This is a genomic window from Spirillospora sp. NPDC047418, assembly GCF_040643275.1.
Lineage (GTDB): Bacteria > Actinomycetota > Actinomycetes > Streptosporangiales > Streptosporangiaceae > Spirillospora.
This window is the reverse complement of record NZ_JBEYTW010000016.1, coordinates 1-57,671: the sequence shown is the minus strand read 5'-3', so window position 1 is coordinate 57,671 and position 57,671 is coordinate 1. Positions and strand designations below refer to the sequence as shown.

The 57,671-nt window shown below is 71.3% G+C and carries 50 protein-coding genes (1 of these 50 running past the window's edge); 24 read left to right on the top strand and 26 right to left on the bottom strand.

What is annotated here, in order from left to right; genetic code table 11:
• Positions 1-469, bottom strand: the 5' portion of a protein-coding gene (locus ABZ806_RS13105; RefSeq protein WP_500217169.1) for a carbohydrate ABC transporter permease. Its footprint begins 404 nt before the window's first position; 469 of the gene's 873 nt are visible here — the first part of the coding sequence; the start codon lies at positions 467-469; its stop codon lies beyond the left edge, outside the window.
• Entirely contained in the window at positions 466-1,752 is a 1,287-nt protein-coding gene (locus tag ABZ806_RS13100; RefSeq protein ID WP_500217167.1) for an ABC transporter substrate-binding protein, read from the bottom strand. Before ABZ806_RS13100 ends, ABZ806_RS13105 begins: the two co-directional genes overlap by 4 nt.
• Before the next feature lie 343 nt (positions 1,753-2,095).
• On the opposite strand from ABZ806_RS13100, the gene ABZ806_RS13095 reads away from it, so the two are divergent.
• From ABZ806_RS13095 to ABZ806_RS13085, 3 genes are all read left to right on the top strand, one after another.
• A complete protein-coding gene (locus ABZ806_RS13095) occupies positions 2,096-3,130 on the top strand; it encodes a LacI family DNA-binding transcriptional regulator (RefSeq protein WP_500217165.1) in 1,035 nt (344 codons plus the stop codon).
• 187 nt (positions 3,131-3,317) lie between these two features.
• Positions 3,318-4,376, top strand: a complete 1,059-nt coding sequence (locus ABZ806_RS13090; RefSeq protein WP_500217162.1) for an arabinan endo-1,5-alpha-L-arabinosidase — start codon at positions 3,318-3,320, stop codon at positions 4,374-4,376.
• Between the two features lie 56 nt (positions 4,377-4,432).
• Positions 4,433-5,485: an MBL fold metallo-hydrolase gene (locus ABZ806_RS13085; protein ID WP_500217160.1), complete on the top strand. Its 1,053-nt coding sequence runs from the start codon at positions 4,433-4,435 to the stop codon at positions 5,483-5,485.
• Here ABZ806_RS13085 and ABZ806_RS13080 read toward each other — a convergent pair.
• Positions 5,482-6,078, bottom strand: a complete 597-nt coding sequence (locus tag ABZ806_RS13080; RefSeq protein WP_500217158.1) for a TetR/AcrR family transcriptional regulator — start codon at positions 6,076-6,078, stop codon at positions 5,482-5,484. The genes ABZ806_RS13085 and ABZ806_RS13080 overlap by 4 nt on opposite strands.
• 91 nt (positions 6,079-6,169) lie before the next feature.
• Here ABZ806_RS13080 and ABZ806_RS13075 point away from each other — a divergent pair, with 91 nt between their 5' ends.
• Positions 6,170-7,591, top strand: a complete 1,422-nt coding sequence (locus tag ABZ806_RS13075) for an MDR family MFS transporter (RefSeq protein ID WP_500217156.1) — start codon at positions 6,170-6,172, stop codon at positions 7,589-7,591.
• A 9-nt stretch (positions 7,592-7,600) separates the two neighbouring features.
• On the opposite strand, the gene ABZ806_RS13070 is transcribed toward ABZ806_RS13075, so the two are convergent.
• Both ABZ806_RS13070 and ABZ806_RS13065 read right to left on the bottom strand, forming a co-directional pair.
• Complete coding sequence (locus ABZ806_RS13070) at positions 7,601-8,731, bottom strand: DUF4241 domain-containing protein (protein WP_500217154.1); 1,131 nt, start codon at positions 8,729-8,731, stop codon at positions 7,601-7,603.
• Between the two features lie 120 nt (positions 8,732-8,851).
• Positions 8,852-9,124, bottom strand: a complete 273-nt coding sequence (locus ABZ806_RS13065) for a hypothetical protein (RefSeq protein WP_500217152.1) — start codon at positions 9,122-9,124, stop codon at positions 8,852-8,854.
• Between the two features lie 176 nt (positions 9,125-9,300).
• On the opposite strand from ABZ806_RS13065, the gene ABZ806_RS13060 reads away from it, so the two are divergent.
• Positions 9,301-9,555, top strand: coding sequence for a GntR family transcriptional regulator (locus ABZ806_RS13060; RefSeq protein WP_500217149.1), 255 nt, complete (start codon positions 9,301-9,303; stop codon positions 9,553-9,555).
• A gap of 108 nt (positions 9,556-9,663) precedes the next feature.
• Positions 9,664-9,951 (top strand): GntR family transcriptional regulator, encoded by a 288-nt coding sequence (locus tag ABZ806_RS13055; RefSeq protein ID WP_500217146.1) that lies wholly within the window; start codon positions 9,664-9,666, stop codon positions 9,949-9,951.
• Between the two features lie 71 nt (positions 9,952-10,022).
• On the opposite strand, the gene ABZ806_RS13050 is transcribed toward ABZ806_RS13055, so the two are convergent.
• The 4 genes from ABZ806_RS13050 to ABZ806_RS13035 form a co-directional block, all read right to left on the bottom strand.
• Complete coding sequence (locus ABZ806_RS13050) at positions 10,023-10,565, bottom strand: YdeI/OmpD-associated family protein (RefSeq protein WP_500217144.1); 543 nt, start codon at positions 10,563-10,565, stop codon at positions 10,023-10,025.
• Between the two features lie 44 nt (positions 10,566-10,609).
• Entirely contained in the window at positions 10,610-11,362 is a 753-nt protein-coding gene (locus tag ABZ806_RS13045) for a class I SAM-dependent methyltransferase (RefSeq protein ID WP_500217142.1), read from the bottom strand.
• Positions 11,362-12,009 carry a GNAT family N-acetyltransferase gene (locus tag ABZ806_RS13040; protein WP_500217140.1) on the bottom strand — a complete coding sequence of 216 codons (648 nt, stop codon included), beginning with the start codon at positions 12,007-12,009 and terminating at the stop codon, positions 11,362-11,364. Before ABZ806_RS13040 ends, ABZ806_RS13045 begins: the two co-directional genes overlap by 1 nt.
• Before the next feature lie 80 nt (positions 12,010-12,089).
• The gene (locus ABZ806_RS13035; protein WP_500217138.1) at positions 12,090-12,287 is read right to left on the bottom strand and encodes a hypothetical protein; all 198 of its coding nucleotides are present in this window, start codon (positions 12,285-12,287) and stop codon (positions 12,090-12,092) included.
• A 118-nt stretch (positions 12,288-12,405) separates the two neighbouring features.
• Here ABZ806_RS13035 and ABZ806_RS13030 point away from each other — a divergent pair, with 118 nt between their 5' ends.
• On the top strand, positions 12,406-13,623 hold the full coding sequence (locus ABZ806_RS13030; protein WP_500217136.1) for an ROK family transcriptional regulator: 1,218 nt from the start codon (positions 12,406-12,408) through the stop codon (positions 13,621-13,623).
• Between the two features lie 15 nt (positions 13,624-13,638).
• Here the strand turns inward: ABZ806_RS13030 and ABZ806_RS13025 are convergent, their stop codons facing one another.
• From ABZ806_RS13025 to ABZ806_RS13000, 6 genes are all read right to left on the bottom strand, one after another.
• Positions 13,639-15,168 carry a serine/threonine-protein kinase gene (locus ABZ806_RS13025; RefSeq protein ID WP_500217134.1) on the bottom strand — a complete coding sequence of 510 codons (1,530 nt, stop codon included), beginning with the start codon at positions 15,166-15,168 and terminating at the stop codon, positions 13,639-13,641.
• A gap of 130 nt (positions 15,169-15,298) precedes the next feature.
• On the bottom strand, positions 15,299-15,775 hold the full coding sequence (locus ABZ806_RS13020; protein ID WP_500217132.1) for a hypothetical protein: 477 nt from the start codon (positions 15,773-15,775) through the stop codon (positions 15,299-15,301).
• 232 nt (positions 15,776-16,007) lie between these two features.
• The gene (locus tag ABZ806_RS13015; RefSeq protein ID WP_500217131.1) at positions 16,008-16,292 is read right to left on the bottom strand and encodes a chorismate mutase; all 285 of its coding nucleotides are present in this window, start codon (positions 16,290-16,292) and stop codon (positions 16,008-16,010) included.
• Between the two features lie 24 nt (positions 16,293-16,316).
• Positions 16,317-18,068, bottom strand: a complete 1,752-nt coding sequence (locus tag ABZ806_RS13010; protein ID WP_500217129.1) for a protein kinase domain-containing protein — start codon at positions 18,066-18,068, stop codon at positions 16,317-16,319.
• A 46-nt stretch (positions 18,069-18,114) separates the two neighbouring features.
• Complete coding sequence (locus tag ABZ806_RS13005; RefSeq protein ID WP_500217126.1) at positions 18,115-18,528, bottom strand: MarR family winged helix-turn-helix transcriptional regulator; 414 nt, start codon at positions 18,526-18,528, stop codon at positions 18,115-18,117.
• Between the two features lie 20 nt (positions 18,529-18,548).
• Positions 18,549-19,844 (bottom strand): GH1 family beta-glucosidase, encoded by a 1,296-nt coding sequence (locus tag ABZ806_RS13000; protein ID WP_500217125.1) that lies wholly within the window; start codon positions 19,842-19,844, stop codon positions 18,549-18,551.
• Positions 19,845-19,996: 152 nt separating this feature from the next.
• On the opposite strand from ABZ806_RS13000, the gene ABZ806_RS12995 reads away from it, so the two are divergent.
• The 5 genes from ABZ806_RS12995 (at position 19,997) to ABZ806_RS12975 (ending at position 24,895) form a co-directional block, all read left to right on the top strand.
• Complete coding sequence (locus ABZ806_RS12995) at positions 19,997-20,620, top strand: TetR/AcrR family transcriptional regulator (protein ID WP_500217122.1); 624 nt, start codon at positions 19,997-19,999, stop codon at positions 20,618-20,620.
• Between the two features lie 103 nt (positions 20,621-20,723).
• On the top strand, positions 20,724-21,332 hold the full coding sequence (locus ABZ806_RS12990) for an LURP-one-related family protein (RefSeq protein ID WP_500217120.1): 609 nt from the start codon (positions 20,724-20,726) through the stop codon (positions 21,330-21,332).
• 243 nt (positions 21,333-21,575) lie between these two features.
• Positions 21,576-22,682, top strand: a complete 1,107-nt coding sequence (locus ABZ806_RS12985) for a ferritin-like domain-containing protein (RefSeq protein ID WP_500217119.1) — start codon at positions 21,576-21,578, stop codon at positions 22,680-22,682.
• Positions 22,683-22,985: 303 nt separating this feature from the next.
• On the top strand, positions 22,986-23,786 hold the full coding sequence (locus tag ABZ806_RS12980; RefSeq protein ID WP_500217117.1) for a hypothetical protein: 801 nt from the start codon (positions 22,986-22,988) through the stop codon (positions 23,784-23,786).
• 473 nt (positions 23,787-24,259) lie between these two features.
• The gene (locus tag ABZ806_RS12975; RefSeq protein WP_500217115.1) at positions 24,260-24,895 is read left to right on the top strand and encodes a septal ring lytic transglycosylase RlpA family protein; all 636 of its coding nucleotides are present in this window, start codon (positions 24,260-24,262) and stop codon (positions 24,893-24,895) included.
• Positions 24,896-24,959: 64 nt separating this feature from the next.
• Here the strand turns inward: ABZ806_RS12975 and ABZ806_RS12970 are convergent, their stop codons facing one another.
• Positions 24,960-25,964 carry a hypothetical protein gene (locus tag ABZ806_RS12970; RefSeq protein ID WP_500217113.1) on the bottom strand — a complete coding sequence of 335 codons (1,005 nt, stop codon included), beginning with the start codon at positions 25,962-25,964 and terminating at the stop codon, positions 24,960-24,962.
• Between the two features lie 252 nt (positions 25,965-26,216).
• Here ABZ806_RS12970 and ABZ806_RS12965 point away from each other — a divergent pair, with 252 nt between their 5' ends.
• Positions 26,217-26,579, top strand: coding sequence for a YkvA family protein (locus ABZ806_RS12965; protein WP_500217112.1), 363 nt, complete (start codon positions 26,217-26,219; stop codon positions 26,577-26,579).
• Between the two features lie 62 nt (positions 26,580-26,641).
• On the opposite strand, the gene ABZ806_RS12960 is transcribed toward ABZ806_RS12965, so the two are convergent.
• Together ABZ806_RS12960 and ABZ806_RS12955 are read right to left on the bottom strand one after the other, a co-directional pair.
• Entirely contained in the window at positions 26,642-27,391 is a 750-nt protein-coding gene (locus ABZ806_RS12960; protein ID WP_500217111.1) for an IclR family transcriptional regulator, read from the bottom strand.
• Between the two features lie 1,104 nt (positions 27,392-28,495).
• Positions 28,496-28,771: a hypothetical protein gene (locus tag ABZ806_RS12955; RefSeq protein WP_500217109.1), complete on the bottom strand. Its 276-nt coding sequence runs from the start codon at positions 28,769-28,771 to the stop codon at positions 28,496-28,498.
• A 10-nt stretch (positions 28,772-28,781) separates the two neighbouring features.
• On the opposite strand from ABZ806_RS12955, the gene ABZ806_RS12950 reads away from it, so the two are divergent.
• The 6 genes from ABZ806_RS12950 (at position 28,782) to ABZ806_RS12925 (ending at position 36,792) form a co-directional block, all read left to right on the top strand.
• Entirely contained in the window at positions 28,782-29,042 is a 261-nt protein-coding gene (locus ABZ806_RS12950; protein ID WP_500217107.1) for a hypothetical protein, read from the top strand.
• Between the two features lie 142 nt (positions 29,043-29,184).
• Positions 29,185-29,427: a TFIIB-type zinc ribbon-containing protein gene (locus ABZ806_RS12945; protein ID WP_500217105.1), complete on the top strand. Its 243-nt coding sequence runs from the start codon at positions 29,185-29,187 to the stop codon at positions 29,425-29,427.
• Between the two features lie 278 nt (positions 29,428-29,705).
• The gene (locus ABZ806_RS12940) at positions 29,706-31,490 is read left to right on the top strand and encodes a fatty acyl-AMP ligase (protein ID WP_500217104.1); all 1,785 of its coding nucleotides are present in this window, start codon (positions 29,706-29,708) and stop codon (positions 31,488-31,490) included.
• A 127-nt stretch (positions 31,491-31,617) separates the two neighbouring features.
• Positions 31,618-34,179 (top strand): MMPL family transporter, encoded by a 2,562-nt coding sequence (locus ABZ806_RS12935; RefSeq protein WP_500217102.1) that lies wholly within the window; start codon positions 31,618-31,620, stop codon positions 34,177-34,179.
• Between the two features lie 109 nt (positions 34,180-34,288).
• The gene (locus ABZ806_RS12930; RefSeq protein ID WP_500217100.1) at positions 34,289-34,795 is read left to right on the top strand and encodes a hypothetical protein; all 507 of its coding nucleotides are present in this window, start codon (positions 34,289-34,291) and stop codon (positions 34,793-34,795) included.
• On the top strand, positions 34,792-36,792 hold the full coding sequence (locus tag ABZ806_RS12925) for a hypothetical protein (RefSeq protein WP_500217098.1): 2,001 nt from the start codon (positions 34,792-34,794) through the stop codon (positions 36,790-36,792). The genes ABZ806_RS12930 and ABZ806_RS12925 overlap by 4 nt, the downstream gene beginning before the upstream one ends.
• On the opposite strand, the gene ABZ806_RS12920 is transcribed toward ABZ806_RS12925, so the two are convergent.
• Both ABZ806_RS12920 and ABZ806_RS12915 read right to left on the bottom strand, forming a co-directional pair.
• Positions 36,786-38,030: a glycosyltransferase gene (locus ABZ806_RS12920; protein WP_500217097.1), complete on the bottom strand. Its 1,245-nt coding sequence runs from the start codon at positions 38,028-38,030 to the stop codon at positions 36,786-36,788. The two genes, ABZ806_RS12925 and ABZ806_RS12920, sit on opposite strands and share 7 nt — an antisense overlap.
• Before the next feature lie 8 nt (positions 38,031-38,038).
• Positions 38,039-40,372 (bottom strand): MFS transporter, encoded by a 2,334-nt coding sequence (locus ABZ806_RS12915; protein ID WP_500217095.1) that lies wholly within the window; start codon positions 40,370-40,372, stop codon positions 38,039-38,041.
• A gap of 293 nt (positions 40,373-40,665) precedes the next feature.
• Here ABZ806_RS12915 and ABZ806_RS12910 point away from each other — a divergent pair, with 293 nt between their 5' ends.
• Both ABZ806_RS12910 and ccrA read left to right on the top strand, forming a co-directional pair.
• The gene (locus ABZ806_RS12910; RefSeq protein ID WP_500217094.1) at positions 40,666-47,199 is read left to right on the top strand and encodes an SDR family NAD(P)-dependent oxidoreductase; all 6,534 of its coding nucleotides are present in this window, start codon (positions 40,666-40,668) and stop codon (positions 47,197-47,199) included.
• A gap of 39 nt (positions 47,200-47,238) precedes the next feature.
• The gene (gene ccrA / locus ABZ806_RS12905) at positions 47,239-48,573 is read left to right on the top strand and encodes a crotonyl-CoA carboxylase/reductase (protein ID WP_500217092.1); all 1,335 of its coding nucleotides are present in this window, start codon (positions 47,239-47,241) and stop codon (positions 48,571-48,573) included.
• Positions 48,574-48,620: 47 nt separating this feature from the next.
• Here ccrA and ABZ806_RS12900 read toward each other — a convergent pair whose 3' ends face one another.
• The 5 genes from ABZ806_RS12900 to ABZ806_RS12880 all read right to left on the bottom strand — a co-directional run bounded on the left by ABZ806_RS12900 (position 48,621) and on the right by ABZ806_RS12880 (position 54,070).
• Complete coding sequence (locus ABZ806_RS12900) at positions 48,621-50,741, bottom strand: MMPL family transporter (protein ID WP_500217091.1); 2,121 nt, start codon at positions 50,739-50,741, stop codon at positions 48,621-48,623.
• A 158-nt stretch (positions 50,742-50,899) separates the two neighbouring features.
• Positions 50,900-51,544: a PadR family transcriptional regulator gene (locus ABZ806_RS12895; protein WP_500217090.1), complete on the bottom strand. Its 645-nt coding sequence runs from the start codon at positions 51,542-51,544 to the stop codon at positions 50,900-50,902.
• Positions 51,545-51,655: 111 nt separating this feature from the next.
• Positions 51,656-52,267 carry a class F sortase gene (locus tag ABZ806_RS12890; RefSeq protein ID WP_500217088.1) on the bottom strand — a complete coding sequence of 204 codons (612 nt, stop codon included), beginning with the start codon at positions 52,265-52,267 and terminating at the stop codon, positions 51,656-51,658.
• A 41-nt stretch (positions 52,268-52,308) separates the two neighbouring features.
• Entirely contained in the window at positions 52,309-53,019 is a 711-nt protein-coding gene (locus ABZ806_RS12885; RefSeq protein ID WP_500217086.1) for a hypothetical protein, read from the bottom strand.
• Between the two features lie 598 nt (positions 53,020-53,617).
• Positions 53,618-54,070, bottom strand: coding sequence for an Lrp/AsnC family transcriptional regulator (locus ABZ806_RS12880; protein ID WP_500217084.1), 453 nt, complete (start codon positions 54,068-54,070; stop codon positions 53,618-53,620).
• Positions 54,071-54,311: 241 nt separating this feature from the next.
• Here ABZ806_RS12880 and ABZ806_RS12875 point away from each other — a divergent pair, with 241 nt between their 5' ends.
• Positions 54,312-54,923: a LysE family translocator gene (locus tag ABZ806_RS12875; RefSeq protein WP_500217082.1), complete on the top strand. Its 612-nt coding sequence runs from the start codon at positions 54,312-54,314 to the stop codon at positions 54,921-54,923.
• Positions 54,924-54,941: 18 nt separating this feature from the next.
• Here the strand turns inward: ABZ806_RS12875 and ABZ806_RS12870 are convergent, their stop codons facing one another.
• Positions 54,942-55,544 (bottom strand): TetR/AcrR family transcriptional regulator, encoded by a 603-nt coding sequence (locus ABZ806_RS12870; RefSeq protein ID WP_500217081.1) that lies wholly within the window; start codon positions 55,542-55,544, stop codon positions 54,942-54,944.
• Between the two features lie 111 nt (positions 55,545-55,655).
• Between ABZ806_RS12870 and ABZ806_RS12865 the strand changes: the two genes are divergently transcribed.
• Both ABZ806_RS12865 and ABZ806_RS12860 read left to right on the top strand, forming a co-directional pair.
• The gene (locus ABZ806_RS12865) at positions 55,656-56,558 is read left to right on the top strand and encodes an NAD(P)-dependent oxidoreductase (RefSeq protein WP_500217080.1); all 903 of its coding nucleotides are present in this window, start codon (positions 55,656-55,658) and stop codon (positions 56,556-56,558) included.
• Between the two features lie 166 nt (positions 56,559-56,724).
• Positions 56,725-57,576 (top strand): alpha/beta fold hydrolase, encoded by an 852-nt coding sequence (locus tag ABZ806_RS12860; protein ID WP_500217079.1) that lies wholly within the window; start codon positions 56,725-56,727, stop codon positions 57,574-57,576.
• The last annotated feature ends 95 nt before the right edge of the window (positions 57,577-57,671 follow it).

Here is a 57,671-nt window from a genome sequence, read left to right as displayed (position 1 = left end):
TGCCGAGCGAGTACAGCACCCAGTCGCTGGACAGGAAGTCCGGGTTCCCGAGCGCGCTGAACAGGCCGGTGCGGGGGCTGTAGAGGAACCCCCACATCAGCGTCCCGATCACCACCGGCACCGCGTACGGGACGAACGCCGCCAGCCGGAAGAACCGGGAGAGGCGCGAGGTGGCGTGGTCGATGATCAGGGCGAAGGCCAGGGCCAGCGCGATCATCACCGGGGTCTGCACGACCCCGAAGACGATCACCCGGACGACGCCCCGGCGGAGCTCGGGGTCGCCGAGCGCCTGCCGGTAGTTGTCCAGCCAGGCGAAGACCTCGCCCTCCACCAGCGTCGACCGGTAGAGGCTGAGCTTGGCCGCGTACGCCATCGGCAGCAGCAGGAACGCGACGAGCAGGATGGTGAACGGCGTGACGAACAGCCACCCGGCCGCCGCCTGGCGGCCGGGTCCCCTGCGGATCCTCACGGTGCGACCTTGAAGCCCTGCTGCGAGGCGTACTTCGACACGTTCTGCTGGACGGTGTCCAGCGCCGCCGGCCACGGCGACTTCTTCTCGATCGCCTGGTTCATGGCCGTCGTCATCTGGCTGAAGTAGTAACTGTTGAACGGGCTCCAGTGGAACTCGCCGATGGCGTTGTAGGCCGGCACGAACACCTCGTTGACCTTCTGGCCGCCGAAGAACTCGTACTCCTTGCCCCGGAAGTAGTCCCAGTCGAGGATGGGCGTCACGGTCGGGAACAGGAACGCCTGGTCGATGCCGATCCGCCACGCGTCCTTGTTCGTCCCGAAGATCTCCATGGCGACCTTGGTCGCCTCCTTCGGGTGCTCGGACTGGTCGGTCACGGCGAACGCCGAACCGCCCCAGTCGCCCTGCGCGTTCGCCCCGGCCGTCCACTGCGGCAGCGGCGCGGCCCGCCACTTGCCCTCGGTCTTCTTGGCGACGCTCGCGAGGTAGCCGGGTCCCCAGCCGGCGGCCAGGTAGGTGGCGTACTTGCCGGTGGTGAGCCCGGTGTAGAAGTCGGTGGTGGCGAAGGCGGTGGTGTCGGCGAGGCCGCTGCCCACCATGTCCTGCCAGTACGCCATCGTCTGCTTGGCCTGCGGGCCGTTGATGCTGAGGCCGATGTTCGGCGCCTTGGCGGAGGTGTAGTCGAACGGGTGCGCGCCCGCCTGCCACAGCAGCCCCGTCATGAAGCCGCCGTCGTTGGCGCCGAAGTCGGTCATGAAGCTGCTGGGCGACGCCTTCTTCAGCTTCTGCGCCTGCTCCTTGAACTCCGCCCAGGTCTTGGGGACGGTGAGCTGGTACTTGTCGAAGAGGTCCTTGCGGTACAGCATCGCCATCGGCCCGGCGTCGACCGGGATCGCGTACACCTTGCCGCCCGCGCTGACCTGCTTCCAGGCCCAGTCGACGTAGTTGCCCTTGGCGGCGTTCGCGCCGTACTTGCCCATGTCCACCAGGTGCTTGGTGAGCTGGAACGTGGGAACTTCCTGGAACTCGATCATCACGACGTCCGGCGCGCCCTTGCCCGCCTTGAGCGCCGTCTGGAGCTTGGTGTACTGGTCCTGGCCGGTGCCCGCGTTCGTCCATTCGATCTGGACGTCGGTGTGGGTCTTGTTGAACAGGTCGACGACCGGCTTGAACGAGGGGTACCAGGCCCAGACCTTGATCTTGACCGGGCCGTCGGACGTGCCGCCCGCGTCACCGGAGCCGCCGCAGCCCGCCATCAGCGCGCCGGCGGCGACCACCGCCACGACCGCCCGGACCGGTCGGCGCCGTCCGCGTTTTACACTGAAGTGCCTGACACTCATGGGTCCCTCCCAGGGGGAATCCGACGCGCTCGTATCGCGTAGTGGGTGGGTCGGTCCTTGGTGCTGGCACGCCAAGGACCGGCTGCAGGTCCCGCGCGCACCGCCGGTGGAGCGTGTGGCGCGAGTCGTATGTCGTCCCTGATGAGCACGGAGCCCATCGCGTTCTACTATCCTTTTGCAGCGCTGCAAACAGGATGCACGCCGCGCCAGTGGACGGCAAGAGGGAACCTGCCGGAAGCTTGTGACGGGCCGGGAGCGGGCCACCGACCGACCGGAGGGGACGGGCATGCGACGAGGACGTGAGGTGACCCTGCGCGACGTGGCCGAACTGGCCGGCGTCTCCAGCCGGACGGTCTCCAACGTGGTGAACGGCTACGCGAACGTCACCGAGCACACCCGCCGGCGCGTGCAGGAGGCCGTCGACCAGCTCGGCTACCGGCCCAACGTGCTCGCCCGCAACCTCGCCCGCGGGCGCTCCGGGCAGATCGCCGTCGTCGTCCCGTACCTGGACACTCCGTACTTCTCCGAACTGCTCCAGGACATCATCCGCGCCGCCCGCGTCCAGGGCTACAACGTGCTGATCGACCAGACGGACGGCGACCGCGAGCACGAGCGGATGCTCATCAACCACGGCTCCAGCCGGCTGCTCTTCGACGGGGTCATCTTCAGCCCGCTCGGGCTCTCCCAGAGCGCCCTCGCCGACCGCGACCCGAACCTGCCGCTGGTCGTCCTCGGCGAGCGGGTCAGCGATGGAACGTTCGACCACGTCGGCATCGACGACGTCGAGGCGTCCCGGCACGCCACCGAGCACCTCCTCGACCTCGGCCGCCGCCGCGTCGCCGCGATAGGAGACCAGCCGTACGAGACCGGCGAGGCGGCGCAGCTGCGCACCCGCGGCTTCCGCGAGGCGCACGAGCGCCGCGGCCTGCCCGTGCACGAGGACCTCATCATCGGCAGGCCCCGCTTCAACCGGGCCGACGGCGCGGAGGCCATGGCCTTCCTGCTCGACCGGGACGACCCGCCGGACGCCGTCTTCTGCTACAGCGACCTCGTCGCGCTGGGCGCCATCCACACCCTGATCTCGCGCGGCATGCGCGTCCCGGAGGACGTCGCGGTGATCGGCTACGACGACATCGAGGACGGCCGGTACTCCAACCCGACGGTCACCACGATCTCCCCGGACAAGGGGATGATCGCGGCCACCGCCGTCGAGCGCCTGCTGCTGCGCATCGGCAGCACGGCCCCGCCGCCGGGGCTGGAGCTGCGGGCGCCGCACCGGCTGATCGTCCGCGAGAGCACGGCCGGACGCGTGTCCGGCTGAGCCGGGCGCGGTCCTTTCATGCCCGCCTTGCGCCGGGCCGGGTGCCGGTGCATCCTGTTTTGCAGCGCTGCAATCGGCGTGGATGTTACCGGTCACACTCGCTGCTCTGCGCGGTCCCCGGCCACCCGGTCCGGTTCCGGCCGCGCGTTTCGGGCCGGCAGCGTCACCCGAAAGGAGAGCCCGTCACATGACCGCTCCCGTACTGCCGCACGCGAGGCGGCGACCCTGGCGCGCCCTGGCGATCGCCCTGGCGGTCGCGCTCGTGGCGGCGTCGTCCGCCCTCGTCCTGATCATCCGCTACTCGGGAACCGGCCCGCAGGTTCGGCTCGTCAACACGGCTGCGGAGAAGGCCCTCGCCGCGTATCCGAACCCCGGCTACGTCACCGGCTCGACCGGCGCGCACGACCCCTCCGCCGTCCGGGCGCCCAACGGGACGTACATCGTCGTGACGACCGGCGACAACATCCCGATCAAGACGTCCACGGACCGGACCGCGTGGCGGAACGCCGGAGCCGCCTTCCCCGGCGGCGCGCCATGGACCACGTCGTACACCGGCGGCTCCCGCAGCCTGTGGGCACCCGACATCTCCTACCACGACGGTCAGTTCTACCTGTACTACTCGGCGTCCACGTTCGGATCCCAGCGCTCGGCGATCTTCCTGGCCACCAGCCCCACGGGCGCGTCCGGAACCTGGACGAACCGCGGACTGGTCATCGCGAGCAGTGGCTCGGTGAACTACAACGCGATCGACCCGAACCTCGTCGTCGACGGGTCGGGCCAATGGTGGCTGACCTTCGGGTCGTTCTGGTCGGGCATCAAGATGATCCGGCTGGACGCCGGGAGCGGCCTGCGCTCCACGTCCGACACGTCCGTCCGGTCCATCGCCTCCCGGGGCGGCGGCCCGATCGAGGCGCCGTTCATCTACCGGCACGGTGGCTACTACTACCTGTTCGTGTCCTTCGACTACTGCTGCCGGGGCGCCGCGAGCACGTACCGCGTCATGGTCGGCCGGTCGAGCTCGATCACTGGCCCCTACGTCGACCGCAACGGTGTGGCCATGAACTCCGGCGGCGGCACCGAGATCCTCGCCGGTCACGGCTCGATCCACGGACCGGGACATGAGGCCGTCCTCAGCGACGTCGACGGCGACGTCCTCTTCTACCACTACTACGCGGACAGCGGTGCCTCCTACCTGGGCATCAACCTCCTCGGCTGGGACGGCGCCGCCTGGCCGTACGTCTACTGACACCCCTCCGCTCCGGCCCGGACCCACCCCGTCCGGGCCGGAGTTAGGCTGCCGGTATGTGCGAGACAGGGGGCGGGCACGGCGAGGCGGCGGCGTCGATGCCGCGTCCGGCGGCGGGGGCGGCGGTCGATCCGATCGCGCTGGAGCCGGTGGACGAGGTCAAGATCGTCACGCTGGTCGACAACCTCTACGACGCGCTGCTGACCGGCGACGAGCGCGTCCGGCGGGCGGGCTCGGGCGCGGGCGCGGTGCGGGCGCCGCAGTTCGAGGACGGCCGGACCTTCGCCGGGATGGTCGCCGAGCACGGCTTCTCCGCGCTGGTCAGGGTCCGCCGCGCCGACCGCGTGAGCACCCTCCTGTTCGACACCGGCCTGTCTCCGGACGCGATGGTCACCAACGCCGACCGGCTCGGCATCGACTTCGGGGACGTCCAGGCCGTCGTCCTCAGCCACGGACATTTCGACCACGCGGGCGGGCTGGCCGGGCTTGCGGGCAAACGCGGCGTCCGGTCGCTGCCGATGGTGCTGCACCCGCTGGCCTGGACGCGGCGCCGGATCGCGGTGCCCGGCCGGGAGACCGAGGACCTGCCGACGCTGAGCAGGCGCGCGCTGGACGCGGAGGGCTTCGATGTCATCGAGCGCCGCGAGCCCTCCCTCCTGCTGGACGGCAGCGTGCTGATCACCGGCGAGGTCGACCGGACCACCGAGTTCGAGCACGGCATGCCGCCGTCCCATCAGGCGTGGACCGGGTCCGACTGGGTGCACGACCCGCTGGTGGCCGATGACCAGGCGCTCGTCGTCAACGTCCGCGACCGGGGCCTCGTCGTGCTGACGGGGTGCGGGCACGCGGGCGCGATCAACATCGTCCGGCACGCGCGGCGGCTGACCGGGGTCGACCGGCTGCACGCGCTCGTCGGCGGGCTGCATCTCGGCGGGCCGGCCTTCGAGCCGGTCATCGCGCCCACCGTGGACGCGCTGACCGAGCTGGCGCCGAGCCTCGTCGTCCCCGGCCACTGCACCGGCTGGCGCGCCCAGCACGCCCTGGCCGCCGCGCTGCCCGGCGCCTGGGTGCAGAGCAGCAGCGGCAGCACGTACCGCCTCACCGCCTAGTCCTGCTGGTAGTGGACCAGGAGGGGGAGGAACAACTCGTCCACGATCGTGGTGATGCGCTCGTCCGGGACGGGCTCGAACGTCATCAGCATGTCGTGGCGCAGCAGGTCGAACGGCAGCGTGAGCACCGAGTCGGGGACGCGGTCGCGGTCGAGCTCGCCGCGCTCGACGGCGCGCCGGAAGACGTCCCGCGACCAGAGCGAACCGCCGCCGATGATCTGCTCGCGCAGTTCGGCGGGCGTCGTCCCGGCCTCGGCGAACAGGCCGCCGAGCTGCGCGCCGACCATCGTGGCGAGATCGATGCGCCGCCGGGTCGCCGCGCGCATCAGCGCGATGAGGTCGCCGCGCAGGCTCCCGGTGTCCGGTACGGCGACGGGATCGACGTCCCGCCGATGGCGGATGGCCGCGATCACCAGCTCGGTCTTGCCCGGCCACCGCCGGTAGAGGACGGCGCGGCTGGTGCCCGCCCGGACGGCGACGCGCTCCATCGTCAGCGCGGCGTATCCGGCTTCGACCAGTTCGTCCCACGCGGCGCGCAGCAGCGCGTCCTCCAGGGCCTTGCCCCGCCGGCGCCTGCCCGGCTCCTCCGCCACGTCGTCCTCCGTTAAGAGTCACTTGTGTTTCTTACTCGGGTAGCCTACCGTGGACAATAAGGTACATTCATGACTCTTAATGAGGTTCGTCATGGGGGAGCGTCTCGACCCGAAAGTGCTCAAAACGGCCGGGGTACTGATCGCCGGAGTCCTCGCGGTCGTCTTCGACACCACGATCGTCGGCGTCGCGCTGCACTCGCTGGCCGCCGACCTGCACACCACGGTCGCCACCATCCAGTGGGTCACCACCGCCTACCTGCTCGCGCTCGGCATCACCGTCCCGCTGAGCACCTGGGCGATGGCCCGGTTCGGCGGCAAGCGCGTGTGGATCTTCTCGCTGGCCGTGTTCCTGGCCGGATCGCTCGCCTCCAGCGCCGCCTGGGACGCCCCCTCGCTGATCGCGGGGCGCGTCGTCCAGGGCATCGGCGGCGGGCTGATGCTCCCGGTGATGACCACCCTGGTCGTCCGGGCCGCGGGCGGCCGGCTGCTCGGCCGCACGACCGCGGTCGTCGCGCTGCCCGCGCTGCTCGGCCCGATCCTCGGCCCGCTGGTGGGCGGGCTGATCCTCACGCACCTCAGCTGGCGGTGGATGTTCTGGGTGAACGTCCCGTTCTGCGTCGTGGGCATCTGGCTGGCCGCGCGGTTCCTCGACCGCGATGACCCGTCCGCCCGTCCCCGCCTGGACGTCCCCGGGCTGGCGCTGCTCGCCCCCGGCATGGCCGCGACCATCTTCGGCCTCTCCGAGGCCGCCACCAAGGGCTTCGCGAAGCCCGGCGCCCTGACCCCGCTGATCATCGGCGTCGGCCTCGTCGCAGGCTTCGCCGCCTACGCGCTACGCCGCCCAGGCCCCCTCGTGGACGTCCGCCTGTTCGCCCACCGCCCGACCGCGTCGGCCTCGACCGTGCTGTTCTTCTCCGGCTTCACCCTCTACGGCGCCGTCCTGCTGCTGCCGCTCTTCTACCAGCAGATCCGCGGCGCCACGGCCCTCGACGCCGGGCTCGCGCTCGTCCCGCAGGGCATCGGCACGCTGCTCAGCCGCTCCCTCGCCGGCAGCCTCACCGACCGCATCGGCGCCCGCCCCATCACGGTCATCGGCTTCCTCGTAGTCGGGGCCGCCACCATCCCCTTCGCCTACGCCGACGCCCACACGAACACCTGGACACTCGCCGGCTGGCTTCTCCTACGCGGCATCGGCCTGGGCGCCGTAACGGTCCCCGTCATGGCTGTCGCCTACCAGGGCCTGGACCGCGAACAAATAGCCCACGCCAGCGTCCTGATCCGCGTAGCGCAACAAATAGGCGGCTCCTTCGGCACAGCAGTGCTGGCAGTGATCCTGGAGCACGTCATGACCACCGGCCACCCGGCCGACGCCTTCCACCAATCCTTCTGGTGGGCCACCGCCTTCACCGCCCTGGCCGCACTACTATCCCTGACCCTCCCCGGCAGGACCACCCCCGACCACCCCGCCCCAACACCCACTACCGCCCCAGAAACCGCCCGCTCCCGCCCGTAACCTGGCTGATCAGAAGCGGTCGTACATGGCTTCCAAGCGACGCTGGCGCTCCTCGTCACCAAGGACGATCCGGACCCGTATCAGATGCCCGTCGGCATCGTGGTCGGCATAGACGGGGAAGAAGCCGTCGCCCCACCCGGTCATGAAGCACATCGTCCGGGCAGCGCCGACCTCGATCGTCCCGGCCTCGTGCTCCGTGGCCCGGACCTGCGCCATCACCTGCCAATGGTGGGAATGCGGCCGGAAGTCGACGGCCAGGCGTCGCTCGGCGTCGGCGTCCAGCCATTCCTGCAGGGCGATGGCACGGTCGACGGCTTCTCCGACGGGCAGATCCGTCCAGCCGTAAGCCACGTCCTCCCCCGGCGCGGGCAGGGGCAGGGCGCCGAAGTGGTCGGACGCGGCGTGGACGGAGTACCCCCAGAACGCCACGTCCGCCATGCCGTCGATCGGCTCCTCGTGCCACCACGCCGCCAACGCGTCGGCGTCCGCGAGGCTCAGCCGCGCCGCGTCCACTCCGACATGACCGAGTAGCCGGGACGAACTGGGCTCGCCCGACCCGAGGTTGATCGAGACCGATTCCCAGCGCGTGCCGATCCGACCGAAATCCCGGCCGACCGCGGTTACGCCGATCTCCTGGCCGGTAGGCAGACCGCCAATGGCCACGACCGGAATCCCGTGCATGAGAAAGCCCTGCCCCCCGTCCCTCACGCAACGCCCGGCACGCTCCCGATGCGGCACCCGCGCCCCCTCACGCTGGAGGCCGGCGTCCAGGTCGTGCTCCCGGCAGTGCTGGTCGAAGGCGGCGGTGAGCTTCTCGATCCCATGCCCGGGGAGGTCGTAGAGCCACCTACCGGGCTGCCGGTCGAACGTCCGGGCGGCCGCTTCGGCGTCCGGTCCGATGACGGCGAAATCGGCCGCCGCACGGATGCTGTCGCGCACCTCCGGATCGAACATTCCGACGAGCACGGCCTCGTCCATGACGGGCGACGCATCGCCCGACCACAGCCCCAGGTACCCGGTGTCCACGATGACCAGTTCCCCGGACGGACAGGTGATCGAGCCCAGAGCGATCTCCGAAACGGTCGTCATCGCGACATTATGGACCGAACGATCAAGCCGCGAGGCCCACGGGCTCCGCACGCCGTCACCAGGTCGCGCGGTGCTTGCCGACGTAGCTGTACCGCCGGGTCGCGACGTACGTGGTGGCGGTCCATGTCAGCAGGGCCACGCCCGGCATGCCCAGCAGCGCGGCGAGCAGCGTCATAGCGCGCCTCCCGCGAGGTAGTGCAGCCGCCTGCGTGCTGCGTCGCGGTCCTGCGTCCGCAACGGGAACTCGGCCCACAGCCGGTCTTGCCGGACGGTCTCCCTGACGCACGCGTCCGCGTCCGGCCCGTACACGGCAGCCTCCAGCCCCGCCGCAACCTCACGGGCCGACAGGCGCAGCGCCAAGCGGGCCGTCCAGTGCTTCCCGTCCGCGTCGAATTCCACCGCGTCCCACCGCCGCGACGCGCGCGCCGTAGTCTCGTTCTCCATCGGGCATCGACTCCTTCGAAGTCGGTCTCCGTAGGCCCGTCCGGCGCTGCGAACGCCGGGCGGGCCGCTGTGCTCTCTCGGCTACCAACTGTAACCCTAAGTGTCCCTTAGTGTCTTTAGACGTCCCTAACAATCCTCTGTCCTGCCATGTTCTGGGCAGTCATAGCGTGTCTTGCGTGGGAGAGATCGACCTTGACGGGCCGGAACCGCTCTTCGAGCAGGTGGCGGGCGTTCTCCGCAAACGCATCGTGGCTGGGACATACCCGGTCGGGCGCCGCATTCCGAGTGTTCGGGACATCGCAGATGAATTCCGGGTGTCACAGACGACGGCGGAGGCGGCCGTCCGCGTCCTCCGGCGCGAAGGGCTTACGCGCGCGACGCGGGGACGCGGCACCTTCGTCATCGCGGTACCGCCCGCCGACAACGCGTAGTCGTCGACGGCCGCCTCTGCCCGGTGCGGCCTCGACCGGCGTGGTGATTCACGCCAGATGCCGAGATCGTCGTGGCGCGGCACTACGCTCCCCGGTGCTATGGAAATGTTGGAGTTCGATCTGGACCAGCCGCGGGCCGCTTATCTCGTCATCGCCGAGACGATCGAGGCGGAGATGCGCGCGGGCAGGCTGCGGCCGGGGCAGCGCATTCCGTCTGCGAGAGAGATCGCGGACGATGCCGGTGTCGGGATGCGAACGGCCGAGACCGCGCTGCGCCTCCTGCGCCAGAAGGGCCTGACCGTCGCCGTGGTCGGTAAGGCGACCTACGTCGCGCCGGACGTTGAACAGCGCCCCACAAGTGAGCAACCGCAAGAAGGCGCGCCGCCCCGCGAGTAGTTCGACCGTCCGGCGCGTCCGTCGTGCCGTACCGCCCGCTGGCAGCGCGTAGTTGTTGGGCGCGCGGGTGGTCAGGGGGTTAGGAGTGTGGTGATCGCCTTGTTCAGGCGGGCTGTGCGGGTGGCGGGGGTTCGGGCCTTGAGGAGCGGGAGGATGAGCAGGTAGCGGTCGGTTTTGCCCAGTTCCTCGAAGCGGGCGGCGGCCTGCGGGTGGGCGGCGAGGGCGGCGGCGAGGTCGGGTGGGACGGCGGCGTCGCGCTGGCCGGCGTAGGCGGCGGCCCAGCGGCCGTCCGCGCGGGCGGCGTCGATCTCCGCCATGCCGGACGGACGCATCCGGCCCGCGGCGATCAGCGCCTCCGCGCGCTCGACGTTGATCCGCGACCAGGGGCTGCCTGTGCGGCGCCGCGAGTAGCGCTGCAGGTAGGAGTGCTCGTCGTAGCCCTTGCGCTGGCTGTCGATCCAGCCGTGGCACAGCGCCACCTCACCCGCGTCCCCGATGGTGATGCACGCGACGGGTGCGCCCTTCTTGGCGATCTTCAGCCAGGCGCCGTCCTCGGTGCCGTGGTGCTCGGCCAGCCACGCGTCCCACTCGGCGGCGTCCCGGAAGTGCAACATCAGCGGCCCCCATGCTCGGCGAATGGTCCAAGGGTCGCACGGCCTCAGGACGGTTTGCGGGCTTCGATCAGGGTGCGGGTCGAGTGGGCTGTGAAGGGGCCCTCGTGCTGGATCTGGTCGTGTAGGGCGCGGAGGTGGGTGCGGTACTTCGGGACGGTGAAGTCTGGGACGATCCAGATCACCTTGCGTAGGAAGTAGATGACCGCGCCTATGTCGTGGAACTCCATGCGCAGGCGTTCTGGGCGGAGGTCGGTGACCTGGAGGCCCGCCTTGCGGGCTTCGGCGCTTTCCAGGTCTGGGTGGCGGTGCCGGCGGGCTTCTGGTTGGGGGCCCAGGAAGTACTCCGTCAGCTCGAAGACGCTTGCGGGGCCGACGTGCTGGGCGAGGTAGGTTCCGCCGGGGGTGAGGACGCGGGCGATCTCCGTCCAGCGGACGGTCGCCGGGTGCCTGCTGACCACCAGGTCGAACGCCTCGTCGGCGAAGGGGAGTTCGCCGGTGTCGGCTACCACGACCGCGCCTCGGGGGTGGAGGAGGCGTGTGGCCTTGGCGATGTTCGGTGGCCAGGATTCGGTGGCGGCCATGGTCGGTGGGAATCGCGGTGCGCCGGCCAGTACTTCGCCGCCGCCGGTCTCGATGTCGAGGGCCGCGTTCGCCGTCGCCAGCCGGTCGCTCATCAGGCGTTGGTATCCCCAAGACGGGCGCTGTTCGGTCGCGCGGCCGTCGAGCCAGGAGAAGTCCCAGCCGTCGACGGACGCGGATTCGGCCTCGTCCACCAGATCATCGAAGGTGCGTTCCATCAGGTGGCCACGCCGAACATGGGCAGGCACGGGGCGAGACCTTTGATGGTGACCGGTGTGGTGGCGTGCTTTTCCCACTGCGCGCGTGTGAGGCGCATCCGGTGCTCGATGGTCATGGCGCCTCGGACGACGCGGCGTGCGGTGCCGTTGTCCTGGTAGCCGAGTTTGCGCGACACCGCGAGTGAGGCGCGGCTGTCGGCGAACGCCCTGGAAACGGCCTCGTCGGCGCCGAGTCCGGTGAATGCCAGGTGCAGGACGGCGGCTCTCATCTCGCTGCCGATGCCCTTCCCGTGATGGCGCAGGCCGAGCCATGAACCGGTGCCCACCTGGCGGAGAACGGCCAGGTCGTGGGCGCGGAGGTCCTGCTGGCCGACTACCTCACCGGCGTGGAGCACGGTGAGGTTCAGCTGCCAGTCGTCCGGTGTCCATTGGCCGAGTGTCAGCCAGTGGTGCTGGACGACTCCCCGGGCGACTTCGCCGGGAGGGCGGTCCGTCCACGGGACCATGAACGGCATCGTGCCGGGTGCGTGGACGCCCTGCGCCGCAACGCTTGCGAGAGCGCCGAGTTCTTCGGGGGACGGCAGCCGCAACTCCAGGCGCGGGGTCCGCAGCCGCAGCCCGAGCAGTGGAAAGTGTTCGGTCGGCATCTCCTCAGACTGCCGTCTCCCTGCGTGCCGCGGCATCCTGTTTTTGCCCGACCTCGGCGGGCTAGCGAAGACGGGGTTCCTCAGAAGCCGATGACGACGAAGATGATGCCGCCGACGACGTGCGCGATGACGGTGACGACCAGGACGGCGATGAAGACGTACTTCGCCGTGGGGTGGTCGAAGTGCGAGCCGGGACGGCCGCGCTGCGTGGAGCGGGCCTCGGCCTGCTGTTCGAGGTCGTCCAGCGACGGGAGGAAGGACGGTCGTCGCAAGGCCATCGATCTACATCCGTCCTGGTCGGGAGGGGGTTTCATCATTGTCAACGACGCGCGGGCGCGGTTCTAATCCGGTTGGCGGGACTCGGCACCTGGATGCCTCTTGGGTAGCTTGGGAAACATGTCGTCCTCTCTCGTCTCGGGCCCTGCGCGGCAGGTTTCGCCTTCGGCGCGGCGGCGCAACCTCGGGGCCGTCCTGCGGGAGGTGCACCGGGACGGGGCGGTGCTGCGCACCGAACTCGCCGACCGGATGGGCGTCAACCGGAGCACGATCCTGACGCTGATCGCCAAGCTCGCCGCCGAGGGCCTGGTGCGGGAGGAGCCGTCGGCGGGGACGGGACGGGCGGGCCGCCCGTCACTGGTCGTCCGCGCCGAGAGCGGCCGGGCGTACGTGCTGGCGTTCGACGTCGCGGTGGACCGGGTCGCCGCCGCCAGGGTCGGGCTCGGCGGCCGGATACTGGAGCGCCGGGAGGCGTCGCGCCGACGGGGGCGGGACGACCTGGACGAAGTGGTCGACGTCCTCGCCGGATTCGGCGCCGACCTCGTCGCGACCGCGCCCCCGGAGGCGGACTGCGTGGGCGTCGGCGTGTCGTACTGCGGCATGATCCGGGCCGTCGACGGGAAGGTGCGGCTGGCCCCCACCATGGGCTGGACCGACCTCGATGTCGGGCCGGAGCTCGGCCGGCGGCTCGGCCTGGGCCTGCCCGTGGCCGTCGGCAACGAGGCGCACCTGGGCGCGCTGGCCGAGCACGTCCGCGGTGCGGGCGCCGGCCACCGGAACGTCATCTACCTGCACGGGGACGTCGGGGTCGGCGGCGGCATCATCGTCGGCGGCCGGCTGCTGGACGGCGACGAGGGCTACGCCGCCGAACTCGGCCACATGATCGTCAACCCCTACGACGGCCGTCCCTGCAACTGCGGTTCGCGCGGCTGCCTGGAGGCGGAGGTCGGCGAACCGGCCCTGCTGGAGGCGGCCGGACGCGCCGGCGGCCCGCACGGGCGGGACGGCGTCCGGGCGGTCGTCGCGGCGGCGGAGGGCGGAGACGAGGCCGCCCGCAGGGCCCTGGACCAGGTCGGCGGCTGGCTCGGCCTCGGCGTCGTCAACCTGATCAACCTGTTCAACCCGGGCGTCGTCGTCTTCGGCGGCATGCTGAGCGAGGTCTACCGGGGCGCGGCGCCCCTGGTCCGCGAGCGGGTGACGACCCGCGGCCTGCCGGTGTCCCGCGAGCGGGTCGCGCTCCGCACCGCCGCGCTCGGCTACGACGCGACCCTGGCGGGCGCCGCCGAACTCGGCTTCGCCGCGCTGCTCGCCGACCCCGTCGGCGTCCTCGGCGGGTAGCGGACGCGCGGCGGATCAGGCGTTGCCGCCCCAGTACGGGCCGCCGTACCGCATGAGCACGCCCTCGATCTCCTTGCGCGAACCCCGGAGCCGGTGGACGGGCACGACGACGATCCAGCCCGTCTTCCGCTCCAGGTAGCACAGCGGCGTGCGCGGCCCGCGCGGCGGCGGGTAGCCGATGCCGGCCGCGGGCGCCACGCAGACCGACCAGCCGGCGGGCGAGTCCGCGCGGCGGACCACGACGCGGGCCATCGCATGCCACGGGTAACGGACGCGGCGGCCCCCGTACCGCACCTCGATGCCGTTCTGGCCGACCTCCATCTCGGACGGTTTCAGCAGTTCCCGGACGAGCGGGACCGTCCACACGATCGGCCCGCGCACGAGCCAGTAGGTGATCGCGAAGAGGCACACGTAGAACAGCACGACCATGAGGCCGCCGGGCGATCCCCCCGAGTTGACCACGCTGACGATTCCGAGCAGGCCGATCGCGAGCCCCAGGAGGAGGCGGAGGGAATGGCCCACGAGCGCGAATGCCACGGGCGTGACGCTGCCCTTGAAGACGATGGGCGGAAGTTGCTGAGAAAAGGGCGGGCCGGGCTGCTGGACGCTACCGGGTTCGAGCGGCTCCGGTGCGGCCAGCGTCCACCCGGAATCGTCCGGCCGAGGGCCGGTTCCGAGGCCGCCGGGCCCGGTTCCAGGGGCCGAATACCGGGTCAGCATGTCCTGGACGGGCTGCGGAAGCCATGCACTGTTCCGCCCGGCGCGGGACAGAACCTCCAGCAATTCCGTCGGCGTCGGCCGTGCCGCCGGATCCTTGGCGAGACAGCGCTCGACGATTTCGCGCAGCGGGGCGGGCAGGCCGTCCAGCACGGGTTCCTTGTGGACGACGCGGTAGGTCAGCGCTTCCGACGGCCCTTCCCCGAAAGGCCGTACTCCCACGACATAGGCGAGGACGGTGCCGAGGGCGAACACGTCGCAGGCCGGGGTGACGGACCCTTCGGCCAGCAGTTCGGGCGCCATGAAACCGGGCGTTCCGGCGTGGGCGGTGACTCCGGACGCGTCGACGGCGCGGGCGATGCCGAAATCGATGACGCGCGGGCCGTCGGCCGCGAGCAGCACATTGGACGGCTTGAGGTCGCGATGCACGACGCCGACACTGTGAATGGCCTCGAGCGCCTCCGCCAATCCGGCGCCCAGCACGAGGGCCGATTCCAGCGGTAAGGGCCCGTGCTCGGCGATCGCGGAGGCCAGCGAAGGCCCCGGCACATAGGCGGTGACCAGCCACGGGACGTCCGCGTCCGGATCGGCGTCCACGACGGGAGCGGTGTGGAACCCGCCGACCTGGCGCGCCGCCTCCACCTCGCGTTTGAAACGCCGCCGGAACTCGGCGTCGGCGGCCAATCCCGGATGGACGACTTTCACCGCCACCGGCCGGCCGCCGGGGGACGAGCCGAGGAACACCTGCCCCATTCCGCCCGCGCCGAGCCGGGCCGAGAGCGCGTATCGGCCGATCGTCCGAGGATCCCCAGGTCGCAGATCGTCCACGCGATGCCCCGCTCTTCCGTTGTATCCGGACCCGTCCGCCCCGGCCCGAATGATCTTCAAATTAAAACGGACGGGCTCGGCCCCCGGTAGGTCATGAGACGCAGAAACCGCATCCAGGAGCCCGCCGGGCTCAGCTGGGACTGATCAGCGCGTCGATCTCGGCGAGCAGCCGCAGCGCCGCCTCGTCGTCCGTCCGGGCGAAGGCCGCGCTGACCGCCGCGCCGGCGGCCCCGCCGGTCAGCCATCCGACGACCTGCCGGTACGGGCGGGACGAGACGTCCCAGAAGGCGTTGAGCAGACGCGGACGGCCGCGACGCCACGCCAGTTCGCCGCTGACGAACTCGTGCAGGTTGTGGAGGGAGCGCTCGGACGTCAGGTGTCCCCATTCCTCCAGGTAGGGCGCCATGTCGGCGTCGGCGGCGGCGAGTGCGCAGAGCTCCGTGCACACGCCGGAATAGCAGGACAGGGCACGGGTCCAGTAGGCGCCCAGGAACGCGGCGAGGGCGTCGCGTTGCGGCCAGTCGCGCCATCCGGCCTGGGCGAGCTTGCCGAAGACGATCTCCGTGTCCGGGAACAGGAAGGCGCTGTCAGCGGCCAGCTCCAGCACGCGCGGCGCGAAGTAGCGGAACTCCTCCGGACCGGCCCACGTGTTCAGCGCCGCCGCCGCGTAGTGGCGGAGGTCGTCGGCGTCCAGGCCGCGCAGGGGGCGCTGGAGCAGCGGCCGGCCCTCGTCCGGGCGGACGCAGCAGGGGCAGCCGGGCAGGCCGGCCGGACGCGGGACGTCCGCGAACGCCGCGTAGAGGTCCTCGACCGCCTGTGCGAGCGCCCGTTCCGCCGCGTCAGGAGGAGTGTTCAGCCGCGTGTTCCGCCAGTTCCAGGTCGATGAAGGCGGCGATCATCGAGCGCCACACCGCCTCGGCGACCTCGGGCGCCAGGCCGGCGTCCGCCGCGCGCTGCCGCGCCAGCGCGACGACCCGCTCCACCCGGTCGGGGGCGCGGACGGCCCGCTCGTCGGCCTTGAAGGCGGCGGCGGAGCGCACCAGGCCCTGCCGCTCGGCGAGCAGCCGGACGAGTTCGCCGTCGATGCGGTCGATCCGGGCGCGTACCTCGTCGAGCGATTCCATGTGCTGATCATCCCACGATGGGGGTTATGCCGCCGAGGTGCTGACCTGGGTGATGGTGATCCGCTGCTTCGGCGGGCCGTCGTCGGCGCCGCCCTCCGTGCCGCTCTTGGCGACCCGGTCGATGATGTCCATGCCGGACGTCACCTTCCCGAACACCGGATAGTCGGCCGGAAGGTCCGGCGCGTCGTCGTAGAGGATGAAGAACTGGCTGCCGTTGGTGTTCGGCCCCGCGTTGGCCATCGCCACCGTGCCCCTGGCATAGGACGCGCCGGACGTGTTCTCGTTGGCGAACACGTAGGACGGGCCTCCCTTCCCGGTGCCGGTCGGGTCGCCGCACTGCAGGACCTTCAAGGTGGGGTTCGTCGTCAAGCGGTGGCAGGACGAGCCGTCGTAGAAGTTCTTGCTCACGAGGAACGCCAGCGAGTTCACCGTGCAGGGAGCCGCTGCGGCGTCAAGCGTGAGCTCCAGCGTGCCGAGGTTGGTCGTGATGGTGGCCTTGGTCGGCTGCGCGTCCGAAACGCGGACCGGCGGCGTCCCGACGAATTTGACGTCCTTGCTCGACGCGGGCGGATAGTTGCACGTCGCCGCTGCGGCCTGGGTCCGCACGACCGGCTCGTGGGCCTTCTCCTCGCCGCCGTTCCTGAGCAGGACCGCGGTGGCGAGTCCGCCCACCACGAGCAGCACCCCGGCCGCCGCCGCGGCGGCGATCAGCAGCGGCCGCCCGCTCCGCCCGGCCGGCGGCGCGCTCCCCGCATACGGGAACCCGGCGGGCGGCGGCAGCGGCCCACCCGCCGGCGCACCGGCGCCCGGCAGCGTCCCCACACCGAACGGCCCCACCGCACCGGGCGCCGTGCCCGCGCCGGCGGGCGTTTCCGGGGCCGGCGGGGTCCACGGGACGGGCGGCGGAGGGGAAGCGGCGGGGGACTGGGCTGCGGCGGAGGTGCCCTCGGCCAGGAGGTTCGCGTCCGGGCCGATGCCGAGGAGGCGCTGCAGCACCTGCGTGGCGGCCGGGCGGGCCGCCGGGTCCTTGGCCAGGCAGGACGTCACCAGGTCGCGCAGCCGCTCGGTCAGCGCGCCCAGTTCCGGCTCCCCGTACAGGATCCGCTGCATGATCGCCGGGACGGAGTCGGTCCCGAACGGCGGCGCCCCGTTGGCGGCGAACGCCATCGTGCAGGCCCACGCGAACATGTCCACCGGCGCGCCGCCGGGCGTCCCGGCGACCTGCTCGGGCGCCATGTAGGCGGGCGTGCCGACGGCGCCGGTCAGGGTGGCGGAGGTGGCGTCGAGCGGCCGGGCGATGCCGAAGTCGATGACCTTCGGGCCGTCCGGGCCGAGCAGCACGTTGGCCGGTTTGAAGTCGCGGTGGACGACGCCCGCCTCGTGGATCGCGGCCAGCGCCGTGGCGGTGCCGATCGCGAGCCTGACCTGCTCGTCGGGGGACGCGGTGCCGCGCTCGGCGATCAGGTCGCGCAGCGACGGCCCGTCGACGTACTCGGTGACGATGTGCGGGAGGTCGTCGTCGGCGGTGGCGGCGAGGATCCGGGCGGTGCAGAATGGCGCGACGCGCCGCGCCGCGGCCAGTTCCCGCTCGAAGGCCGTGCGCGCCCGCGGATCGCGGCCGAAGTCGGCGTGCAGGAGTTTCACCGCGACGCGCTGCCCGGTGCCGGATTCGCCCAGGAAGACGGTGCCCTGGGCGCCTTCGCCGATGCGGCCCGTCAGCCGGAACCCGGCCAGTTCGCGCGGATCGCTGGCCCGCAGCGGCCGAGTCTCCGGCATTCACGACCTCCCCCGACGAAACGGAGAGAGCAGACTATCGGGGCCGTCAGCCCGGCCGGCCGATGCGGAGCAGCAGGTCCAGGAGGGCGGCCCGCTCCTCCTCCGACAGCGGCGCGAAGATCTCGGCGAGGACGTCGTCGGCGACGGCGTGCCCGGCCGCCAGGATCTTCTCGCCGGCGAGCGTCAGGTGGTGCTCGATGCTCCGGCCGCGGCCGGGGCGCCGGTCGATCAGGTTCTGGGCGGCCAGCCGCCCGGCGAGCGTCCCGAACGCCTGCTCGCTCTGGAACGTCTCCGCGGCCAGCGCCCGCGCGGACGCCCCCGGCGTGCGGCTGATCGCCCGCAGCGCGTCCCACTGGGCCAGCGTGGTGCCGACACCGGCGAGCCTGCTGTCGAGCATCCGGTGCTTGCGGTGCTGGGCCTGCTTGACGGCTCTTCCGAGGACTTGTCCATCGACGGGCATGAGCCCAGCCTAGAACCGGGCTAGGACGACGCTATGAGGTCCCTGTACCAGGCGTAGGACTTCTTGGGTGTGCGGTCCTGTGTCTCGTAGTCGACATGGACGAGCCCGAAGCGGGGGTGGTACCCCTGCGCCCATTCGAAGTTGTCCAGGAGCGACCACGCGAAGTAGCCGCGGATGTCGATGCCCTCGTCGATGGCCGTGCGCATGGCCTTGATGTGGGCGTCCATGAACTCGATGCGGGACGAGTCGTCCACCGTGCCGTCCGGGCCGATCTCGTCCGGGAACGAGCATCCGTTCTCGGTGATGTAGAGCGGCGGCAGGTCGTACCTGGTGTCGAGCGTGCGGAGCAGCGACAGGAAGGCGTCGGGGACGATCGGCCAGCCCATCCCGGTGGTCGGGTACTCGGTGATGTCGACGATGTCGAAGGGCAGCGGACCCTCGGACGGCGTCGCCAGCCGCGTCGGGTTGTAGTAGTTCACGCCCAGGAAGTCGATGGGCGACGCGATGACCGACATGTCCGCGGAACGGATGTACGGCGCGTCCGCCATCAGGTCGGGGTAGCGGCCGAGCAGCACCGGGTCGGTGAACAGCCGGTTCATGAACGCGTCGAAGGCGTCGGCGGCGGGCTGGTCTTCGGGCGTCGCGGCCCATGCCGGGGAGTAGTGGTTCGTCAGCCCGACGGCGCGGGCGTTGCGGCTGCGCAGGGCGTTGACGGCGAGGCCGTGGCCGAGGAGCTGGTGGTGCGCGGTGGGGAGCGCGTCCAGCCCGAGGGCCTTGCCGGGCGCGTAGACGCCGAACGCGTAGCCGTAGGCCGTGACGACCACGGGCTCGTTCAGGGTTATCCACATGTCGACGCGGTCGGCGAGCCGCTCGGCCGCCAGGTAGGAGAATTCGGCGAACCGGTAGGCGGTGTCACGTTCCAGCCAGCCGCCGGCGTCTTCGAGCGGCTGCGGGAGGTCCCAGTGGTAGAGGGTGGCGGCGGGGGAGATCCCGGCGGCGAGCAGCCCGTCGACGAGCCGGTCGTAGAAGTCGAGGCCCTCGGGGTTGACCGGGCCGCTCCCGGACGGCTGGACGCGCGGCCACGCGATCGAGAACCGGTAGGCGCCGGCGCCGAGGCCCGACATCAGCGCGACGTCCTCCGGCCACCGGTGGTAGTGGTCGCAGGCGATGTCGCCGGTGTGGCCGTCCCGGACGCGTCCGGGCGTGTGCGCGAAGGTGTCCCAGGTGGACGGCCCCCGCCCGTCCTCGTCCACCGCGCCCTCGATCTGGTAGGCGGCGGTGGCGACGCCCCATCGGAAGCCCTCCGGAAGCCCCAACGCAGCTCTCCCTCCCCCATGCCCGGCGAAAATGCGAATAGCTTTCGGATATTAGTGCCGGGGTGGTGCGGACGGAAGACTCCGGTGGCCCCGGGGTACCGATCGGCGGCCCGTGTATGCCGGGCACCCCCGCGTTCGGGGACAATGGCGGGGTGACCGAGATCCGGACCCCGCTCCGCCGCCGCCCCGCCCAGCGCCGCAGCGCCGAACGCGTCCAGCGGATGCTGGACGCCTGCGCGGACATCCTCGACGAGGACGGGTACGACGGCCTCACCACCACGCGCATCGCCCAGCGCGCCGAGGTGGCGATCGGCTCGGTGTACCAGTTCTTCCCCGATAAGCGCGCGGTCGCGCAGGCCCTCGCGCTGCGCAACCTGGAGGAGTTCGGCGACCGCATCTCGGCGCGCCTCGTCGAGGGCGGCTTCGCCGACTGGTCCGACACGGTCGGCGCGATCATCGAGATCTTCGTGGAGATGCACCGCACCGTCCCCGGCTTCCGGGTGCTGCGCTTCGGCGACGTCGCCGACGTCAACCTGCTCGACTCCGACGCCGACAACAACGCGGTCGTCGCCGACCGGCTGCGCACGATGATCGTCGGCACGTTCGGCGTCCAGGACAGCCCCGGCCTCGCCACCGCGCTCGCCATCTCGGTCGAGGCCGGCGACGCCGTGCTGAAGATGGCGTTCCGCCGCGACCCGGCCGGCGACCCCGAGATCGTCGCGGAGGCCGAGCGTCTCATCCACGGCTACCTCGCCTCCCATATCCGCACATCCTGACCTTCGCAGCACCCTGTCCCAAAAAACATGGGCTTGTCCCGAAAAACACGGGATGAAGGGGACGTGCTATGGCAGACTCCACCCGCACAACGCGACAGAACGGGTGAGTCCGCTGGACGAAGAGAGACTTCAGGCGCAGAGCAGGCTGCTGATACGGCAGCGGGTACGCCTGATGGTGAACCAGTACGAGGTGCACGCCGAGGCGCCCGGCGGCGGGGAGGGCGAACTGCTCGCCTTCGCGCAGCAGAAGCGGCTCGCGTTCAAGGAGCAGGTCACCCTGTACTCGGACGACTCCAAGACGCGTCCGATCCTCGGCTTCAAGGCGCGCAAGCGCATCGACCTGGCCTCCGCGTACGACATCACGGACGCGCACGGCCAGCCCATCGGGGTCTTCCGCAAGGACTTCAAGAAGTCGCTGCTGGCCTCGACCTGGCACATGGAGCAGCCCGGCCTCGGGGTGACCACGGGCAGCGAGCGCAACAAGTTCGTGGCGGTGCTCCGCCGCGTCTGGCAGATCATCCCCTACGTGGACAGCCTGCCGTTCGCCTGGCCGTACCACTTCGACTTCTACGCCGGTGACCAGGTCGTCTTCTCGGTGGAGAAGAAGTTCGGCTTCCGCGACCGGTACACCGTCGACATCAAGGACCCGCGCCTCGACCGCCGCCTGGTGATCGCGCAGGCCGTCGGCCTGGACGCCCTCCAGTCGCGCTGACCCGCGAACCCGCCGGGCCCGCGAACCCGCCGGGCCCGCGAACCGCCGGCCCGCGAGCCCGCCCGCTTGCCTCGCCTCGCCCGCATCTCCTCGTCGGGGATGCGGGCGTCGGCTTTCCCGTCCGTTGGTTCTCCCGTGACCCTGGTTTCCTCGCGCTTTACATGTTACGAAGGTATGTAAAGCCGTGGGCGGTGCAACCGGCGTCGCGAGGGCGCGGCGCAACGCCTGGAGGAGGATCCCCCCGTGAGTTCCTTTGACCTCTACTCCACCCCGGTCCCGACCGAGACGTGGAACGTCCCCATGGCGGGCGACACCCGCTTCACCTGGGAGTACGACGACGGACGCGACCGGCTGCTGAACCTGTACCAGAAGGGCAAGGACAAGCAGTGGGACGCGCAGAAGCGCATCGACTGGGACCTTGAGGTCGACCCGCTGAACGTGGCCGGCCTGCCGGAGAACTTCAACCCCCTCTTCGGGTCGGACATCTGGGAGAAGATGTCGCAGAAGGAGCGGGACGAGTTCGGCCGCCATCAGGGCTCGTGGCTGTTCAGCCAGTTCCTGCACGGCGAGCAGGGCGCGCTGAACGTGTCGGCGCGCATCGTCCAGTCCGTCCCGGACCTGGACTCGAAGTTCTACGCCGCCACCCAGACCATGGACGAGGCCCGGCACGTCGAGCTCTACACGAAGTTCGTGCACGAGAAGATCGGGATGTACTACCCGATCAACCAGGACCTGGCGAAGCTGCTCGCCGAGTCGCTGGAGGACAGCCGCTGGGACCTGCCCTACCTCGGCATGCAGGTCCTCATCGAGGGCCTCGCGCTCGCCGCGTTCGGCCTCTACCGCGACATGTCGACGAACCCGCTGGTCAAGCAGCTGCTCGCGTACGTCATGCAGGACGAGGCGCGGCACGTCGCGTTCGGCCGGCTCGCGCTCAAGGACTACTACGCCGAGCTCACCGACAAGGAGCGGGCCGAGCGCGAGGAGTTCGTGGTCGAGGGCTGCTACCTCATGCGCGACCGGTTCAAGGGACGCGAGATCTTCGAGCAGCTCGACATGCCCGTCGACAAATGCATGGAGTTCGTCGACAACTCCGACATGTACACCCTCTATCAGTCGCTGCTGTTCAGCCGGATCGTGCCGTGCGTCCGGGACGTCGGTCTCTGGGGCGACAAGGTGCAGGCCGCCTACCAGGACATGGGCGTCCTCGACAACGCCAAGGCCGACCTCGAAGCGCTGATGAAGCAGGACGAGGAGATCGCCGAGAAGGTCGACGAGGAGAAGTACGCGGCCGAGGTCGCGGCCCGCAAGGACGAGGTCGACCAGGCCATCTCCCTCGGCTCGGCCGAGTAGCGGGCGGAAGCGGGCCGCCGCTGGCGGCTGGCCGGAGCGGGGGCGTCCTTGCCGGGACGCCCCCGCTTCGTCCTTTGTCGGACCTTGTCGCTTTTGGTGCGCCGGCCGATGTCGGTGATCAATTCCGGAGATCTTTCTGCTGTTTACCCATTGATTCTCTAATTCGCCGTGCGGGCCCCCGGGCTGTACTAATGTCCCCGCTCGACGGTGCGCCGATCCTGCCAGCCGCGCGGGCGCACAACACACACACGTGCAGGTCACCGAAAACTGTGCAGGTCACACCAAAAACCCCGGGGGAAAGAAATGAACCGAACAGCCAGGAGCCTGCTGGGCGCCGCCGTCGTCGCTCCGTTCGCCGCGGCGCTCGCCGTCAGCGCGGCGCCCGCGAACGCCGCGCCCGCCGCTCCCCAAGCGCCCGCCGCGCCGGGCCCGTCCACCGCCTTCCTCTACGACGCGGCCGCGGCGGCGTACCCGATCACGATGGCGATCCCCGACCCCGCCCTGCAGACCGCCGGCCGGACCGCCGAGACGGCGACCGGCGCCGTCGACCGCACGGTCGGCGCCGCGCCCGGCACGTCCGGCCTCCGCGCCGGAGCCGCCCGCTGCAAGCTGAACCCGGGCAAGACGCTCAACTACAAGACCGGGGCCGGGCTCCCGGAGGCGCCGCTGCCCGGTGCCGGCGGGGCCGTCCCGCTCGACGGCCTGCCCCAGGGCGACTGCCTGGGCAAGCGCGGCGACGCCCTGCGGACGGGCGCGCGGCCCGCCGCGCTGCCCGCTGCGGTGCCCGCCGACCTGCCGGGCGTGCCGTCCGCGCTCGGCTTCGTGCAGACCGGTGACGTGCCGGTGAGCTCGATGCTCTTCCCGGCGCGCGAGCGGCGCGCCACGCCGGTGCCTGCCGACGATGTCGTCGGCCAGGCGAACGACACCGTGAACAAGGTCGGCGCGAACCTCGACCGGACGGAGGAGGGCGTCGGCCAGGTCGTGGAGGTCCTGAAGGCGAAGGACCCGGCCGCGCGCCCCGCCGACGGACCGCTGTCGGGCTCCCCGCTGTCGATGCCGGACGCGTCCGCCCTCGGGCTCCCCGCGCTGCCCGGCCTAGGGTGACAGATCCCTTCTCGCTCAACGCTCACGGGGCGTTCCGCGGATGCGACGGCATCCACGGAACGCCCCGTTCCGTTGACCGAGCAAGCGATTGTTATATGACCGAGATCACATGGTCTATGGCGAGTAAAGAAGATCTACAAACGTAGTTACCGCATGGAGTTGATCGACTTCCCAGCGCAAAGACTAGGGTGACAAAGCCCACAAACCAGGGGCCTGCGTCTTGATTCACGCGGGACGCAACGTAGCGTCAAGGACTTGTGCGGCGCTTTAGAGATCAAAAGTAAAGATGCATTTACAGCCGCACTTACCGGACGCCGGAACCGCGAGGACGCGGAGCGCCTGAGACAGCGGCGCTGGAGGCGGGCGAGCGAGCCCGCGTCGGCGGGGGACCCGGGGACGAGCGAGATCGCCCCGGGCACGCCGTGAGTAGAGCCGGACGTCCGGGGCCCTGTCCCCTAACAAAGGACTCCTCTGTGGGTAGCCCTGTCCGGCGTCTTCTTCGAGCACGCCTGCGCACCGTCCTGATCGTCTCCGGAGCCGCCGTCGCCGTCCTGGCTGTGAGCGCGTTCGCCCTGGTCAACAGCGACGGATCCGCGCGATCCGCACGCGCCGCGCAGGTCCGGCCGCCGGCCGCCGACCCGCTCGCGGGCCGGCCGAACGCCGACGCGCCGCGGGCCGGCCGCGGCGGGACGCGCGCTCCGGAACCGTCACCGACGACGTCCCCGAAGAAGAAACGACCCAAGTCCGACACCAAGGCCGCGCACCTGGCGAAGCCGAAGAAGCCGAAGAGGAAGACCGAGAAGAAGGACCGCAAGGTGCTCTCCTCCGGCTCCTGCCAGGCCTCCTACTACTGGGAGGGCCAGATGACCGCGAGCGGCGAGCCCTTCGACCCGAGCGAGCTGACGGCCGCGCACAAGACGCTGCCGATGGGCTCCAAGGTCCGGGTGACGAACAAGAACAACGGCCGTTCGGTCGTCGTCCGCATCAACGACCGCGGCCCGTACGCGGGCGGCCGCTGCCTGGACCTGTCGAGGGCCGCGATGAAGAAGGTCGGTGGCACCGGGTCGGGTGTGATCCCCGTCCGCTACGAGGTCCTGTCGCGCGGCTGACCGGCACCGTGATCCACGCACCCGCCCGGCGGGCGCTCGACCGCGCCCGCCGGGCGGACGCCGCTCACCGCGGGTGTCCGGCCACGGCGCCGGGCAGCCCTTCCGGAGTGCCCTGCCCGCCCGCCGACCAGGCCCCGTGCCGCCCGTCCTCGCCCGGCTCGGCCGCCGCAGGCGCCTCGGCCTCGGCCTCGGCCTCGGCCTCGGTCTCGGCTGCCGGAGACTCCGCAGGGTCGGCGTCGGACGGGTCGGCCAGGTGGTCGCGGAACCAGTCGGTGAGGGCGGTGTCCACCTGGACGGCCTCGGTGATCGGCGGGCGCGGCTCGGTGCCGGGCTCGGCGGCCAGCGCGTGCCCCATCCGGAACGTGGTCGACTCGACCGGCCCGGTGCCGTGCCGGCGCAGCAGGTCGCGCAGCGACGTGACCTCCCGCGCGGGGACGACGCGGTCCTTGGCGCCGCCGACGAGCAGGATCGGGACGTCCCGTCCGGCGAGGCCGGGGGCCAGTGCGCCGAGGTCGAGGCGGTCGGCGAGGGCGGCGGCGCCGGCCGTCCAGTCCCGGTCGCGGCCGGACCGCTTCTCGACCGCCCGCGCGGTCCGCGCCGGGGCGACGACGGGCGCCACGAGCGCGGCGGTGCGCACCGGGACGGCGCCGCGCAGCACGGCCAGCAGCGCGGCCGCCGCGCCCGCGCTGAAACCGGCCAGGGCCACCGGGCCGTCCGGGATCGCGAGGTCGCGGCGGAGTTCCGCGAGCGCGGCGGGCAGCCGCTCGGCGGCGCTGTCCACCGCCGCGCAGTACGCCTCGATCGCCTCGGACTCCAGGATCGCGCCGGAGCCGAGCCCGCCGGGCGACCGCCCCGGCAGGTCGAGGAAGACCCGCCACACCGGCACGCCGGTCATCGGGACCGCCGCCGCGAGCGCGGCCGCCGTGCGGGGCGGGTCGAAGCCGGGCCAGGCCACGATCAGCCGAGCCGGGCCCGACGCGGTCGCGTCCACCGCGGTCGGGGGCAGCGCGACATAGGGGTCGCCTGCCGCGGTGCCGTGGACGGGACGGTGCGTATGGTCGCCGCTCATATCCGTTCGTCAGCTCCTGCGATGCTCGACGGGTCATGCCGGTCGTGCTGGGGGAGGCGCCCGTGAGGGACATCGTCGCAGCGGGCACCAGGCAACACGCCGTGAAACGCCGCAGGTCGACCGCGAGAGTGAGGAAGAACTCACCTGAGGTCACCCCGACGCGGGGGAACATATCCGTCAGTCGTCGCGTCCTAGATATGCGTGGGCGCCGCGGGGGCGCGCCCACATGACCGTTCCGATTGAGGAGTGCTCGTGGACAGGAAGCGGAACGCGGCCGCCGCCGGGCAAGCCTGGCAGATCTACAGCGAGACCCTTCAGCCGGACGCGCCCGGCCTCTGGACGCGCGTCCGCGCCGTCCCCAGGATGCTCAAGGCGGTCCTGCGCGGACAGTACAGGGGCATGTCGTTCGGGACCCTCGGCCTGCTCGCCCTGGGCCTCGTCTACATCGTCTCCCCGATCGACGCCATTCCCGACATGATCCCCATCGTGGGCATCGCCGACGACACCGGACTGGCCCTGTGGCTGGCCACCGTCCTGGTCAGGTCGGCGGGCGACTTCGTCACCTGGGAACGCGGCGGACGCCCCACCGTCATCGTCGGCGAACCCGTCGACTGAGCGAACGGCGACGCTCCCGCGACCTGCGGGAGCGTCGGCGCGTCAGGACGTGTCGGGACGTGTCAGGACCCTGACGGGCTCAGTTCCTTCGCGAAGCGTTCGGCGGCGTCCCGCATGATCGGCACGACGTCCGGGACGGCCTCGCGCGTCATCCGCCCGGACGGGCCGGACACGGAGATCGCGGTCAGTGCCGGCGCCCCCGGCAGCGGCACCGCGACGCAGCGGACGCCGATCTCCTGCTCCTCGTCGTCCAGCGCGTAGCCCTGCTCGCGGATCCGCCGCAGTTCCGCCAGCAGCGCGTCCGGATCGGTGAACGTCTTGGGCGTGTGCGCGTCCATGCCCGTCCGGGCCAGGATCTCGCGGACCTTCTGGTCGGACAGCTGCGACAGCAGCGCCTTCCCGACGCCGGTGCAGTGCGGCTGGACGCGCCGTCCCACCTCGGTGAACATCCGCATCGAGTGCTTGGACGGCACCTGCGCGACGTAGACGGCCTCGTCGCCCTCCAGCACCGCCATGTTGGCCGTCTCGCCGACCTCGTCCACCAGGCGGGCCAGCACCGGCCGCGCCCACGTGCCGAGCAGCCGGCTCGCGCCCTCGCCCAGCCGGACCAGCCGCGGGCCGAGCGCGTACCGCTTGGACGGCTCCTGCCGGACGTACCCCTTGTTCACCAGCGTGCGCATCAGCCGGTAGATCGTGGGCATCGGCAGTCCGGAGACCTCCGTCAGCTCCGACAGCGCCATCTCGCCCCCCGCGTCCGCCAGATGCTCCAGCAGGTCGAACGCGCGCTCCAGCGATCGAACGGCCTCCGCCACCCCGGGTCTCCTCTCCCTCGCAACCCACCAGATTCTACGGAGACCCGATTTCACTCTACGAAAGAGGGGCAGTTGCCAGCGTGATGCACGTTACTCGCAGCGATCACCTGGCAATAACAACCCTGTGCCCGGCGCCGCGGCGCCGCCCCCCTGGCAGCCATGCAGGAGACCGCTGGGGGGAACGGTGCGCGGAGGGACACGCTGGGCCGCGATCGCGGCTGGCGCCGCACTGGCCGTACCGGTGACGCTGGCGAGCCCCGCCGCCGAGGCCGTCCAGGACGGGCACCGTCCGGCCGTCCGGCTGCTCCTCGACCTGACGACCTCCCGGGTCACCGCCGGTGGACGAGAGGGCTTCGCGCTGACGTACACGGTCCGCGTCCACGCCGAAGACGGTGTCGCGCACGGCACCACCTTGTACCTCACTGCGGAGCGCCCCACTTCTTGGACGCGGCACACTCCGGGCTGCACCCGCTCCGATTCGGGTCGCCAGCTCCGCTGCGCGCTAGGCGACGTGGGCGAACAACCGGCCGAACGTACGGCCACCCTCCGAATACCGTCGTCGATGATGTCGACGCCGTCCGCGAACCCCCTGAGCGTCGTCGCCGTAGCGGACGCCTCCAACGCCCCCCGCCGCACAGTCCGCGCGGTCTTCGCCTTCTCCGCCTCCACCCCGACCACCGACCCCACACCGACCGCCGACCCCACACCGACGAAGACCCCCAGCCCGAGCGGCCACCCCACCCCCAAGCTCACGCCCACGCCTGGCCACTGCACGTCCGGTGCGCCGTGTCCGTCCACGCAACCCTCGGGCCCCGACCCGACCCCGAGCGGTCATGACGGTTCGCCTGCCGCGACACCGTCCGGAGGCAAGCCGACAATCCCGTCCACCCACCCATCCAGTCCCGGGTCGACCGCGACCAGCGGTCACACCCCGTGCAAGACCGGCAAGCCGGAGCCGGGACGCAGTGCGTGCCCGACGACGAAGAAGCCCAGCCCGACTGGCCACTCCAGTGCCCACTGTGCGGTCAGTAAGGCGAGTGTTGCCGGGCGGCCATGTCCGTCTGGCCAGGCGCTCGGGCCGAAGCCGAGCGCGAGCGGTGGTGGTCACTCGCCGGCAGTGGGGCCGTGCAAGGGCGGCACCCCGGACGCCGGAGGCGGGCCCTGCGTCGCCCCGAAGCAGACCCCGCCGAAGGCGTCCGCGCCCAAGCCGACTTCGCCCAAGCCGATTCCGCCGGAGTCGTCCGCGCCGAAGCCGACGCCGGATGATTCGGCGAGTTCGGCTGTCGTCATTCCGCCCGGTGTCGCGCCCAGCCCGAGCGACCAGCCCAGCTTGAGCGGCCAGTCCGGGGAGGCGGGCGTGCTGCCGTCCGGCGCGCCCACGGAGTTCTCCGTGCCGGATCTGCCCACCGTGGCACCGCCCAAGGCGGTCGTGCTGCCGCCGGTGAACGCGTCGGCGGGGCCGGTCGTGGCGCCCGGCGAGACCCGGATGACGCTGATGGCCCCGGCCGGAATGGACGAAGCGGACGAAGCGGACTGGGCGGTCGTCATCGGGATCGCGCTCGTGGCCGAGATCGGCCTTCTGTGGGGCGTCGCCTGCGTCGGGCTGCTGCGGCGGCGATGGGAACTGCAGCGGGCCGTGGCAGGCGGGTGAGGCGGGGTCCGGGACGACGGGAACGGGCGGCATGCCCCGTCCGGGCAGACGTATCGAAGGACGGGCCATCCCAAATCGGGTCCGGTGTCAGTAAGCTGACCGCCTGGCAGTAAACGCTGTCGTGACGGACAGGGGATCCGGTATGTCAGACACGGCGATGCAGTGCCCCAAGTGCGAGGCGAGGCTCGGCACCCATGAGCGCCACGGGGTCGTGATCGAGGAATGCCCGGGGTGCAAGGGCGTCTTCCTCGACCGCGGCGAGCTGGAGCAGCTGATCGACGCCGAGAGCCGCTACCTGGCGGAGCTTCCGGACGACGCGAATCCCGAGACGACCTACCAGGGGCGGCACCGCCGGGGCATCATGGAGCAGATCTTCGCCGGGTGACCGGTAGGGTCCCGGCACGGTCGGTGACCGCCCGGACGCCCCCCTGTGAAAAGGGTTTTCCCTCTTGTCACGGGGGTGACAAACCGGGCGCCGCCGAATGTGTCCGGGAGCCAATATCGCGCACTCGCTACCATCCGGTAGCTTGACGATCATCGCCGGTCGCCGGGGGCATCCAGGACACCAGCCGCCCGGCCGACGCGGTCCGCATCCGCCGGCGGCGCCCGCCCGCACGCTCCGTACCGGGCCCCGTCCGGTCCGTCCCCTCGGGAGAATGATCAATGGCATTGGGCTCGCTGCTTCCCGAACTCCTGCCCGGCGGCTCCGGCCGCACCCCGCTGATCGAGCGGGTCGCGAGGTGGGCGAGGGAGAAGCCGGACGCCCCGGCCTACACCTTCGTCGACTACTCGGCCGACCCGGCGGGCGCGCACGTCACGGTGGGCTGGGCGGAGACGGACCGGCGGGCGCGGGCGGTCGCCGCGACGCTGCGGCAGGTCAGCGGGCCGGGCGAGCGGGCCGCGCTGCTGCTGCCGCAGACCCTCGAGTACATGATGACGATGCTCGGCGCCATGTACGCGCACGTCGTCGCGGTGCCGCTGTTCTCCCCCGACCTGCCGGGGCACGCCGACCGGCTGATCGGCGCCTACACCGACGCCGAGCCCGCGGTGATCGTCACGACGCGGAACGCGCTGCCGCACGTGGAGAAGTTCCTCGCCGACCACGACGTCCCGCAGCCGAAGGAGATCCTGTTCGCCGAGGAGATCGACCCGGCGCTGGCCGACCGGTGGGAGGACGAGCCCATCGGTTTCGACGACCTCGCGTACCTGCAGTACACGTCGGGGTCCACCCGCCGTCCCGCGGGCGTGGAGATCACGCACGGGAACGTGACGGCGAACGCGGCGCAGCTGTGGACGGGGTGGGCGCCGGAGAGGCCGAACCCGGAACTGGTCAGCTGGCTGCCGCTGTTCCACGACATGGGGCTGATCTCGACGATGGCGCTGCCGCTGGTGAACGGCGACCACGCCATCTACACCGACCCGGTGTCGTTCATCATGAACCCGATGCGCTGGCTGCAGCTGATCGCGTCGCGGCCGGGCAAGAACGTCTACACGGCCGGCCCGAACTTCGCGTTCGAGTACGTAGCGTCGACGGCGACGCCGGAGAAGCTCGCCGGCCTGGACCTGTCCGGGCTGACGACCTGCCTGAACGGCGCCGAGCCGATCCGCACCTCGACGCTGGCGACGTTCGCGGAGGCGCTCGCGCCGGCCGGGCTGCGGCCGGGCGCGCAGGCGCCGGGCTACGGGCTGGCGGAGGCGACGGTGTTCGTGACCGCGGCCGCCGAGGACGTCCCGCCGAAGGTCATCTCGGTGGACCGGGAGGCGCTCACCCGGGGCGAGCTGCTGCTCCGCGACGGCGGGTCCGAGCTGGTGTCGTGCGGCGGCCCGTGCGGGCAGCTCGTCGCGATCGTCGACCCGGAGACCCGGATCGAGCAGCCGGACGGGCGGGTCGGCGAGATCTGGGTGCACGGCCCCAACACGGCCCTCGGCTACTGGCGCAACTCCGAGCGGAGCCAGGACACGTTCGGCGGTGAGCTGAACGACCCCGGCGACCTTCCCGCCGGGCCCTGGATGAAGACCGGTGACTACGGCGTCGTCCACGAGGGCGAGCTGTACGTCACCGGCCGCATCAAGGACCTCATCATCGTGGACGGCCGCAACCACTACCCGCAGGACATCGAGGTCACGACGCAGGAGGCGCACCCCGCGATCCGTCCCGACCACGTGGCCGCCTTCGCCCTCACCGGGGAGGAGACCGAGCGGCTGGTGGTCGTCGCCGAGCGCAACCGCCGGGTCCCGCTCGGACGGCTGGACGCCGACGAGGTGGAGGCGGCGGTGCGCGGCGCCGTCAACGTCGAGCACGAGATGAGCGTCCACGACTTCGTGTTGATCGAACCGGGTGGCGTGTCCCGCACGTCCAGCGGAAAGATCGCACGTGCGGCGACGCGGCAGCGCTACCTTGACGGCGGGCTGCCGACGACCGCGGCGCGCCTGGCGTCCCGCAGGTAGTTCGGACCACGGCGCGCTCGAACCACGGCGGCCCGCCCGGCCGCGGCGAAACAGGAGGACCATGCTTTCGGGGCTGGGGCGTCTGATCCACCGGCGACGCTGGGCCAGCCTTGCGCTGATCTTGGTGATGACCGTCATCGCGGGCGTCTGGGGCCTCGGCGTGTTCGCCAAGTTCAAGGAGGGCGGCTTCGAGGACCCGGACGCGTCCTCGACGCTCGTCGCCAGGCTCGGCGCCACCTACTTCGGCAGCACCAACCCCGACGTGCTCGTCCTGTACTCCAGCGACGCGATGACGGTGGACGACCCGCGCTACGAGGCGAGCGTCGTCACCACCGTCTCGCGGCTGCCGAAGGCGCAGGTCGAGGAGATCATCTCCTACTGGTCGTTCGACGGTAAGGCGGCGGAGTCGTTCGCCTCGCACGACCGGCACAAGACGTTCGTCGCGGTGAAGCTGCGCGGCAAGGACGGCGCGACCAAGACCGAGAACTACCATCTCGTCAAGGACCGGCTGGCGGCGCCGGGGCTCACCGTCCAGTACGGCGGCGCCGTCCCGCTCGGCGAGGAGTTCGGCCAGCAGGTCGTCGCCGACATCGTCCGCGCCGAGATGATCACGTCGCCGCTGCTGGTCATCCTGATGGTGATCCTCTTCGGCGCCCTCGTCGCGGCCCTCCAGCCGCTCCTCATCGCGGCCTTCTCGACCATCGGCGGCCTGGCCGTCCTCCATGTCGTGACGTATGCGGCGGACGTGACGTCGTTCGCCTTGGAAGTCGTCACGATGATGGGTGTCGGCCTGTCGATCGACTACTCCCTGTTCATCATCAGCCGGTTCCGTGAGGAACTGACGCGCGGCATGGCCGCGCAGGGGCTGCCCCAGGGCAAACCCTGGAAATGGGAGCGCGACAAGGCTTCGCGCAAGGCCGCCAAGAAGGCGTACAAGACGGCCCTGAAACCGGTCCGCGAGTCGGCCCTGGCCGCCACCATGGCGACCGCGGGCCGCACCATCATGGTCAGCGGCGTCACCGTGTCCGCGGCCCTCGCCGGTCTCCTGCTCTTCCCGCAGATGTTCCTCCGGACGATCGGCCTCGCCGGTATAGCGACCGTCATGGTCGCCGTGTTCGGCGCCACGGTCCTCCTGCCGACGCTCCTGGCGCTCCTGGGGACGCGCGTCGAGGCCGGACGGATGCCGTGGCGGCGGCCCACGTCCAAGCGCGCGCAGCGCGACCCCGAGAGCGGCTTCTGGTACCGCCTCGGCCACAGCGTGATGAAGCATCCGCTGCCGTACTTCGCGGTCGTGCTCGTCATCCTCGGCGTGATGTTCGTGCCGTTCCTGAACGTCCAGTTCGGGAGTGTCGACGCTCGCGTCCTGCCCAAGAGCAGCCCGACCCGCCACGTGGTCGAGACCGTCAAGAAGGAGTTCCCCAACGGCTCGGCGGAGCCCATCGACGTCGTCGTGTCCGGAGACCTCATCCCGCGCGACTGGAAGCCCGCCAAGAAGGACGACCCCATCCCGCCCTACCTGGAGGACTTCCGGCAGCGCCTGGCGAAGCTCCCCGGTGTCGCGGAAGCCCAGTTCACCGGATACTCGGGCTCGTACGGCGGCGTGCGTATCTCCGTCACCCACAAGTACGAGCCGATGGACGAGCACGCCCAGGACCTCGTCACCGACATCCGCGGGATGAGCCTGTCCAAGGACGGCTACCCCATGCACATCGACGTCGGCGGCAGCACGGCCTCGCAGATGGACCTGATGTCCAGCCTGATGCGCACCCTGCCGAAGATGGCGGTCTTCGTCGGGATCGCCACGTTCATCCTGCTCTTCATGTTCTTCGGGTCGATCGCGCTGCCGCTGAAGGCGATCGTGATGAACGTCCTGTCGATAGGCGCCTCGTTCGGCGCGATCGTGTGGGGCTTCCAGTACGGGCATCTCGCCGGCGTCCTGAACTTCACCCCGACCGGCGGCGTCGAGGCGACCAGCATGATCCTCATCCTCGCGGTCGTGTTCGGCCTGTCGATGGACTACGAGGTCTTCCTGCTCAGCCGCATCCGGGAGGAATGGGACCTCACGCACGACAACCGGGTGGCGGTCGCGTCCGGCATGCAGCACACCGGCGGCATCATCACCAGCGCCGCGCTGCTGTTCCTCGTCGTCGTCGCCGCGTTCAGCATGGCGGGCATCACGGTCGTCAAGCTGATCGGCGTCGGCATGTTCGTCGCGGTCGTGGTGGACGCCGCGCTCGTCCGGTCGCTGCTCGTTCCGGCGACGATGCGGTTCATGGGCGCGGTGAACTGGTGGCTGCCGCCCTTCCTCGCCGGCCTGCACGCCCGCATGGACCTGCGCGAACGCAGCGCCCTGGCCCCGGCGGGCGCCACCGTCGCCCCGCCCCGCCTCCCCGACGAGCAGCCGTACCCGTACGCACTGCACTGGGAGGACGCCGGCGCGGCCCCGCCCCCGGCCCCGGCCCCGGCCCCCGCACCGGAACCGCGTGTGCCGCCCCCATCCGCGCCGGAGCCGCCGCAGCTCGTCTTCCGGAGCGCCGACGGCGCCGAACCCAACGGCCGGGCCCCCGCCGAGCCGTGGCGCCCCTGGGCGGACGGCCCGCCGCAGCCGCGGCCGCGCCACGACCCGCGCGTCCGCCGGGCGATCGCCCCGGCCCCGGACGGCTCCGGCTGGCGCTGGACCGACACCTAGGCCGAGGGCGCCTCCGGATTTCCGCGACCGTAAGCGGTCAAGGCCGTTCGGCCTCCCGTCACTTCGGAGAAGGTGATGGCAGCAGGACGGTCCGGGGATCGGGGGAAGCGTGCGACGAGTTCCGCGGCACCGGATCACCGACGGCCTCGACCAGATCATCGCCCTCGCCGTGGACCTGGACGCGTCCACGCTCGTGATCGACGTCGAGCCCCTCCTGGCGGAGTGGGACTCGCCGCCGGAGGTGTTCCTCGCCGCGGTGCGGCGGCTGCACGCGGCGGTCGTCGAGCGGGCGCCGTCCGTCACCGACTTGGTCTTCGCGTCCAACGCGGGGTGGCCTCCGCAGCCGCCGCCGGAACCGGCCGGTCCGCGCATGGCGGTCGTCTCCCCGGCCCGGAAACCGTGGCGGACGAGGTACCTGGACGGCCTCCCCGCCCCGATCGTGTTCGCGGGCGACCAGGTGCTGACGGACGGGCTGCTCGCCTGGCGGCTGCGGGGCGACTTCCTCCATTGCGCGAACGCCGGGGAGCCGCCGCTCCTGGCCCGCGTCCAGTCCGTCGCCGGACGCTGCATCGCGCCGCTCGTCTTCGTCGCCGCCTCCCGGATCGGAATGCGGTGAGCGACCCCCCGGACAGGACGCGGCTGGACATCCTGCTCAAGGACTACGAGCTCGCGCGGCTCGACGAGCGGAACCTCAACGCGACCCAGGCGACCGCGTTCAACGTCACCGTCGCGGTCATCGGCCTCATGGCGGCGAACATCAGCTCGGAGACGCACCTGCCCGATCCGATGCTCGCCGCCGCTCCGCTGCTTCCACTGGCGCTGCTCGCCTACCTGCAGATGCTCGGCACGGTGGCGACGATCCGGTCGTACTACATGCGGGGGCTGGAACGGGAACTGCGCACGTACGCGGGCCCGGCGCTGAGCGCCCTGGGGGACGTCCCGGCCCCGGCGCTGGCGGACCTCTCCCTCGTCATCGGCAGCCTGCGGCGCGGTTCCTGGCGCTTCCGGGCCATGGCCAACCTGATCCTCGGAGTCATCACCGTCGCCTTCGGCGGTCTGACGATCTACATCGGCTGGCGCGTGGTCGAGTCGCCGGCCGTCCAGATCGGCATGCTGGCCGTCTATGTGCCGCTGGCGGTGCTCTTCTTGGGGGAGGCCGCCAGATCGTCCATCGGCGGACGGACGCTTTACACCCGGACCGCCCAGGCGTTCCTGGATTCCGAAATGGTCCGGCCCCTGCCGGTGGTGACCCTGGCACCGCTCGGCGGGGAGGCCGGGCCGCCGCAAGGCCCGGCCATCGGGGGAGCGATGCCGCGAAGCAGCAGAGAGCGCCGCCTGTTCTCCTATTTACTCTATCCACGCCCGGAAGACTCCATAAAGCTGGCCTTCGCCCCGGTCTCGTTTCTCTGTGCCGCCTGGTCGACCGGAGAGTGGGGCGGCTGGCTGCCGGCGATGGGCGTGTGGTTCGTCCTCGAATATCTCATCTACCTGGCCCGCTACCAATGGAACGACGTGCGGGGAATCGAGGACGACCAGCGGCACGCGGAAAGGAAGTCGCGTGGACGCCTGCCCGGTGGCGGCAGCCCCGGACGTCGGCTTCGCAATATCAGGATCAGCTTGGCGGTCGCCTTTCTCCGGCTGCTCGCGGCCGTCGGCATGGGGTGGCTCATCGGCCATCTGATAGTGACCTGCGTCCTCCTCGCTCTCGTTCTCGGGATCGCGCTGCTCTACGAGGCCCTCCGGTCGCGGTCGGCGAAGATCGCCGCCGAGGCCGCGAGCGGCAACCGCGATCCGCTGCGGCCGAACCCGACGACGGCCGCGCTCTGGTTTCTGGTCTCACTCGGCTACGCGGTGCGTTCCGGCGCCGGTTTCTACCTCGGCGGCCTGGGCCTGACCGATTCCGCGCTGGTCTTCGGAGTCGTGTCCATCGCGGCCTACGGGATGATGTTCGTCCTGATGACCTGGGTACTGGAGGCCACGAGCTTCTGCCGCCACCAGCTCGCGAGCGCGTCCGCCGACGACGCCCCCTGGTACCGGCTCGACGAGTTGGCGCGCAAACCCCATATCGGCGCTCTGCTCACCTTCGCCGGAATCAAGACGCACAATGCGAGCGGTGTCGCCGACCTTCCCGTGGAGCCGGTCGGCGCCGACGATGCGGCTTACTGCGGAAGGCACCCCATACTGGCGCCACGTGGCCGCGTCCGAGCTCCTTGGAACGTCGGGCTGGTGGTCGGTGTGCTGGCGGGCGCCATGTGCGGAATGCTGCTCGCCGAAACCGGCGCCGGCGGCACCAAGCCATTTGTGGCCAGCATATTAATAACGGTCGTGGGCTTGGTGCTGCTCATTCTGGGTAACGTGTTCTGGAGCATTCTGGGATGCGTTGCCGCCACAATGGCGATCTGTGTCACCGCGGTCGCCGCCGATGCCGAGCATGCGCCGCTGGCCGCGGTTCCGTGGGCGATACTCGGCATCACGTATCTCGTATTCCGGAACAGTTCGTATCATGAACTCAAGTTCTTCGCGAAGGAACGCCATCCGCTCCGCCGCGTGATGCTGGTGCTCGTGGGCAAGCAGACCGCGGAAGCGGTCGGATTGACCAGATCACATCAGTGAACGGCGTTCGGAAGCAGGGAGTCGATGACTTCGAGGGCGCGGTCGGTGCCGTTCTCGGCGCGTAGGCGCTCGCCCAGTTCGCTCGCCGTGGCGGTGATGGCGTCGTCCTTGACGGCTTGGCGGATGCGGGCGGCGAGGCTCGGAGCGGTGAGGGAGCGGAAGGGCAGGGGGGCCGTGCCCGCGCCCAGCGCGGCGATCCGCTCGCCCCAGAAGGGCTGGTCGCCGAAGAACGGGCACACGACGGTGGGGACGCCGGCGCGCAGCCCCGCCGCGGTGGTGCCCGCGCCCCCGTGGTGGACGACGGCCGCCATCCGGGGGAACAGCCACGCGTGCGGGACGTCCCGGACGGCGAGGACGTGCTCGTCCGACGTTTCGGGGTCGCCCTGCACGATGCCGCGCACTCCGGCCAGTTTCAGCGCGGCGCGGATCGTCAGCGCCGTCATCTCCACGTCCTTGGCCACCATGCTGCCGAATCCGACGTAGACCGGCGCCGGTCCGGCGTCGAGGAAATCGGTCAGCTCCTGCGGCGGCGTCCATGCGTCCTCGTCCAGGAACCAGTAGCCGGTCATGGCGACGTTCGGCGGCCAGTCCTTCGGGCGGGGCACCATGAGCGGGCTGAAGCACGCCAGGACGGCGGCGCGGGTCGGCAGCCTGCCGCGCAGGGGCAGCTTCTCCAGGCCCAGCGCGTCCGCCCGCCAGGGGTTGATGAACGGTCGCGACAGCTGCCAGGCGATCTGCTCGACCGCCGTGAAGCTCCCCCGGTTGCCCCACCGGCCGAGCCGCCGGGCCTGCGGCACGAACGGATGCGGGAACGCCCCGGTGGCCTGGCTCGGCTGGAAATGGATCAGTCCCCAAGGGACACCGAAATGCTCACCGAGATGCATGGGAAGGTAACAGAAAGTGGGCCCCAGGATGAGGTCCGCACCTTTACAGGCGTCCGAACACTCGGCCAGCAGCCGTTCGGCCATCGGCCCGAGGATACGCCGGAAACCGCCGAGGAATTTGATCGGATTCCGCCCGCCGGCGAGCAACTCCTGACCGGCGTCCGATTCGAGGATCTCCGTCGGGTCGGCCGTCAGCGGCGCCAGCTCCAGCCCGGCGGCGACGGCCATCGGCGCGTACCGCGCGCTCGCCACGAGCCGCACCTCGTCCCCCCGCGCCCGCAGCGCCCGCCCGAGCGCCACGCACGGCTGGATGTCGCCCCGCGAACCCGCCGCGAAGATCACGATTTTGCTCACGGTGCCTCCTACCAGGCGTCGCTGCGCGGGCCGGCCTGCGGTTCCTCCGCCGGGCCCTCCTCGGGGACATAGGGCTCGTACCACCCGTGCGGCGGCGCCGGCCGCTCCTCGTCGTCCCCGAGGGGCTGCGGCTCCCGCTCCCCGGCGCCGGCGGCCTCGTCCCCGCGCTCCGCCTCGGCGGGGTTCCAGGAGGCTCTCAGCACGGCCGCCGTCCCGCCGTTCTCGCCGGTAGGCACGCTCTCGGCTTCCGGGCCGCGCTCATCGGCGGCCGGGGTCTCGGGGATCGCTGGAATCGGGGTCGTCGGGCGTGCGGACTCCGGGGTGGGCCAGTCCTCCCACGCGTTCGCCCGCACCGAGGACGCGGGCACGGCAGGCGCCACCGGCGGCACCGGCGGTGCGGGAGACGGCGGGGACAGTGGCGCGGACGGAGGCGCGGGCGGTGGCGCGGACGGAGGCGCGGGCGGTGGTGCGGACGGAGGCGCGGGCGGTGGTGCGGACGGTGGCGTGGACTCCGGCGCAGGTGGTGGCACCGACGGTGGCGCGGGTGGCGGCGCGGACGGAGGCGCGGGTGGTGGTGCGGACGGAGGCGCAGGCCAGGGCGTTGGCGGCCCGGAGCGCTCGTCGTCCTGGCCCCTGCCGTCGGCGTCCTGCCAGCTGTAGGTGTCGTCCGGTGGCTTGACGGTGTCGTCGTCGGTCCACCAGTGGGGGCCGGGGGTGGGGGTGGGGACGGGCTCGTCCGGCATGGGGTCGTCCTCCCAGGTGGCGGGACGCGGGAGGGGCACGTCGCGCGGTGCGGCGGCCGCCATCGAGACCGGCGCCGCGAGGAGCCCGGACGCGGACGCGACCAGGGCGGGGATCGGGTCGCGCGGGGTCATCGTCGGGTCGAACTCCGGAACGCCCGCAACACCCGGGACATCTGGAACGTCCGGGATGACGGGCGAGGTCTTGCCGTGCTTCGGCCCGAGCCAGCCGCGCCGGCTCGGCAGCGTGATCCCGCTGATCAGCCCACCGATGAGCACGAGGACCGCACCGAGGATCAGCCCGGACGAGGTGCCGGCGCGGAACGTCTCCAGTTCGGCGGCGCTCGCGCCCTCGTCCGGGACGTGGTGGACGAGGAGCCCGACGATCGCGATGCCGAACGCGCCGGACGCCTCCCGGATCACGTTGATGACGCCGCTCGCGACCCCGGCCCGCTTCTCCGGGACGGCCTTGAGCACGTACATCACCAGCGGCATGCCGAGGGCTGCGCCGACGCCGACGAGCATGACGCCGGGCATCAGGTCGGCGTAGCCGTCACCGACCTTGAGCATGGAGAACAGCACCATGCCGAGGCCCATCAGCGCCATCCCGGCACCGATCGCCGGGCGCGGGCCGATCTTGGCCGACATCAGGAACGCCATCGGGGTCAGCACGATGATCGCGAGGGCCGGGGGCAGCATGACCAGGCCCGCCTCCGACGGCGAGAACCCCAGGAAGCGCTGCAGGAACGGCTGCGAGTAGAACATCATGCCGTTGAAGCCGATGCCGTACAGCATCTGCGACAGCAGCCCGCCGGTGAACACCCGGTTCCGGAAGAACCGCAGGTCGATCATGGGGTCGGGGGCCCAGGTCTCCACCACGATGAAGCAGACCAGCGCGATCACGCCGAGGCCGAAGACGCTGAGCACGGACGGGTCGGCCCAGCCGAGCTTGTTGCCGGCCTCCAGCCCGTAGATGAACGCGAACAGCATCGTCGCGGAGATCAGCACGCCGGGCAGGTCGATGCGGGCGTGCTTGTTCTCGCCGTGCGGGGTGAGGACGAACAGGCCCAGCACGATCACCAGGATGCCGGGCACGATGTTGATGAGGAAGATCCAGCCCCAGTGCCAGTGCTCGACGATGAACCCGCCGATCGCGGGGCCGAGCGCGGTCGCGGCGGACGCGGCGCCGATGAAGGCGATGTTGCCGATGGAGCGCTGCTTGTCGTTGCGCCCGACGGTGACCATCACCTGCGTGGCGGGCAGCACGAGCGCGGCCCCGGCGCCCTGCACGATGCGGGAGACGATCAGCACCTCGGAGGTGTCCGCGAGCCCGCAGACGGCGGACGCCGCGGTGAACACGACCATGCCGGTGGTGAAGGTGATGCGGCAGCCGAAGACGTCGCTGAGCCGCCCGCCGGTGATCATCAGGCAGGAGAACATCAGGATGTAGCCGGTGGCGACCCAGTCCTTGGCCGAGGACGACATGTCGAGGTCGGCCATGATCGTGGGCAGCGCGGTGAAGACCACCGTGTTGTCCATGGTGGTCATGAACGCGCTGACGGCCACCACCGCCAGCGCCCATCGGTATCGGCCGCGGGTCAAGAGTCCGTACGGCAGGGGTCCCGCACCGCCGGGAAATCCGCCGCTTCCCCCTAAAAGCAGTCGTCGCTATTGTTACTATTGGTTGGCGTCTCGTTACTCAGCCCTGACTCTGTGCCGGGCTGGCTCAACTATCCCATCAGGCCACATTGGTTACTCCCGAGTCTTGTCATCACCGTGACAAGACGTCGGTGAGAAAAGTGGTCTGGGTGCGCATCGTAAGCCGGTCAGCGTGGGACAAAGTGGTCCCTCCGCCTTCGATGAACGATCCCGGTTTCTTGGGGGGACCCCAGCGCATGCAGAGCAACGATCGTTCGGGAGCCGCGCGGGACGCCTCGCAGGACGAGCCCCGGGTCGGCGAGGACGCCATCCGCCGGCATCTGATCGAGCAGATCGCGCGCCGCTCCCGGACCGCCGTCGCCGACATCGACCCCGACCGGCCGCTGGAGGAGTTCGGGCTGGCGTCCCGCGACGCGGTCGCGATCGCCGGCGAGCTGGAGCAGATGCTCGGCCGGTCCCTGCCGGCCACCCTCGTCTGGGAACACCCCACGATCAACAAGCTCTCCGTCGCGCTGGCCGGCGGCGGCGCCCGGGAACCGGAGCCCGAGCCGGAGACCGTCCGGGCGGCGGGCGCGAGCGACGAGCCGATCGCCGTCGTCGGCATCGGCTGCCGCTTCCCCGGCGGCGACCGCGACCTGACCGGCCCGGCCGACTACTGGCGCTTCCTCACCGGGCGCGGCGACGCGGTCCGCGAGGTGCCGGACGGCCGCTGGGACCCGTTCGACGACGGCTCCCCCGAGGTCGGCGACCTCCTGGAGAAGACGACCCGGCTCGGCGGCTTCCTCGACGACGTCGCCGGGTTCGACGCGCAGTTCTTCGGCATCACCCCGCGCGAGGCCGCCGTCATGGACCCGCAGCAGCGGCTCGTCCTCGAGGTGGCGTGGGAGGCGTTCGAGCACGCGGGCATCGGCCCGGCGTCGCTGCGCGGCAGCCGCACCGGCGTGTTCGTCGGCGTGTCGGCGCCGGAGTACGCGGCGTTCACCGCCTCCGACCTGGTCTCCCTCGAACCGTTCACGGCGACCGGCGCCGCGCTCAGCATCATCGCGAACCGGCTGTCGTACCTGCTCGACCTGCGCGGCCCCAGCATGATCGTCGACACGGCGTGCTCGTCGTCGCTGGTGTCCACGCACCTCGCCGTGCAGGCGCTGCGCAGCGGCGAGGCCGACGTGGCGCTCGCGGGCGGCGTGAACCTGCTGCTGTCGCCGACCGTCACGATGACGTTCGACCTCGCGGGCGGGACGGCGGCGGACGGGCACTGCAAGGCGTTCGACGCGTCCGCCGACGGCATGGTCCGCGCGGAGGGCTGCGGCGCCGTCGTCCTGAAGCGCCTGTCGGACGCGCAGCGGGACGGCGACCGCGTCCTCGCCGTCGTCCGGGGCTCCGGCGTCAACTCCGACGGGCGCTCCAACGGCCTCGTCGCCCCGAACTCCGACGCGCAGCGCTCGCTGCTCCGCCACGTCTACGCGTCCGCCGGCATCGACACGCGCGAGGTCGACTACATCGAGGCCCACGGGACGGGCACGTTCCTGGGCGACCCGATCGAGGCCAAGTCGGTCGGCGAGGTCCTCGGCGTGGGACGCGACGACGACACGCCCCTGCTGCTGGGCTCCGCGAAGTCGAACCTCGGTCACATGGAGTCGGCGGCGGGTATAGCCGGGCTCATCAAGGCCGTCCTCGCCCTGCACCACCGGGTCATCCCGCCCAGCGCGCACTACAAGGAACCGAACCCGCACATCCCGTTCGACGAACTGCACCTCGCGGTCGTCGCGGAAGAGACTCCGTGGCCTGACCGGAACCATCCCGCGAGGGCGGGCGTGTCCGGGTTCGGCTTCGGCGGGACGAACGCACACGTCGTCCTCGAAGAGGCACCCGCGCAGGAGACGACCGTCCACCCGGCCGTCGTCAGGACGTTCCCGCTGTCCGACACCAGCGACGACCGTGTCCGCGACCATGCCGCCCTCCTCGCCGAGTGGATTCCGGCCCAGGACAGTGTGAAGCTCGCCGACGTGGCCCGCACCCTGCACGGGCGCGCCGGCCGCGGACGGGCCCGCGCAGCCGTCGCCGCCCGCGACCGCGCAGGGCTCATCGAGGGGCTCACCGCCCTCGCCGAAGGCCGTCCCCACGCCGGGGTGGTCACGGGCTCCGCGCTCGGCATGCCGGGCCGTCCCGTGTGGGTCTTCTCCGGGTACGGGGCACAGCGCGCGGGCATGGCGCAGCGCCTCCTTGAGGAAGAGCCCGCGTTCGCCGAGGCCATCGACGACCTGGACGGCCTGTTCGCCGAGGAGGGCGGCCCCGACCTGTGGTCGCTGCTCGAAGAGGGCCGCAAGCCGGACGGACCCGCCGACGCCATGCCGGTGCTGTTCGCCATCCAGATCGCCCTGGCCCGCATGTGGAAGACCTACGGCGTCACTCCCGGCGCCGTCGTCGGCCACTCGATGGGCGAGGTCGCGGCGGCGGTCGTCGCCGGTGCGCTCACGGTCGAGGACGGCGTCCGCGTCATCTGCCGCCGGTCGCGCCTGCTGACCCGGCTCGTCGGCGGCGGCGCGATGGCGGTGCTCGGCGCGTCCGCCGACGAGGTCGCGCGCCTCGCCGACGGCCTCCCCGAGGTCTACGCGGCCGTGCACTCCTCCCCGAAGCAGACCGTCGTCACCGGCGACGCCGACCAGGTTGCCGAGGTCGTGAAGCGCGCCGAGGCCGAGGGACGCCTCGCCCGGATGGTCCAGGCCGAAGGCGCCGGGCACTCCCCGCAGGTCGACCCGCTGATCCCCGAGCTGCGCGAACTCCTCGCCGAGGTCGGCGCCGAGCGCGGTACCCCGCTCGCCGACGGCATCAAGCTCTACACGACCGCGCTCGACGACCCCCGCGCCTACCTCGCGTCCGACGCGACGCTCGGCGTGGACCACTGGGCCGCCAACCTGCGCAACGCGGTGCGGCTCACCGACGCCGTCTCCGCCGCCGCCGAGGACGGCTACCGGACGTTCGTCGAGGTCAACGCCCACCCGATCCTCGCCCACGCGGTCGGCGAGACCCTCGACGGGACGGGCGCGCTCGTCACCCACACGCTCAAGCGGGCGCGCAAGGGCGAGGAGACCGACGACACGCTGACCTTCCACGCGCAGCTCGCGACCCTCGCCGCCCATGGCCTCAAGGTCGCGACGCCGTCGGACGGCCGCATCGTCGACGTCCCGCAGTCGCCGTGGCGGCACGAGCGGCACTGGGTCGACCTGTCGTCCCGCGCGTCCGGCAAGAGCGACGAGCACCCGCTGCTCGGCGCGCACGTGGAGATGCCCGGCGAGGACCGCCACGCCTGGCGCGCCGACGTCGGCCTCGCCGCGCAGCCGTGGCTGACCGGCCCGACCGTCCACGGCCTGCACGCACTCCCGGTCGCCGCGTTCGCCGAGATGGCGCTCGCCGCCGGGGCGACGGCGCTCGGCACCGGCGACGTCCGCGTCAACAGCCTGTGGATAGAGCGTCCGCTCGCGCTCGCCGAGCACACCACCGTGACCACGACGTTCACCGAGGCGGAGCAGCGGGTCGAGATCCACGCGCTGACGCCCGCGGGCACGTGGGCGCGGCTGGCCAGCGCGGACGTCGGCGAGGACCACCGCGCCCCCGCCGCGCCGCAGCCCGGTGCGGCCACCGAGGTCGGCGCCGCCGAGCGCGGCAGCCGGCACTACCGGCTGCACCCCGAGGTCTTCGACCGCTGCCTGTCGGTCCTGTCGGACGAGGCGGCCGGTGACGAGGGCGGCGTCTGGCTGGCCGAGACGATCGGCAGCCTCCGCGTCTACGGCCCGGCCCACCGCGGCGGCCACGTCCAGGCGCGGGTCGTCCGCGACGAGGAGGGCGTGACCGGCTCGGTCACCCTCCTCTCCGCCGACGGCGACCTCCTCGCCGAAGCGACGGGCATCGTCCTGCGCAAGGTCGACCGCCCCGGCATCCCGGTCCCTCTCGAAGACAAACTGGTCGAACTCCTCTGGGACGAATCCCCCCTCCAGGACACGGAGGCGTCCGACGGCGGGACATGGCTGGTCCTGTCCGACGAGGACGACGCGCTCGCCGTGGCGACCAGTGCGGGACTGGAGGAGCGCGGGAAGCGGGTCATCCGGCACCGGGTGACGAACCGGCCTCCGGACGACCACCCGGCCATGGAAGAGCCGGTCGAAGGCGTCGTGCTCGTCCCGTCGGCCGATCTCGTCGACGAAGAACTCGTGCTCGCCCTCGTCGGCGTGAGCCGTTCCCTGCCGGACGGGCCGCGCCTCTACGTCGCGACCCGCAGCGCACTCCCCCTGAACGGCGAGGAGGGGCTGCCCGGCCACGCGTTCGTCAGCGCGCTCACGCGCGTGCTGGCGTTCGAGCGGACCGTCCAGCGGGCCACCCACGTGGACATCGACCGCCCGGCCGACCTGGTCGCGGAGCTGGTCGCCGCCGGCGACGCCCGCGAGGTCGCCTGGCGCGCGGGCACCCGGTACGTGGCCCGCCTCGGCCAGGCCGCCCTCCCGGACGCCGCACCCAAGAGGAAGCGGATCGTCCGGCGCGGCGGCGCGTACATCATCACCGGCGGGTACGGCGGGATCGGCCTGGTCACCGCGCGGCTGCTCGCCGAGCGCGGCGCGGGACGCGTCGTCCTGTCCGGGCGGAGCGGCCCCGACGCCGACGCCGAGAAGGTGATCGCGCGCCTCCGCGAGGACGGCGTGGACGTCGGCGTCGTCCTCGGCGACATCGCGCGGCCCGGCACCGCCGAGCGCCTGGTCGAGGTCGCCCGGGAGGGCGGCAAGCGGCTGTGCGGCATCGTGCACGGCGCCGGCGCGATCGACGACCGGCTCATCGCCGACCTCGGCCCCGACGATCTCCACAGGGTGTGGACGGCGAAGGTCGAGGGCGCCCGCCGGCTCGGCGAGGCCACCTGGGACCTCGACCTCGACTGGCTCGTCATGCACTCCTCGGCCGCCGCGCTGCTCGGCTCGCCCGGCCAGGGCGCCTACGCCGCCGCGAACGCCGCGATCGACGCGCTGATGGCGCACCGCCGCGCGAACGGACGCCCCGGAACCACCATCAACTGGGGCACCTGGGCGCAGGTCGGCGGCGCCGCCGACGCGTCCGTCACCGTCATCGACCCGATCAGCCCGGCCGAAGGCGCCGAGGCGCTCGAAGCGCTGCTCGTGCACGACATGCCCGCGACGGGCGTGCTGCGCTTCGACCCGGCCACCGCCGTGAGCCTGTTCCCCGAGATCCGGACCATGCCCTACTTCGCCGCGCTGACCGAGGCGGCGGACGCACGCGGGGCGGGTGACGCGGGCCGCGCCGCCGGCGACTGGCCCGGCGTGGAGGCGCTCAAGGACCTCGACCCCGCCGCCGCCCGCAAGCTGATCGCCGCGCAGGTCAAGCACCGGATCGCGGCCGTCCTCGGGTTCGACCCGCAGCGCCTCGACCCGGCCGTCCCGCTCACCGACCTCGGCCTCGACTCGCTCGTCGCGGTCCGGATCAAGAGCGGCGTCGAGCACGACCTCGGGCTGACCGTCCCCGCGTCGGTCCTGCTCCAGGGCGCCAGCGTGAACGTGTTCGAGGAGTGGGCGGCGGGCGAGCTCGGCCTGTCGGACGCCCCGGCGCCCGCGGCCGTCTCGAACGCCGAATCCGGATATGTCATGCCGCGCGATGCCGCCGAGCGGCTCGCGGTCCGCATCTTCGAGGACGTCCTCGGCCTCGACCGCGTCGGCGTCACCGCCGACTTCTTCGCCGACCTCGGCGGGCAGGAGCACCAGGCCGACCAGATCGTGGCGCTCGTCTCCACCGAACTCGGCGGCGCGGTCACCCGGGGCGAGCTGTTCGAGGTCCCGACGGCGGAGAACGTCGCCGAGTACATCCGGGCGGCGGACGAGGAGGCGGCGCGGCAGACCGTCCGCCCGCTCAACCCGGGCCGTTCCGGGGGGCGTGGGGGGTCGTCCCCCCACAATGACGCGTCCGGCGACCGGCGGCCGATCTTCATCGCGCATCCGGCCGGCGGCACCACCGCCTGCTACCGCCAGCTCGTCGACCTGCTCGGCGACGACCAGCCGGTGTACGGGCTGGAGCGGTTCGAGGACGCGCCGTCCGTCGAGGAGCGCGCCGCCCGCTACGTCCAGCACCTGCTCGAAGCGCAGCCCGAGGGCGCGTTCCGGCTCGGCGGCTGGTCGTTCGGCGGCGTCCTCGCCTACGAGACCGCCCGCCGGTTGAAGGCCGTCGGACGCGAGGTCGAGTTCGTCGCGCTGTTCGACGCGGGACTGCCGCTGCCGGTGGACGACGAGTCCGACACCCTCGCCCGGCGCTTCGCCGCGTTCGCCGACTACATCAACGAGACGTACGGCCTGGACGTCACCCTCACCTACGAGGAGCTGTCCGGGCTGGACGAGGAGGCACAGTTCGCGCTCGTCATGGAGCGCGCGGCCCCGCTCGTGGACTACATCCCCCCGGCGGCCCTCACCCACCAGCTCACCTCGCACCAGGACACCCGCTCCCTGGAGGCGTACCAGCCCGAGCCGTACGACGGACGCGTCATCCTCTACTACGCGCCCGAGGAGACCCCCTGGGCCGTCCGGGATGCCCGCTATGTGCTCGACGGGACCAACGGTTTCGGCGGGCTCTGCTCCGACCTGGAGATCGTCACGATCCCCGGGGTGCACCACCTCAACCTGCTCGACCCGCCCGGTGTGGAGGTTCTCGCCGCGCACCTGGAGGGCCGGCTGGCCGGACGGCGGGAGCGCGACGCCGTCCTCACGTCCACAACGGCCCGCTGAGGGCCCGCCCCGAACCCCGTCGTCCCACGGAGGACACCCATGGCCCACTCCGGCTCGTCCCACCCTCTGCTCGATGCCGTACGCGGCGGCGCGAGCGGTCCCGAGCTGCAGGAGATCGACCTTCCGACACGCTTCCGCGCCGCGCACACCCGCAAGGAAGAAGTCGGCATCTTCGAGGGTCAGACCGACAAGGACGTGCGCCGCTCCATGCACGTCGGCGAGGTCGACATGCCCGAGCTCGCCCCCGACGAGTGCGTGGTCGCGGTGATGTCCGCCGCGATCAACTTCAACACCGTCTGGTCGGCGATCTTCGAGCCGATCCCGACGTTCGCGTTCCTGGAGAAGTTCGGCCGGCAGGGCTGGTACGGCGCCCGGCACGACCTGCCGTACCACATCCTCGGCTCGGACGGCTCCGGCGTCGTCGTGCGCACCGGGGCGGGCGTGAAGCACTGGAAGGTCGGCGACAAGGTCGTCCTGTCCCCGTCCTATGTGGACGAGGAGGACCACGGCTCCTACGACGACGGCATGATGTCGGAGACGCAGCTCGCCTGGGGCTTCGAGACGAACTTCGGCTCGCTCGGCGAGTACTGCATCGTCAAGGCGAACCAGCTGATCCGCAAGCCCGCCCACCTCACCTGGGAGGAGGCCGGCTCCAACACCCTCTGCGCCGCCACCGCCTACCGGATGCTCGTCGGGACGCACGGCGCCCGCATGAAGCAGGGCGACGTCGTGCTGATCTGGGGCGCGACCGGCGGGCTCGGCTCGTTCGCGACGCAGCTCGTCAAGAACGGCGGCGGCATCCCGGTCGGCGTCGTGTCGTCGGAGGAGAAGGCCGACATCGTCCGGTCGCAGGGCTGCGAGCACGTCATCAACCGCAACGAGCTGAACCTCGGCGAGCAGGGCCTGCGCCACCCGAAGGCCGGCCGCGTCCTCGGCGAGGCCATCCGGAGCCTTGTCGGCGAGGACCCCGGCATCGTGTTCGAGTACCTCGGCCGCGAGACGTTCGGTGCGTCCGTCTACGTCGCCAAGCGCGGCGGCAAGATCGTCACGTGCGGCTCGTCGACCGGTTTCAAGCACGAGTACGACAACCGCTTCCTGTGGATGCGGCTGAAGAGCATCATCGGCTCGCACGGCTTCAACTACCACGAGGCCGTCGAGGTGAACCGGCTGTTCGGCCTCGGCATGATCCACCCGACGCTGTCCGCGGTGTTCCCGCTGGACGAGGCCGGGGAGGCGACCCGCGCCGTCCAGACCAACCAGCACACCGGGAAGGTCGCCGTCCTGTGCGGCGCCGAGAAGGAGGGCCTGGGCGTGGACGACCCGGCCCTGCGCGAGCGCATCGGCGAGGAGAAGCTGAACCTCTACCGCCGCTGACACGACCGTGAGGGGACGGGCCCGGGATCGCCGGGCCCGTCCCTTTTTCACGCGTTCGGTGTGCTTCGCCGAGCCGCGTCCCCCCGTCGCCGGCCCAGACGCGACGGCCACCAGACGGCGCGTCCCAGGTCGTAGGAGGCGGCGGGCACCAGCAGCGCCCGGACGGCGAACGTGTCGATCAGGATCCCGACCACGATGATGAAGGCGATCTCCACCAGCGGGACGAACGGCAGTACGGCGAACAGCGAGAACGTCACCCCGAGGACGACACCCGCCGAGGTGATGACGCCGCCGGTGGTGGTCAGCCCGCGGACAACGGCCGCCCGCGCGTCGTCCAGCCGGACGTGCTCCTCCCGGATCCGGGCCATGAGGAAGATGTTGTAGTCCACGCCCACGGCGATGAGGAACGCGACGCAGAACAACGGCAGCGACGCCTCGGCGGCCGGGAATCCGAAGACGTGGTCGAAGGCGACGGCCGAGAGCCCGAGCGTGGCGGCGACGCTGAGCACCACGGTGGCGATGAGCAGCAGCGGGCCCGCCACCGCCCGCAGCAGCACGATCATCAGCAGCAGGACGACCACCAGTACGAGCGGGACGACCGTCAGCAGGTCGGTCTTGCCCGCCTCGATGGTGTCGATGCTGATCGCCGTGGTCCCGCCCACGCGTGCTTCGGCGTCGACCTTGTGCACGGCGTCCCGCAGCCGTTCGACGGTGTCCTTGGCCGCGGCACCGTCCGGCGGGTCGGACAGGGTCGCCTGCAGCAGCACCCGTCCGTCCACCACCTTCGGCGGGCCTCCGGGAGCGTCGCTGTAGGGGGTCGTGCTCTCCACGCCGTCCACGCCCTGGGCCGCCCGCGTCAGTTCGGCCTGCGCCGCGGCCGGTCCGGCGATGAGCGCCGGGGCGCCGGCGCCGGCCGGATAGTGGCGGGCCAGCACGTCCAGACCGACCACCGAGTCGGGCTTGCCGCCGATGAACTGCTCGCTCATCGCGGACCCCGACGCCTTGAACGTCGGCAGGAACGCCGCGCACACGACGAGGACCACCGTCACCCCGACCCAGACCGCGCGCGGACGGTGCGAGACGACCCGCGCCGCCCGTCCCCAAATGCCGTGCTCCAGGGTGTGCTCAGACCCGTACGCCGGACGCAGCGGCCAGAACGCGGCCCGCCCGATCAGCGCGAGCACCGCGGGAAGGAAGGTGAACGTCGCGATGAGCGAGGCGCAGATCCCGAGCGCGAGGACGGGCCCGTAGCCGCGGTTGGAGCTCAGCTCCGACAGCAGCAGGCACATCATCGCGATGATCACCGTGATGCCGGAGGCGGCGATCGCGGGCGCCGACCGGCGGGTCGCCACGGCGATCGCCTCGTACGCCGACTCCCGGTCGCGCAGCTCCTCCCGGTACCGGCCGACGATCAGCAGCGCGTAGTCGGTGGCCACGCCGATGCAGATCAGCACCAGCGCGCCCTGGCTCTGCCCGTTGAGGTCGATGAGGTCCTCGCGCGCGAGGAAGTAGACCGCGACCGACGCGAGCGTCTGCGCGAGCTGCGCGGTCGCCAGCACCACGATCGGCAGGATCACGCTGCGGTAGACGAGGACCAGGATGAGGAACACGGCGAGGGACGCGATGAGCAGCAGCCGCACGTCGGCGCCCTCGAAGATGCTCGCGAAGTCGCCCGCCATGCCGCCCGGCCCGGTGACGTGGGCGGTGAGGCCGGGATGGCTCCACGCCAGCTCGCGGATCTCGTCCACCGCGCCGGGGAGGACGCTGGAGTCACCCGAGGTCGAGAGGGGGACGACGATCTGGAGCGCCCGCCCATCGGCCGACGGGACTGGCCCGGCCGCCCGTCCGGCGACGCCCTCCACCGAGGCGATGGCTCGCAGATCGGCCCGCACCGCCGCCCGGTCGGCCGCGGTGACACCGGAGTCGCGGACGTAGACCACCACGGCCGGTGTCCGCTCGGCGCCGAAGAAGCCGGGCTCCAGCTCCGCCACCCGGGTCGCCTCGGCGCCCGACGGCAGGAACGCGGCGTTGTCGTTCTTGACCACCTCGCCCAGCATCCCGGCGTAGTTCCCGCCGGCGCCCAGGAAGGCGACCCACCCGATGATCAGCACCACGGGGACGAGCCACCGGTAACGGCGGCGCCTCCCGGACGCCATGTGAACGTGCATTACTCCTCCGGTTCGGTACGCGTGCGCGGCGAACCGAACCGGGAAGAAGCGGCGACTATCCTTGAGGTCGGCACCTTGCAGCCGCAGCCCGTTCACGGTTCGGTTCGAGGTCGATCCCCGGCGCGGTGTTGCAGCACCGCGCCGGGGGCTTTTTTCGTCTACTCCGGGTCGCCGCCCCTTTCCGCGAGTTCCCGCAGCTCGTCCGGCAGCTCTCCGGAGCGGTGGAACTCGCGCCACTGCGCCAGGCCCGGCAGCGAACCCCCGGTGATCTCCGCGAGCAGGCCGCGCGCCCACCCGACCTCGGCCCGGCGCGCGGCCAGCTCGTACTCGGTCTCGATGAGGAACAGCCGGGGCACCGCCTCGGCGCTCCCGGCCAGCTCCGCCTCGACCGCGGCGATCCGCGCCTCCAGGGCGCCGACCCGTCCTTCGAGCAGGCGGGCGACCTCGTCCGGGGGGAGCACCGCGAGCAGGGACAGCCCGGCCTTGAACCGCTCCTCCGACTCGGGCACCGCGACCAGCTCGCGCACCCAGTCGACCATCTCGGCGCGTCCCGCCTCGGTGATCCGGTAGACGGTGCGTTCGGGGCGGCCGCCCTCACGCTCGCTCTGGACGGCCGCCACGAAGCCGTACTTCTCCAGGTTCTGGACGACCCGGTACAGGGAACCCCACTTGATCCCCATCTGCTCGTCCTTGCTCCGGGCACGCAACACCGAGGCGACCTCGTAGGGGTGCATGGGCCTGGTGACGAGGGCGGACAGCACGGCCAGCCCCAGCAGGTTCGACACCTTCCGCCGCTTGGCCACGACCCACCCCCGTCCGCGCTACTCCGGTGCGACTATACGCATCGGAGTAATAGGGAGACAAGCGAAACGCCCGCCGGTTCGCGACCCGGCGGGCGTTCTGCGCTATCTCGGTCAGGAACCGATCAGCGTGGCATAGACGATCAGGTTGTCCTTGTAGTGGCCGATCTTCTTGTCGAAGGCGCCACCGCACGTCACCAGCCGCAGGGACGCGTGGTCGAGCGACTCACCGAACACCTTCTTGTGCGGGAAGGCGTCCTTGTCGACCCGCTGCGCCTTCTGCACGGCGAACGTCGCGGTCGTCCCGTCCTTGCGGGCCACCGCGATCTTGTCGCCGGGCTTCAGGTCCTTCAGCCGGTAGAACACCGCCGCCTTGCCGTTGGCGTCGACATGGCCGAGGATCACCGCCGGGCCGATCTCGCCCGGCGTGACGCCCTCGTCGTACCAGCCGGCCAGGTTCGGCTTGGTCAGCGGCGGCTCCTCGACGCGTCCGTCGGGCAGCAGCCCGACCGCGCCGACCGGAGCCGACACACCGATCTTCGGGATGGCGATCTTCGTCGGCGGCGACTGCGACAGCGGATGGACGTTCGCCGCGGGCGTGGTCGCGCCCGTCGTCTCCGTCGCCGCGGGCTTCGGTGCGCCGGAGGCGGCGGCGTCCCCGCCGTCGTCCCCGCCGCAGCCGCTGAACAGCATTCCGATGAGCAGCGCACCGGCCGCCGCGCTCACGGCGCGGCGACCGGCGGCCGATGCAGGAAGTCCCGGCAACGTTACGACCGCTCCGCGGCCGAGCGGCGGCGCAGCGCGATCGCGCCGAGGCCGACCGCCATCAGCGCGCCCCAGCCGGCGGCCAGCAGCGGCGCCGGGGAGTTCTGGTCGCGGTTGTACATGCTGCCGTCACCGGTGTCGATACGGCCGGTCGGGATCTTCGGGGTCTTCGGCGTCAGCGTGCTGCCGCCCTTGTTCCCCTTCTTGCCGCCGTTCCCGTCGGCCTTCTCGGGCTGCGTGGTGAACTTGACCGAGCCGTAGTCCTTGCAGACCACCGTGGCGGTCGTCGGGTTCGGCAGGTTCTTGCGGAACGTGCCGGTGGCGGTCCAGGTGTTCTCGCCGGCCTTCTTCACCGGCAGCGGGTTCTGCGTGTAGCCGTTGCTGGTGATGCTCACCGACGTCGGGCAGATCACCTTGAACGTCGTCTTGTAGCCGGGCGCGACGCGCAGGCTGGACAGCTTCACCTTGTCGGTACCGAACTTGAACGCCGGCTCGTTGGGCGTGCCGGGGTTCTCGCCACCGGGGTTCTCACCACCGGGGTTCTCGCCGCCCTTGACCGTGACCCAGACGGGCTTGTTCGACCCGGCCTGCTGCTCGCACTTGAGCTGCGTGCCGTCCGCGGCCTTGACCGTGCTGCCGATCTGCTCCGCCGTGCAGGCGTCACCGGCCTTGGGCGCGGTGTCGTCCGGGGTGGCGAGTGCGGGCGCCGCCATACCGAGCATCATGGATCCCGCAGCGATTCCCACCGCGGCCAGCCGACTTGCGCGCATTGCTGCTCCTCTGTTCGGGGGCTTTCCGCGTCCCAGGCGAAGTTGAGATGTGCCCGTGCGATGGCGGGGGATGTGCCGCGGGCCGGCGGCTGGCATGCAGGGCCTCGTTGAACTACGAGCGCCAGGGGAGACGGAAGAGATTGATGAATCGGCAGCCTAGCGGGGTTCCGCCGGAGCGCGCCCCGGAAAATGCCTGGTCGGGGGCTAATGGCCGGACCAGGTCATGCGCGAGGGATGCGTAAACCCCTTCCCGTCGCCACGCGACCCCGCTATCTCATCGCCCCGGCTGATCAGCGGAAATAACGCAGTGTGAAAGGGCGACCCCATCTGCTGCCACCACTCGATTGTGCCGATGCGGAGCGTACTTCCTGTTCGCTCAGAGCGAAACCGCACGTCACCGAGTGGCCGTGACCTGCCCTGCGACCGACCAAAAGTGGTTGAAAGGTGAATCACCGAGGCCGTTAGGAGTAGCAGGTGATTGCCATGCGTCGGTGTGAATTGCGCCACACTCACCATTCGCCTCGGCCGTCGGAAATGGTCGTCAGGTGGGCAGCGGCCGTTCATCTACTACATGCTTCATCACGAGGGTGGAGTTCAGCCGCTGTACACCTGGGAGTGCGCTCAGCACATCGTCCTCCAACTCCTGATAGGCGGTCAGATCGGCGGTGACGATGCGCAGCAGGTAATCGGGATCGCCGAACAGCCGCTGCGCCTGCACCACTTCCGGGACGCGCGTTACCGCCTCCTCGAAGCCGAGCAGCGTTTCCCGGTCCTCCTGCCGCATGGTGACGAAAACGAGGGCCTGGAAGGTCAGCCCGAGCGCGGCGGCGTCCACGACCGCCCGGTACCCGCGGATGGTGCCGCTGCGTTCCAGCTCCCGCAGCCGCCGATGGCAGGGCGAGACGCTCAACCCGACCCGCGCCGCCAGCTCGGTGATCGTCAACCGCCCATCCACCTGGAGCGCAGCAAGAATCTTCCGATCGATACCGTCCACGAAGAAGATCCTTCCACCACTGACCGACGATCGAGGCAAAGTCGCAAACACCTTCTCGCAAATAGAGAATACGCTTCCCTCAGTAGCGGCAGGTGCCCCCCAGCTTCACCGCCCCCGTCCGCGTTGACCCGCGGCGTGTTGTTGTTATGAGCGCGTCGAAAACAACAACACGCCGCAGATCAACGAGTTGGTGGCCCGGTCGACGTTCGTGGGACGCCGCACTAGAGAGGGAGGGGAAGCCATGGCGACCGGCTCCGTACTCGCCTTCTGGGCGGTCGCGTTCCTGCTCATCGTCGTGCCGGGCCCGGACTGGGCGTTCACCATCGGCGCCGGCCTGACCGGCCGGTCCGTCGTCCCCGCCGTCAGCGGCCTGGTCACCGGATATGCCGCCGTCACCGCCATCGTCGCGGCCGGTGTCGGCGCGCTGGTCGCCGGTTCCCCGTCCGCGCTGACGGCCCTGACCTTGGTCGGCGGCGCCTACCTCATCTGGCAGGGCGCCACGACCCTCGTCCGTCCGGCCGCGGCGAGCACCGGGCCCGAGGCCGGTACCGGCTGGCACACCTTCCTGCGCGGCATAGGCGTCAGCGGCCTCAACCCCAAGGGCCTGTTGCTCTTCGTGGCACTCCTGCCCCAGTTCACCGACCCCGATGACAGTTGGCCCGTCGCGAGCCAGATCGGTGTCCTCGGCCTTACCTTCATGGCCACCTGCGCGGTCTGGTACCTCTGCCTGGGCACCCTCACCCGAACCGTGCTGGACGGCCGTCCGGGCAAGACTCGCCTGATCAGCCGACTCTCCGGCGCCGCCATGGCGGCCTTGGGCGTCTACCTCCTGCTAGACCACTTCCTAGCCTGACCACGGCCGAGCGCAGGCTCAGGTGTCGGCTTCGATAGAGGAATCCAAATAGGGGCCCAGTTCCCGGGCGACGGTCGTCAGCGGACGCACGGACTGCTCGGCCTTGGCCATCAGGACCGCGCCCTCCAAAGCACTGATCATCAGTGTCGCCAGCGCACTGGCCTTGCGGGACGGGACGCCCATGGCGGTCAGTTCCCGCGCGATCGGACGGCGCCATGCGGCGAACGCGTCAGCGGCGGCGGCCCGGGTGGAGGCGACGGAGTCCGCGCAGTCGACCGTCGCCGCGGCGACCGGGCAGCCGCCCGCGAAGCCCTCGGCGCGGAACTCGTCCGTCCATTGCCGCACCATCGCCGCGAAGAGCCCGCTTGGGGAAGGACGGGACATGGAGGCCATGAAGCGATCGATCCGGGCAGCCGCGTAGCGCCCGGCCCACTCCACGGCCTCGTTCACCAACTGCTCTTTGCCGCTGGGGAAGTAGTGCTGGAGCGACCCGCGCGGCGCGCCCGCGTGGGCGGCGACCTCGCGCAGTCCGGTGGCGGTGACACCGTCCCGGCGGATGAGCTGCGCGGCGCTGAAGACCATCCGCTCGCGGGGATCCCGATCCTCTGTTTCCGGCTTCACCTGGACCATTATCATGACCGCTGTCATAATCGGCAAGGTCGGCACGTCCCCACGAGCGCCCCGCCGCCACCCCTGTGCGGAGCGCCGTCCAGCCCGCGACCGGAGGCGACGGTGGACACGAATGTCGGATTCATCGGACTCGGCGTCATGGGACGCCCCATGGCGGTCAACCTCGCCCGCGCCGGAACCCGCCTGATCGTCTGGAACCGCACCCCGGCCCGAGCCGAGGAGCTGCGCGCGGCGGGAGCGGCCGTGGCGTCCAGCCCCGCCGAGGTGTGCAGGCGCGCGGACGTGGTGCTCCTCATGCTGGCCGACGGCCCCGCCATCGACACCACCCTCGGACGCGGCACGCCGGACTTCGCCGCGAACGTCGCGGAACGAGTGATCGTCCACATGGGGACGACATCACCGACCTACTCGCGCGACCTGGAAGCCGACGTCCTTGCGGTTGGCGGACGCTACGTCGAGGCGCCGGTATCGGGCTCGCGTGGCCCGGCCGAAACAGGCGAACTCGTCGCGATGCTGGCCGGTGAACCGGCGGCCGTTGCCCTGCTCCAGCCGTTGATCGCCCCGATGTGCCACCAGACGTTCGTCTGCGGACCCGTCCCGCAGGCGCTGCAGATGAAGCTCGCGGTCAACCTGTTCCTGATCACGATGGTCACCGGCCTGGCCGAGTCGTTCCACTTCGCCGACCGGCACGGCCTGGACCAGCGGCGGCTGCTGGACGTCCTTGCCGCCGGCCCGATGGCCAGCACCGTCTCCCGCGCGAAGGCGCACAAGTTGCTCGCCCGCGACTTCAGCGTCCAGGCATCCATCACCAACGTCCTGGACAACAACCGGCTCATCGCCGAAGCCGCCCGTCGGGCGGGCATCGCCTCACCCGTCCTGGACGCCTGCCACGCCCTGTACCGCGAAACCCAGGAGCTGGGCCACGGCCCGTCCGACATGGCCGCCGTGATCCACGCGCTCGCCGCCCGAACCAACGCCCACCCCCAGACTGCCCAGCAGCCCTAACGCGCCGCCCACCAAGCCCCACCAGATCCGTTGACCTGCGGCGTGTTGTTGTTATGAGCCGCCGGATAACAACAACACGCCGCAGATCAACGACGTGGTGGCTCGGTCGACGGTCGTGGACACCGCACTAGCCTTGCCGGTAGGCCGATTCCGGGAGGCACTCCAGATGGCAGAGCGGCTGATCGAGGCGAGCGGCGTCGAGATCTGCACGGAATCCTTCGGTGACCCGGCGGATCCGCCGATCCTGCTCATCATGGGGATCGGCGCGTCGATGCTCTGGTGGGAGGAGGGCTTCTGCCGGATGCTCGCCGACGGCGGACGCTACGTCGTCCGCTACGACCACCGCGACACCGGACGCTCGACCACGTACGAACCGGGCCACCCCGGCTACACCAACCTGGACTTGGTCGATGACGCCGCCGCCGTCCTTGACGCCTATGCCATCCCGTCCGCGCATGTAGTGGGCGTCTCAGCGGGCGGCGCGCTCGCCCAACTCCTGGCGCTGGACCATCCCGGCCGCGTCCTCTCCCTAACCCCCATCAGCACAAGCCCCGCCCTGCCCGGCGGCCCTGCCCTGCCGCCGCCGGCCGAGGAGTTCGGACGCTTCTTCTCGACCGCGAAGGTCGACTGGTCCGACACCGCATCGGTGATCGACTACCTGGCCGCCTACGACGTCATGCTCGCCGGAACCGAACGCCCGCCGGACGAGACGGCGATCCGCGCGCTCGTCCGCCGCGACGTGAACCGTGCCCGCGACATCAGAGCGATCCAGAACCACGATGCGATCCCGGAGGCCGACCGCCACCGGGAGCCCCTGTCATCGGTAGCCGTGCCCACCGTGGTGATTCATGGCACCGCGGACCCGATGTTCCCGATCGAGCACGGCGAAGCACTGGCCGAAGAAATCCCGGGTGCCGCCTTCGTCCGCCTCAAGGGAGCCGGTCACGGACTGAAACGCCCAGACTGGGAAACCGTCGCGCACACGATCCTCACCCACACAGGCGCACAGCACGCCTAGTACTCCAGTTGTAGATCGCGATCTTGCTGGTCGGGGCTGGTCCGGGAACGGGTGCGGCCACCGGTGATCATCGGTGTGTGAAGACAGAAGATCAG

Coding starts and splice junctions, on each gene's coding strand:
- ABZ806_RS13095 (WP_500217165.1), top strand. CDS start 2,096: ATGCGACGAGGACGTGAGGTGACCCTGCGCGACGTGGCCGAACTGGCC.
- ABZ806_RS13090 (WP_500217162.1), top strand. CDS start 3,318: ATGACCGCTCCCGTACTGCCGCACGCGAGGCGGCGACCCTGGCGCGCC.
- ABZ806_RS13085 (WP_500217160.1), top strand. CDS start 4,433: ATGTGCGAGACAGGGGGCGGGCACGGCGAGGCGGCGGCGTCGATGCCG.
- ABZ806_RS13075 (WP_500217156.1), top strand. CDS start 6,170: ATGGGGGAGCGTCTCGACCCGAAAGTGCTCAAAACGGCCGGGGTACTG.
- ABZ806_RS13065 (WP_500217152.1), bottom strand. CDS start 9,124: ATGGAGAACGAGACTACGGCGCGCGCGTCGCGGCGGTGGGACGCGGTG.
- ABZ806_RS13050 (WP_500217144.1), bottom strand. CDS start 10,565: ATGTTGCACTTCCGGGACGCCGCCGAGTGGGACGCGTGGCTGGCCGAG.
- ABZ806_RS13045 (WP_500217142.1), bottom strand. CDS start 11,362: ATGGAACGCACCTTCGATGATCTGGTGGACGAGGCCGAATCCGCGTCC.
- ABZ806_RS13040 (WP_500217140.1), bottom strand. CDS start 12,009: ATGCCGACCGAACACTTTCCACTGCTCGGGCTGCGGCTGCGGACCCCG.
- ABZ806_RS13035 (WP_500217138.1), bottom strand. CDS start 12,287: ATGGCCTTGCGACGACCGTCCTTCCTCCCGTCGCTGGACGACCTCGAA.
- ABZ806_RS13030 (WP_500217136.1), top strand. CDS start 12,406: ATGTCGTCCTCTCTCGTCTCGGGCCCTGCGCGGCAGGTTTCGCCTTCG.
- ABZ806_RS13015 (WP_500217131.1), bottom strand. CDS start 16,292: ATGGAATCGCTCGACGAGGTACGCGCCCGGATCGACCGCATCGACGGC.
- ABZ806_RS13010 (WP_500217129.1), bottom strand. CDS start 18,068: ATGCCGGAGACTCGGCCGCTGCGGGCCAGCGATCCGCGCGAACTGGCC.
- ABZ806_RS13005 (WP_500217126.1), bottom strand. CDS start 18,528: ATGCCCGTCGATGGACAAGTCCTCGGAAGAGCCGTCAAGCAGGCCCAG.
- ABZ806_RS12980 (WP_500217117.1), top strand. CDS start 22,986: ATGAACCGAACAGCCAGGAGCCTGCTGGGCGCCGCCGTCGTCGCTCCG.
- ABZ806_RS12970 (WP_500217113.1), bottom strand. CDS start 25,964: ATGAGCGGCGACCATACGCACCGTCCCGTCCACGGCACCGCGGCAGGC.
- ABZ806_RS12945 (WP_500217105.1), top strand. CDS start 29,185: ATGTCAGACACGGCGATGCAGTGCCCCAAGTGCGAGGCGAGGCTCGGC.
- ABZ806_RS12940 (WP_500217104.1), top strand. CDS start 29,706: ATGGCATTGGGCTCGCTGCTTCCCGAACTCCTGCCCGGCGGCTCCGGC.
- ABZ806_RS12935 (WP_500217102.1), top strand. CDS start 31,618: ATGACCGTCATCGCGGGCGTCTGGGGCCTCGGCGTGTTCGCCAAGTTC.
- ABZ806_RS12910 (WP_500217094.1), top strand. CDS start 40,666: ATGCAGAGCAACGATCGTTCGGGAGCCGCGCGGGACGCCTCGCAGGAC.
- ccrA (WP_500217092.1), top strand. CDS start 47,239: ATGGCCCACTCCGGCTCGTCCCACCCTCTGCTCGATGCCGTACGCGGC.
- ABZ806_RS12900 (WP_500217091.1), bottom strand. CDS start 50,741: ATGCACGTTCACATGGCGTCCGGGAGGCGCCGCCGTTACCGGTGGCTC.
- ABZ806_RS12885 (WP_500217086.1), bottom strand. CDS start 53,019: ATGGCGGCGCCCGCACTCGCCACCCCGGACGACACCGCGCCCAAGGCC.
- ABZ806_RS12875 (WP_500217082.1), top strand. CDS start 54,312: ATGGCGACCGGCTCCGTACTCGCCTTCTGGGCGGTCGCGTTCCTGCTC.
- ABZ806_RS12860 (WP_500217079.1), top strand. CDS start 56,725: ATGGCAGAGCGGCTGATCGAGGCGAGCGGCGTCGAGATCTGCACGGAA.